Below are 57265 nucleotides of genomic sequence, written 5' to 3'. Positions count from 1 at the left end.
TCCATGACCAACGCCCCCCACCTCCTGCCCAAGTCGCGCGAGGGCCACAAGTACGGGGCGATCGAAATGCTCGACGTGATGGCGCACGACGGGTTGACCGACCCGTTCGAGTCCATCGCCATGGGGGAGTCCACCGAGAAGCACAACACCCGCCTCGGCATCGGCCGCGCCGAGCAGGACGCGCTGGCCGCGCAGTCGCACCAGCGGGCCGCCGCGGCCCAGAAGAACGGTGTCTTCGCGGCCGAGATCACGCCGGTCGAGGTGGTCCAGCGGCGCGGCGAACCGGTGCTGGTCGACCGGGACGAGGGCATCCGGGCCGACACCACCGCCGAGTCGCTGGGCAAGCTGCGCCCCGCCTTCGCCGCGGACGGCACCATCACCGCCGGGTCCGCCTCCCAGATCTCCGACGGGGCCGCCGCGGTCGTCGTCATGAGCAAGGCGAAGGCCCGGGAACTGGGCCTGGACTGGATCGCCGAGATCGGCGCCCACGGCAATGTCGCGGGCCCCGACAACTCCCTGCACTCCCAGCCGTCCCGGGCCGTGCTGCACGCCCTCGGCAAGGAGGGCATCGGCGTCGACGACCTCGACCTCATCGAGATCAACGAGGCGTTCGCCGCGGTCGCCCACCAGTCAATGCAGGACCTCGGGGTGTCCGCGGAAAAGGTGAACGTCAACGGGGGCGCCATCGCCCTCGGCCATCCGATCGGGATGTCCGGCGCCCGGCTCGTCCTGCACCTCGCACTGGAGCTGAAGCGGCGCGGCGGCGGCATCGGCGCGGCGGCGCTGTGCGGGGGCGGCGGCCAGGGCGACGCGTTGATCGTCCGGGTGCCGAAGGGCTGACCGCACCGTCGCGGGCAGCACAACCGAAGCGACCGCGGGCAGCGTCGTCCGCGGTCCCAGGAAGGGAACCGTGCGCGTGAACAGTGACGTCTCCTCGCTGGTGGCCGCAGCCCGCAGCGGGCGGCCGAGGGCCGTCGCCCGGCTGATCACCCTGGTGGAGGGGGCGTCGCCGCAACTGCGCGAGGTGATGGCCGCCCTGGCCCCCCTCACCGGCAACGCCTACGTGGTGGGCCTCACCGGGCCGCCCGGCGTCGGCAAGTCGACGACCACCTCGGCGCTCGTCACCGCCTACCGACGCCAGGGCAAGCGGGTCGGGGTGCTCGCCGTCGACCCCTCGTCCCCGTTCTCCGGGGGCGCACTGCTCGGGGACCGGGTGCGGATGTCCGACCACGCCTCCGACCCGGGCGTCTACATCCGGTCGATGGCCACCCGCGGCCACCTCGGCGGGCTGGCCTGGGCGGCGCCGCAGGCCATCCGGGTCCTGGACGCCGCCGGCTGCGACGTGATCCTGGTGGAGACGGTCGGGGTGGGCCAGTCCGAGGTGGAGATCGCCGCCCAGGCCGACACCTGTGCGGTGCTGCTCGCCCCGGGGATGGGGGACGGCATCCAGGCCGCGAAGGCGGGGATCCTGGAGATCGGCGACCTGTACGTGGTGAACAAGGCCGACCGGGACGGTGCCGACGCCACCGCCCGGGAGCTGAACCACATGCTGGGCCTGGGGGAGGCCCGCGGCCCGGGGGACTGGCGTCCGCCGATCGTCCGGACCGTCGCGGCCCGGGCCCAGGGCATCGACGAGGTCGTCGAAGCCCTGGAGAAACACCGCGCCTGGATGGAGGAACGGGGGGTTCTCCTCCATCGCAGGCGGGCGCGTGCGGCCCGTGAGGTCGAGACGATCGCCGTCACCGCCTTGCGGGAACGGCTGGCCGACCTGCACGGGGACCGTCGGCTCCGGGGGCTCGCCGAGGACGTCGCCGCGGGCCGTACCGACCCCTACACGGCGGCCGACGTGTTGACCCGGGCGCTGACCGAGGGCTGACGTCCGGGGCCCGGTGGGGTCCGGGCCCGGTGGGGTCCGGGCCCGGTGGGGTCAGCGGCCTCGGCCTCAGTCGTCGGAGCCGTCGGAGTCGTCGGAGTCCGCCGTGTCCTTGGCGGGCACGGTCTTGGCCGTGTCGAGCGAGACCGTCCAGTCGCGCTCGGTGCCGTTGCTCAGCACCTCGACGTCCCAGGCGCCCTTCTTGCCGTCCTCGTCGAGGTCCAGCGAGATCACGGTGCCCTTCGCGGCGGCCACCTCCGCCGCCTGCTGGGCGCTCACCGCGGCGCCCTTCGCCACGGCCAGCTCGTTCTTGGTGTCGTTCCGGTCGTCCTTGTCGTCGGAGTCGTCCTTGTCGAGGGACGAACCGAGGACCTTGCCGGTGCCGGGGTCGACGACGACGGTGTACACGTCCCGCTTGCCGTCGATCACCTCGATGTCCCAGGCGACCTTGCCGTCGTCCTCGTCCAGGTCGACGGAGACGGCGGTGCCGGAGCGCTCGCCCAGAGCGGTGGCGATCGCGTCGGCCGCGGTGACCTTCACGCCGGCGGGGAGCCGGCCGGTGTCCTCGCGGTCGTCGTCCCGTCCGTCCCGGTCGTCCGCACGGTCGTCCTCGCGGTCGTCCTCGCGGTCGTCCTTGTCGTCACGGTCGTCGTTGTCGTCGCCGGCGTCGTCGGTCAGCTGGACGCTGGACTTCTGCACCGTCCGGTCGTCGTCACCGCCGTCGGCACCCGCCACCGCGACGGCCGTGGCCGTGCCCGTGCCCACCAGCAGTGCGCCAGTGATGGCGGCGATCAGGACCTTGCGCTTCATGAACCCTCCCGAGTCCGCAGTTCGGTGCTTGTTCGGTGTCTGCGGTAACCAATCTGCAGAAGACATGCTGAAGCGATGCTGAAACCGGCTGAAGGGATCTTCAGGTTCCGTTTGGGAGGCTGTGCACATGCGCCTTTTGATCGTGGAGGACGAGAAGCGGCTCGCACTGTCGCTCGCCCGGGGACTGACCGCCGAAGGGTTCGCCGTGGACGTCGTCCACGACGGGCTCGAAGGGCTGCACCGGGCCAGTGAGGGCGCCTACGACCTGGTCGTCCTCGACATCATGCTGCCCGGCATGAACGGCTACCGGATCTGCGCCGCCCTGCGCGCCGCGGGCCACGACGAACCGATCCTGATGCTCACGGCGAAGGACGGCGAGTACGACGAGGCCGAGGGGCTCGACACCGGGGCCGACGACTACCTGACGAAACCGTTCTCCTATGTGGTGCTCGTCGCCCGGGTCAAGGCCCTGCTGCGGCGCCGCGGACGCGTCGGCGGCTCGCCCGTGCACGTCCTCGGCGACCTCGTGGTGGACACCGCCGCCCATCAGGTGCGGCGCGGCCCGGACGAAGTACCCCTCACCGCGAAGGAGTTCGCCGTACTGGAGCAGCTGCTCCTGCGGTCCGGGGAGGTGGTCTCCAAGAGCGAGATCCTGGAACACGTCTGGGACTTCGCGTACGACGGCGACCCCAACATCGTCGAGGTGTACGTGAGCGCGCTCCGCCGCAAGCTGGGGGCCTCCCTCATCCGGACCGTGCGCGGCGCCGGCTACCGCCTGGAGACCGGGCGATGAGACGGCTGTTCGGCTCGGTCCGCGCCCGGGCCACCCTGGGGGCGACGCTCGTGGTGGCCGTCGCGCTGGTCGCCGTCGGCGCCGGGCTGCTGCTCGCGCTGCGCGCCAGCCTCATCGGTCAGGCGGGCAGCCAGGCGGACTCCACCGCCAACCGGGTCGCCTCCCAACTGGTGTCCGGCGTGGGCTACCGCGAGCTGGACCTGCCCGACGGCGAGGACGGCCGCCCCGTACAGGTCCTCGACGCGCAGGACCGGGTGGTCGCCGTCAGCGAGGGGCTGGAGCGCATCAGCGGCACGGCCTCGGACGAGGTGCGCCCGCACTCCGGGCCGCCCGCGTCCGACGGCGCGAAGGACCGCGACGGCGAGGACTCCGAGGACGCGCACGACCGGGACGACCGGGCCGACGACGAGGCCGCCGACCCCGAGGACCGGGAGCGGGGGGAGATCTCCGACGAACCGGTGCACAGCGACGGCACGGCGACCGTGGACGGGGAGTCCGCCGCGTACCTGTTCGCCCGGATCGACCTGGAGGCTCCCGACAAGGGCGAGCTACGGGTGTACGCGGGCGCCCCGCTCTCCGCGGAGCGCAGCGCCGTCGACACGGCGACGACCGCGATGCTCATCGGCTTCCCGCTGCTGCTCGGCGTGGTGGGCGGGGTGACCTGGCTGGTGACCCGGCGGGCGCTGCGACCCGTTGCGGACATCCGGCAGGAGATGGCGGCGATCACTGCCTCCGAGGACCTGCGACGGCGCGTTCCGGTGCCGGGCACCCATGACGAGATCGCCCGGCTCGCGCGCACCACCAACGTCACGCTGGCCGCCCTGGAGTCGTCGGTGGAGCGGCAGCGCCGGTTCGTCGCCGACGCCTCCCACGAGTTGCGCAGCCCGATCGCTTCGCTGCGCACCCAGCTGGAAGTGGGCGCCGCACACCCCGAGTTGCTGGATCTGGAGGGTGCGGTCGCGGACACGGTGCGGCTCCAACAGCTGGCCGCGGACCTGTTGTTGCTCGCCCGGCTGGACGCGGGGGAGCGGCCGGGGGACGCGCGGCTGGACCTCGCGGCGCTGGCCCGGGAGGAACTGTCCCAGCGGGTCGGCGACCGGGTGCCCGTAGAGCAGGAGCTCGTCGAGGACGTCGAAGTGGCGGGTTCCCGAGGACAGTTGACCCGGGTGCTGGGCAATCTGGTGGACAACGCCCAGCGGCACGCGGCCACGGGCGTGCGGGTGACGGTCGGGGTGCGCGACGGGTCCGCGGTGCTCGCCGTCGGGGACGACGGGGACGGGGTGCCGGAGGCGGAGCGGGAGCGGATCTTCGAACGGTTCGTGCGGTTGGACGACGCCCGCAGCCGGGACGACGGCGGGGCGGGGCTCGGGTTGGCGATCGCCCGGGACGTGGCCCTGCGGCACGGGGGCACCCTCACGGTGCGGAGCTCGGCTGCGGGCGGTGCCCTGTTCGAGCTGGTGCTCCCGCTCGCCGGCGCCTGACGGTCGCCGGGCCCGGCGGTCACGGGGTCCGGCGGTCCAAGGGGCTGGCGGACACGGGGGTGTGACGAGGGCGGGCACCCCGGATCGGGGCGCCCGGTGTCGTGGGTCCGCGGTGCCGTGGGTCGGGGGTGGGTGCCCTCGGTCAGCGCGGGGAGCGGCCGACGCCCCCGGGCGGTGGCCCGGGGGGCGGGGACCGGGCTTGGCCCTCGCCCGGTCGGTGGGGTCAGAGCCTGCCGCGCTGGACGCGCAGGTGCTCCGCGATCGGGGTGAGCGACTTGTGGAGCGTTTCGAGGTCTTCCGGACCGATCAGGTCGATGAAGTGCCGTCGTACGGAGGCGACGTGGTGCGGTGCCACCTTGCGCATGGTCTCCAAGCCGTGCTCGGTGAGCACGGCGAACAGCCCCCGGCGATCGGACTCGCAGTGCTCGCGGCGCACCAGTTCCGCGTTCTCCATCCGCGTGATCTGGTGGGACAGTCTGCTCTTGGACTGGAGCGTGGACGCGGCGAGGTCGCTCATGCGCATCCGGTGCTCATCGGTCTCCGAGAGGTTGACGAGGATTTCGTAGTCGTTGATCGTCAGGCCGAACGGCTGGAGGTCCTTCTCCAATTGGTGCTGTAGCAGGCGGTTGACCTCCAGGTGGGTGCGCCAGGCGCTCTGCTCGGCGTCGGTCAGCCAGGGGGTAGCCGTCTCGGTCTCCATGAATCCTATTCTACCCTAAGAGGTTGAATTGTTAACGAACTTTGGGGGTGTGACTCTGCGCACGCGTTCGATGTCACACTCCGCAGACTACCGCTCACAGCCCGAAGCGACGTTGCAGGTCCCCGAGCTGTCCGGGAAGGCGCGGTACGCCCTGCCCGGGTGCGCCGTGGTTTCCGGGCACGCCCGCCTGGTGCGGCACCGCCCCCGTGTCCTGCTCCGCCATCAACCGCTCGCTGGACTGGAGCAGTACCGTACCCGCACCCACGAACTCGAACTGGTGCTCCTCCCCGGACGTCCCGCCGAGCCCCGTCAGCGCACGTAGACCGCCGATCACGCCGGTCATGTAGGCGTGGTCGTAGTGGTGGCACGGCGAGGGGCAGTCCGCCCAGCCCACCAGCGCCTGCGGATCGACGCGCAGCGGGGGTTCCATGAAGACCACCGGACCGTTCGAAGCGGCGACGAACTTGCCGGTCCCGATCAGCGTCAGGAACCCCGGAACGATCGATTGCTTGAGCGCGAGACTTGGCTGAAAAGCGAGCAGATTGCCCGAGCGTATCGTCAGGTTGCCGTCATCCAGGTCAAAAGAGTTGACGTCGAACGCCCGGTCGGCGAGCAGCAGCTTGCCCGTCCCCGCGGCCACCACCCAGTCACTGGCGTGCAGGGGGGAGTGGAACGAGGTGCGCACCAGCCGGTCGAGACGGCCGTGGCCGATCCCGTTGAACTCGATCGACCCGTAGTAGGCGATCATCTTGCCCTTCTGGAGGAACCACTCGCTGTGCGCGAGCTCCACGCAGAAGGTGTAACTGTCGACGTTGTCGTCCGACGGCAGGGTCGTGGGGTCGTGCACCACCGGTCCCGGCGCCCCGTACTTGCTCGGTGTGCTCACAGTTTCTCCTCCGACGCCTGGACGTACACCACGCCCTGGCCGCTCAGTTCGAGCTGGAACGCCTCGCCCGAACCCCGGCCCACCATGTCCCGCCAGCCCAGGGCCGTCGACAGCTTGTTGCGGAGCTCGCCGCGGTGCGCCACGTACGCCTGCGGGTCGACGTGCACCGGGCGCTGCGGGGTGACCGGCAGTTCGATCACTCCGCCGTGCGCCATGACGGCCACCGAACCGTGGCCCTGGAGCGTGGTGGTGAACAGGCCCTGCCCCGTCACCTGGCCGCGCACCATGCCCATGACCCCGCCCTGCGCACCGAGGAACATCGTGCCCTGCTGGAGCGTCCCGTCGAAGGCCAGCAACCGGTCCGCCTCCACGTACAGGGTGTCCCCGGTCAGGGGGATCACCTGGACGTGGTGGCCGCCGTGCCCGAACAGGACCGTCCCGTTGCCCTCGACGGTCATCAGCGGGGTCGACTCCCCCGCGACGCGGCGCCCGATCATCGAGGTCAGCCCGCCCTGACCGCCCTGGACGTTGGGCGTGAACGTCACGTCGCCCCGGTAGGCGAGCATCGCCCCGCGCTGGCTGAACAGCCGCTGCCCGGACACCACGGTCGCCTCGATCATCTTCGAGTTGATCTCACGGAACGGCATCAGACGTCCCCTCCGACCGTGTTGCGCTCGCTGGGCTGCACGTACACCAGTCCGTCGCCCTCGAAGCGGATCTGGAACGCCTCGCCGCCGCCCTCCCCGATGAGCGTGCGGAAGGTCACCCCCGCCTGGAAGGTCTGCCGCAGGTCGCCCTGGTGGGCCACGTACGCGCCCGGGTCCACCGACAGCGGGTACTGCGGGGTCACCCGCAGCACGACGGCCGGACCGTCCGAGGTCAGTGCGGCCTGCCCGGTGCCCTCCACGGTCGTGGTGAACAGACCGCCGCCCTGGGTCGCGCCGCGCAGCCCGGTGAAGGTGGTCCCGGTGCGCAGCCCGGCGTCGGTGGCGAGCAGGTTGCTCGCCTCCACGTACAGCTTGTCGCCGTGCAGCTGCACCAGGTTGATCTCGCTCGCCCGGTCGGCGAACCAGCAGGTGCCCTGGCCCTTCACCTCCATCACGGTGAGCTGCTCGCCGGTGAGGCGGCGGGTGACCATCCCGCGCAGCCCCTCACCGCCGCCGCTCATCTTCTTGAAGCTCACCTGGCCGTCGTACGCGACCATCGAGCCGTTCTTCGCCCTGACCGTGTCGCCGGACATGTCGACGGCGAGCACTTTGCTCCCTTGGAGCCGGAACGTTGCCACCCTGCGACGGTAACCGGACCCCGGTGCCGGGGCACAGGGCCCCCGGGCGAGCGGCACCGGCTCGTGACACCGGTGCCGGCATCCGGTGCGCGACTGTGACGCATCCGTCGTTCCCGGCGGGCACCCCGGGCTGGGGCCGCGCCGACCCCGATGCCACAATGGGGACGCTTGTGCACACGTTCACAAAGCGTGCGGAGCCGATCCGTACTCCTCCCGAAGCCCGAAGGTGACCCTCCCCCGTGGACATCAAGACCGCATCCGCACTCCGCCGCCTGCGCCTGGTCTCGGCGCCCGAGGCCATCTCGTTCCTGCTGCTGCTCGTCTGCTCGGTCCTCAAGCGGACGACCGACTTCAATGCGGTGCCCGCCATGGGCATGATCCACGGTCTGCTGTTCGTCGTGTACGTGGTCTTCTGGCTGGACGCCTGGAACCGCACCAAGTGGTCGCTGGGCACCGCCGCCCTGTACTTCGTGCTGTCGGTCCTGCCCTTCGGCGGGTTCGTCGCGGAGCGGCGCCTCAAGAACGAGGCCGAGGCCGAGGTCATCGCGGCGCGCGCCCGCCGCGAGGGGGTCGTCCAGGCATGATCGTCGCCTTCTCCGTCACCCCGCTCGGCGTCGGCGAGGACGTGGGGGAGTACGTCGCCGACGCCGTCCGGGTCGTCCGCGAGTCCGGGCTTCCGAACCGTACGGACGCGATGTTCACCTCCGTCGAAGGTGAGTGGGACGAGGTCATGGACGTCGTCAAGCGGGCCGTCGCCGCGGTGGAGGCGCGCGCTCCGCGGGTCTCGCTGGTGCTCAAGGCGGACCTCCGCCCCGGGGTCGGCGACGGCCTCACCTCCAAGGTCGAGACCGTCGAACGGTTCCTCGCCGACGGCTGAGCCCTCCGTACCGCACGCTCTTCGTGACGGCCGCCCCTGGACCGGGGGCGGCCGTCACGCGTACGGGCACGCTGTCGCCACGCCCGCGCCTACGCCCGCGCCGCGCACCGGGGGCACGCACAGGTCGGCCAGACCGAGGTGAGTATCGGCGCCGGTTTCGTCGACGCGTACACGCCCTGGGGGTCGCCCCAGGTCCGGCCGCCGTCACGGGACACCCGGAGGGTCAACAGGGGGCGTTCGCCGGGGGGCGGCTGCTGGGGGTCGGGGGGACTGCCGGGCGGGGGGCCGTGGCGCACGGGGTCGGTCGTCATGTCTGCTACCTCCGCCATCGTTTCGGTACACCCCACCCTCGGCGGTTCAACAGGCGCCGGGTAGTGGCATCCCTAGGGGCAAGTGGCCCTGCTGCGCGGGAGCTTGCGCTGTTCAGCGGTGCCGCGGGGGCATCATGGCCCCATGTCCATCGGGGAACTCATCGCAGACCTCCGCAAGGCTCGCGGCTGGTCGCAGGGGCGACTGGCATCCGCTGTCAACGGCGCCTTCGGAACGAACCTGGATCGGGAGTACATCAGCCGTTGGGAACGTTCCAAAGTCACACCGGGGCCCTACTACCTCCGGTGTCTGTCGGCCGTCCTGGACGTTCCCCTAGCCGTGCTTGAGGGTGAAGTGAAGCGCCGTACGTTCCTGACCGATGTGGCGGCGACCGCCATAGCCCCCGCCGTGGCCTCCGACCTGCTCAGTGCGGGGTTCGCCGCGCGACTGACCGACGGGCCTTCGGCGGACGGCTGGGAAGCGAAGCTGGCCACGTACGGGACCGAGTACATGAGCCTGGGAGCCGCCGACATCCAGCGTCGCGTGACGGGCGAGCTGGTCGTGGTGCAGCAGCAACTGGACACGCCTCAGCTGTGGTCCGTCGCCGCGCGGCTCATGACGCTCTACGCCAAGACGTTCCCCGGCTCCGACGGCTCCAGGGCCGTGAACTGGTACCGCGCGGCAGCTCGGGCGGCCGACGAGTCGGGCGACGACCACACCCGGGTGTGGGTACGGGGGCGGGCGGCGATCGCCCTGGGGTACGAGGGGGCGTCCCTCGGCATCGCCGACGTGTTGGCCGACCAGGCGATGGCGATCAGCGACAAGCCCTCGCTCGGGCTGCTGAACGCGACCATGGGGAAGGCGCACGCCGCGGCCGTCCGGGGAGATCGTGCGACCGCGCGACAGCTCATGCGCCAGGGGCGCCGGGTGTTCGACGCGGTGGCCTCCGCCGAACAGACCTCCGACTACGCCGTGCCCTGGTGGCGCATGAACGTCTTCGTCTCGTTGCTCGCGGCTCGCCTCGGGGACGAGGACGCGGCGGTCCGGGCGCAGGACGCCGCGCGACGGGAGCTGCCGGCCGTCCTGCCCCGCTTCGCCACGCACCTCGAACTGCACCGGGGGCTGATGCTCGCGCGCTCCGGGGACCGGACGGGCGGCGTGGCGTACGCCCGCACGGCCCTGGACGGACTCCCGCGCGAGAAGCACTCGCTGACGCTGCGCCTCCTCATGGCCGAGGTGGAGCGCAGCTGACTCAGGAGGCCCGGCGGGCGGGGCGTGAGCGTTCCTGAGGGCGGGCGAGCACGTCGTAGGGGTGCGGCAACGGACGCTCGCTCGCCGCCGTCAGGCGCGCTTCCTGCTCCGGGGTCAGCTGCCAGCCGCTCGCCCCGAGGTTGTCCGTCAGCTGCTCCAGGGTGCGCGCCCCCACGATCGGTGCCGTGACGCCCGGGCGTTGCAGCAGCCAGCGCAGCGCCACCTGGGCCGGGGTGCGCTCCGTCTCGTCGGCGACGGCGAGCACCGCGTCCACGACCCGCCACGTCTCCTCGGTGTCCCGGTCCCGCCAGCTCTCCCGGCCCTGCTGTTCCTGGACGGCGGCCTCGCGCGAACCCGCGGGCGCCGCGGTCATGCCGCGCCGGTACTTGCCCGAGAGCCAGCCGCCCTGGAGGGGGCTCCAGGGGATGACTCCGACGCCCTCCGCCGCACTCTGCGGCAGCAACTCCCACTCCAGCTCCCGCGCCAGCAGGTTGTAGAGCGGCTGGAGGCAGACGAACGGCTCCCAGCGGTGGAACCGCGCCACGTCGAGTGCCTTCTGTAGTTGCGACGGCGTCACACTGCTCGCGCCCAGATAGCGCACCTTGCCGTCCCGGACGAGGGTGTCCAGCGTCGAGAGGGTCTCCTCGATCGGCGTCTCCACGTCCCACATGTGCGTCTGGTACAGGTCGATGTAGTCCGTGCCGAGGCGACGCAGGCTGCCCTCCACCGCGGCCAGGACGTGCTTGCGGCTCAGGCCCGAATCGTTTCCGCCGCCCTCGCCCAACGACCCGAACACCTTGGTGGCGATGACGAGCTCGTCGCGGTTGCCGCGGGCCCCCAGCCAGCGGCCCAGGACCTCCTCGGAGGCGCCCTGCCCGTAGATGTCCGCCGTGTCGATGAAGGTGCCGCCCACCTCGGTGAACGCGTCCAGCATGCGGTGCGACGCCCCCTCGTCCGCACTGCTGCCGAACGTCATGGTGCCCAGGCACAGTTCGCTGACGCGCAGCCCCGTCCCGCCCAGGAACCGCTGCTCCAACTGCTGTCGCTGCCCCACGGATCGTGCCCCGTTCCCTCGTCGGCCCATGGGGTCACTCAAGACGCGAAGTCGGAGCGGGGCAAGGCAATTTCACGGGGCCGGGCGGCGTCCCCGCAGGAGCGCACCCCCGTTCGGCGGGGGAGGGGTTCGGGCCTCGTGGTACACCGGAGGGATCAACCGCCAGACGAGTCAGGGGGGTTCACCGATGGGTGTGCCGGCGACCGGGAGTGTGTTACCGAGCGACACGAAGGTGCTGACCATCGGGTTGCACCCGAGTGCGATCGACTACAGCCAACTGCCCGACGGGATCGACGAGGCACAGCTCACCGCGCGGATCGCCCTCGGGCACGCGGCGCTGCGGGAGGCCGGGTTCGACGTCGTGAGCTGTCTGATCGGCACCTCGGCGGACGACGCCGAGGCGAGCGTGCGCAGGGCACTCGGTGAGCACGCCGTCGGCCTGGCGATGATCGGGGCCGGCGTGCGGGCGCTCCCCGAGCACACCCTGCTGTTCGAGCGGCTGGTCAACGTCCTCGTCGAAGCGGCGCCCGGCATCCGGCTGTGCTTCAACACCGCGCCGGAGAACACCGTCGACGCGCTTGACCGCTGGGTCGCCCGGCCGCAGCCGTGACGGACGCCGTCCGCGGTGCGGCCCCGCAGGAGCGCACCGCGGACGGTCACCCCGCGCCCGTCAGCCCAGGGTCTTCGCCAACAGTTCGGCCGTCGACGCGATCAGCGGGTCCACGGCCGGGGCCGCCTCCGTGAAGCGGGTGCTCAGCACCACGAGCAGCACCGGCGTGCCGTCCGGGGTCCAGGCCACGCCCGCGTCGTTGTTGGTGCCGTACCTCCCGCCGCCCGTCTTGTCGGCCAGCGTCCAGTCGGCGGGCAGCCCCTTGCGGAAGCGGGTCCCGCTGGTGGTGTTCCGCAGCATCCAGTCGGTCAGGCGGGCGCGGTCCGCACCGGCCAGCGCGTTGCCGAGGACCAGCCGGGCGTAGGTCGCCCCGATGGCCGCCGGGGTGGTGGTGTCGGTGACCCGGTCGGGTTCCGCCGAGTTCAGTTCGGGCTCCCACCGGTCGAGCCGGGTCACCCGGTCGCCGAGCGAACGACAGAACCGGGTGATCGCGGTCGGGCCGCCCAACTCGCGCAGCAGCAGATTGGCCGCGAAGTTGTCGCTGTACCGGATGGTCGCGTCGCACAGTTCGGCGATGGTGATGCCGTGGTCGATGTGCACCTGGTCGTCGGTGACCGGCGAGTGCGGGATCTTCTCGACCTCCTCGGCGGTGTAGAAGAGCCGTTTGCCCAGGAACTCGCCGTCGCGGTCCAGGTCGCGCAGGACGGCGGCCGCGGCGAGGGTCTTGAAGACCGAGCAGATCGGGAACAGGGTGCCGGCCCGGTGGCGGACGGTCTGGCCGGTCGCCATGTTGCGGGCGAAGACCCCTAGTTCGGCGTCGTGCTGCTGTTCCAGTGCGCGCAGTTCCCGGCCGATCCCGGACGCGCGCCCCCGCGACGCCGCCCGGGCGGTTCCCGGGGCGCCGACCACGCTCAGCGCGGCCAGCCCGGCGCCCGCACCGAGCACCGCCCGGCGTCGGGTGCCCGACTCCCCGGAGCCGCTGCGTATGTCCTGGTGTCCCCGTACGTCCTGGTGTCCCCGTGCCGTCATGGGCCTCCCCTTCGGTGGGCCGCCGGAGCGTCTTCCGGCGGAACGTCCCACCCCATCACAGGTGGGCCGCCGCAACGGGGTGGCTCGGGTGGCGTGTTGCCCACGACCGGGAGCCTTCATGTCCCCGCCCGCCCCGGGTCACTCGCCGCCGGACAGCAGGGCCATGCCCAGCGGGGTCCGCTCGTACAGCACCCGGTGGCCGTACCGGCGGGCGGTGAGCAGGCCGGCGTCCCGCAGCGCGGTCAGATGGGCGGACACCGAGGACGGGGCGAGGCCCAGCCGCTGGGCCAGTGCCGTGGTGCTCGCCGACTCGTCCAGCGCGGCCAGCACCGCGGCCCGGTTCGCCCCCAGCAGCCGGGCCAGCGCCGCGTGCCCCCGCTCCGGCGCCGCCGGGTCGCCGCTCCACAGTCCGCCGATGCCCCGCACCGGGTAGACCAGGGTGGGTTGCCAGGGCGGTTCGTGGCCGCCGATCACGTCCGGCCAGGAGAACACGCTCGGCATCAGCACCAACCCCCGGCCGTCCAGCTGCCGTTCGTGCTCGCCGTGGAAGGCCACGGTGAGGGTGGTGTCCGCCCACGCCATCCGCCGGTCCAACTCGCCGAGTAGCGCGCCCAGTCCGATGTCCGCGAGCCGCCGGGAGTGGTAGGCGACGTCCGCTTCCAGCAGGGCGCGCAATCGGGGCCAGTCCGGCTCCACCAGGACCTGCCAGGCCCGTTCCAACAGGTCCGCCACGTCCCGAACCGCGCGGGCGGGGTCCGCCAACAACGTCCGGCCGAGGACGGTGTCCGCCGCGCCCGGGGTGTGGCCCAGGGCCGTCACCATCTCCGCGCGGGCGGCGTCCGGATCGGCGGCGCGCACGGCGGCGATCTCCTCGGCGAACGAGGCGGCCGGGCCGATCGGCGGCGGGCCCAACCAGTCGGGGCTGTGCCCGCGGTGCGGCATCAGCAGCCAGATCGGGGCGAGGTCGAGCGGCTGGCCCGTCTCCTCGATCCGCCGCAGCCAGCGCGGGTGGTAGCCGTGCCGGTCCGGGCGCCGCAGGGTGCGGACCGCCTCCTGCGTCTCCCAGAGCGGGGAGATGGCGAACCGGGACGCCAGCAGGTCGTCCGGGGTGAAGTACAGACGCATCGGCACGGGGCCTCCCGGACGGCGGTGGATTCGGCTGGGGGCGAATCAGTATGCCGGGCCCCGAGGGGGGCCCAGGGTGGCTTCCCATGACGGAGGAACCGCAGGGACATGAGGGAGGGGCGGCGGGGACGGAGGAACTCCCCGCCGCCGGGACGGTGCCCGGCCGCGATGGTGATGGTGATGGTGTCCGTGAGGGCGAGGGCGAGGGTGGGGGTGGGGGTGGGCGTGACGGTTACCGGGACGTCTTCCGGGTGGTGGAGTTCCGCTGGATCTTCACCGCGCACCTGTTCTCGCTGCTCGGCGTCGTCGTCAGCGAGATCGCCCTGACCGTGCTCGTGTACCGGCTGACCGGCTCGCCGTTCCTCAGCGCGCTGGCCTTCGCGCTCGGCATGCTGCCGTACCTCGTCGGCGGCACCCTGCTGGCCGGGATCGCCGACCGGTACCCGGCGCGGCGGGTGCTCGTCGTCTGCGACCTGGTGTGCGCGGGGTGCGCGGCGCTGATGGCGCTGCCGCTGACCCCGGTCGCCGGGCTGCTGGCGCTGCGCTGCGCCATCGCGCTGGTCGCGCCGGTCTTCAACGGCACCCGGATGGCGACCCTCGCCGACGTCCTCGGCCCGGGCGACCGCTTCGTGCTGGGGCGTTCGCTGCTGCGGATCGTCTCGCAGAGCGCGGTCCTCGTCGGCTTCGGTCTGGGCGGGCTGTTGCTGACCGTGGTGTCCCCGCGGGGCGCCCTGGTGATCACCCTGGGGACGTTCCTGCTGTCGGCGGTGCTGTTGCGGTGCGGAACCCGGCGGCGGCCGGCCCGCCAAGCGCCGGACGGGGAGGCGTCGGACGGTGAGACGCCGGACGGGGGATCGCTGGCCCGGTACTCGCTGAACGGGGTCCGTGCGGTCCTCGCCCACCGCAGGCTGCGCGCCCTGCTGCTGTTCCTGTGGGTGCCGCCGATGTTCGTGGTCGTCCCGGAGGCGCTGGCCGCCGCGTACGCGGACCAGATCGGGGCGGGGACCGCCGTGGTGGGACTGCTGATGTGCGCGATGCCGGTGGGCACCGTCCTCGCGGAGCTCTGGGTGGGCGCCGCGCTCCGGCCGCGCACCCGGGAGCGGATCGCCCTCCCGCTCGGCGCCCTGCTGTTGCTGCCGCTGACCGGGTACGTCCTGGTCCCGGGGCCCGGCTGGGCGGTGCTCCTGCTGTTCCTGGGCGGGGCGGGCTTCGCCTACACCCTGGGCGCCGACCGGTGGTTCGTGGACGCGGTGCCCCCGGGGCTGCGGGGCCGGGCGATGACGGTGCACACGGCCGGACTGATGACCGTCCAGGGCGTGGGCATGGTGCTCGCGGGCGCCGCCGCGGAGGTGTTCGCGGTCAGTACGGTGGTCGCGGGGGCGGGGGTGCTCGGCACGGTGGTGTGCGTGCTGCTGGCGGTCGAGGTCCGGCGCACCGCGGCCGGCGGACCGGTGTCGGCGCCCGGGTCCGGGGGGGCCGTCCGCACCGTGATCCCGGGCGGGCGCGGGGCCGGATTCCCGTGCGGCCGGGGGCTCCGGACCGAAGGGCGAGACGGGGCTGACCGGCATATGACCGGCCGGTAGGGTCGGATCGTGCCGAAGCCACTGAGTCTCGCCTTCGATCCGATCGCCCGCGCCGATGAGCTCTGGAAGCAGCGCTGGGGCAGCGTCCCCTCGATGGCCGCGATCACCTCGATCATGCGCGCGCACCAGATCCTGCTGGGCGAGGTCGACGCGGTCGTCAAGCCGTACGGACTGACCTTCGCCCGCTACGAGGCGCTGGTGCTGCTCACCTTCTCCAAGGCGGGCGAGCTGCCGATGTCGAAGATCGGCGAGCGGCTGATGGTCCACCCGACCTCGGTCACCAACACCGTGGACCGGCTGGTGCGCTCCGGGCTGGTGGAGAAGCGGCCCAACCCGAACGACGGTCGGGGCACCCTCGCCTCCATCACCGACAAGGGCCGCGAAGTGGTGGAGGCGGCGACGCGGGACCTGATGGCGATGGACTTCGGGCTCGGCGCCTACGACGCGGAGGAGTGCGGGGAGATCTTCGCGATGCTGCGCCCGCTGCGCGCCGCCGCCCGGGACTTCGAAGGCTGAGCAGGACCGGGGCAGCGGTGAGCGGGGCGAGGGGGCGAGCGGGCGAGGTGTGAGGGGCGAGCGGGGCCGGGGTGAGGGGTGACCCGCTCGACGATCGGACATCTGCGCTCGTTACGCTCGGGCCATGAAGCAAACCGTGCTGACGCGCTACCGGGTGATGGCGTACATCACCGCCATCTGGCTGCTGGTGTTCACCGTGGCGATCATCCTGAAGTACGGCTTCGAGACCGGCGACACCATGGTCATCTCGCAGATCCACGGTCTGCTGTTCATCGTCTACGTGGTCTTCGCCTTCGACCTCGGCTCCAAGGCGAAGTGGCCGTTCGGCAAGTTGCTGTGGGTGCTCCTCGTCGGCTGCATCCCGTTCGCCTCGTTCTTCGTCGAGCCGAAGATCAGCCGGGAGACCCGTGCGCTGATCACGGACCGTGCGCCGGAGCCCGTCAAGGCGTGACCGCCGGGGCCGCGCGCCCCTCCCGCCGGAGTCCGGAGCGGACTCCGGCGGTTTCCCATCGACATTTACTAGGACGTCCTAGTAAATTCGAAGCATGGACGCTGACGCGATCGAGGAGGGCCGCCGACGCTGGCAGGCCCGGTACGACGCCGCCCACAAGCGCGACGCCGACTTCACCACGCTCTCCGGCGATCCGGTCGAGCCCGTCTACGGCCCCCGGCCCGGCGACACCTATGCGGGCTTCGAGCGGATCGGCTGGCCCGGGGAGTACCCCTTCACCCGTGGCCTGCACCCGACCGGCTACCGGGGCCGCACCTGGACCATCCGCCAGTTCGCCGGCTTCGGCAACGCCGAGCAGACCAACGAGCGGTACAAGATGATCCTCGCGGCGGGCGGCGGCGGCCTCTCCGTCGCCTTCGACATGCCCACCCTCATGGGACGCGACTCCGACGACGGGCGCTCGCTCGGCGAGGTCGGCCACTGCGGGGTCGCCATCGACTCCGCCGCCGACATGGAGGTCCTGTTCCGGGACATCCCGCTCGGTGACGTCACCACCTCGATGACCATCAGCGGACCGGCCGTCCCCGCCTTCTGCATGTACCTGGTCGCCGCCGAACGCCAGGGCGTCGACCCCGCCGTCCTCAACGGCACCCTCCAGACCGACATCTTCAAGGAGTACATCGCCCAGAAGGAGTGGCTCTTCCCGCCCGAGCCGCACCTGAGGCTGATCGGTGACCTGATGGAGCACTGTGCGCGGCACATCCCCGCGTACAAGCCGCTCTCGGTCTCCGGATACCACATCCGCGAGGCCGGGTCGACGGCCGCGCAGGAACTGGCGTACACCCTCGCCGACGGCTTCGGGTACGTGGAACTGGGCCTGTCGCGCGGACTCGACGTCGACACCTTCGCCCCCGGGCTCTCCTTCTTCTTCGACGCGCACCTCGACTTCTTCGAGGAGATCGCCAAGTTCCGCGCCGCCCGTCGGATCTGGGCCCGCTGGATGCGCGACGTGTACGGGGCCCGCACCGCCAAGGCGCAGTGGCTGCGGTTCCACACCCAGACGGCCGGGGTGTCGCTCACCGCCCAGCAGCCCTACAACAACGTCGTCCGCACCGCCGTGGAAGCCCTCGCCGCGGTGCTCGGCGGCACCAACTCGCTGCACACCAACGCCCTCGACGAGACCCTGGCGCTCCCCTCCGAGCAGGCCGCCGAGATCGCCCTGCGCACCCAACAGGTGCTGATGGAGGAGATCGGCGTCGCCAACGTCGCCGACCCGCTCGGCGGCTCCTGGTACGTCGAGCAGCTCACCGACCGGATCGAGGCGGACGCCGAACGGATCTTCGAACAGATCGAGGAGCGCGGCCGGCGGGCCCGCCCCGACGGCCGGCACCCCATCGGGCCGATCACCTCCGGCATCCTGCGCGGCATCGAGGACGGCTGGTTCACCGGGGAGATCGCCGAGTCCGCGTTCCGCTACCAGCAGTCCCTGGAGAAGGGCGACAAGCGCGTGGTCGGCGTCAACGTCCACCACGGCTCCGTCACCGGCGACCTGGAGATCCTGCGGGTCAGCCACGAGGTGGAACGCGAACAGGTGCGGGCCCTCGCCGACCGCAAGGCCGGGCGCGACGGCGCACGGGTGCGCACCGCACTGGACGCGATGGTCGCCGCGGGCCGGCGCGGGGACAACATGATCGAGCCGATGTTGGAGGCGGTGCGGGCGGAGGCGACCCTGGGGGAGATCTGCGACGTGCTGCGCGTCGAATGGGGCGTCTACACCGAGCCGCCCGGTTTCTGACCCCCGGGCCGCGGGGGTCGACGGACCCCTGCGTCACACCGTGGTGACACCGCTTTTCGCTGAGCCGCGCCCAGGGGGGAGGATGTACCCATGCAGCCACGGAACATGTCCATGAGCGGGGTCGTCGACCTCGGAGCGGTCAAGGCCGCCCAGGAGGCCAAGGCGAAGGCGGAGCAGGCCCGGGCCGAAGCGGCCCGGCAGGGCGGCGGCGGGGCCGTCGGCCCGTCCGCCCTCGTGATCGACGTCGACGAGGCCGGTTTCGAGAGCGAGGTGCTCCAGCGCTCCGCCGAGGTGCCCGTCGTCATCGACTTCTGGGCCGAGTGGTGCGAGCCGTGCAAGCAGCTCGGTCCGCTCCTCGAACGGCTGGCCGTCGAGTACAACGGCCGCTTCCTCCTCGCCAAGATCGACGTCGACGCCAACCAGATGTTGATGCAGCAGTTCGGTATCCAGGGCATCCCGGCGGTCTTCGCCGTGGTCGCCGGGCAGGCGCTGCCGCTCTTCCAGGGCGCGGCCCCCGAGGCCCAGATCCGCCAGACGCTCGACCAGCTGGTGCAGGTCGCCGAAGAGCGCTTCGGCCTGACCGGGCTCACCATCGACGCGGACGCCGGCGCCCCGGAGTCCGCCGCGCAGCCCCAGGCCCCGGCCGGACCGTACGACGCGGTCCTCGAAGCCGCCGCGCGCGCCCTCGACTCGGGCGATCTCGGCGGTGCGGTGCAGGCGTACAAGAACGTGCTGACCGAGGACCCCGGGCACCCGGAGGCGAAGCTGGGCCTCGCCCAGGCGGAGCTGCTCCAGCGGGTGCAGGGCGTCGACCCGCAGGCCGTCCGGCGGGACGCCGCGGACCGCCCCGCCGATCCGGCCGCGCAGATCGCCGCCGCCGACCTCGACCTGGTCGGCGGTCACGTGGAGGACGCGTTCGGGCGGCTGGTCGACGCGGTGCGCCGCACGGCGGGCGACGACCGCGAGGCGCTGCGGCTGCGGCTGCTGGAGCTGTTCGAGGTGGTCGGCGCCGACGATCCGCGGGTGGCCGCCGCGCGCAGGACGCTGGCCCGGGCGCTCTTCTAGCCCCCTTCCGGGCACCCCCTTCCCGCCCGGCTCCCCCTTCTCGCCCCTTCTCCTCCTTTCTCCTCCTTTCCCGTCCCGTCCCGCCCCGTTCTCCCGACTCCGTTCCGTTCGCCCCCGTGCCGGTTCCGGCGGGGGCGAACGGGGTTTTCGAAAACAAGTTCGCAAACTCGCGATCTTCGCGAAATCTTCACAACAGCGACCCACGGTCACTGCACATGCGTCCCGGTCGGCCTTCTGCCCCGTTTCGTCCTTGGCGGAAGTGACGCGTGAGGCTCGTGTGGCGACCCTGTGTAGCGGGGTCGTGTCGCACGGTCGCGAATCGATAGCCCTTCGATTACCAGTCGGTAACGAAGCCCTTGTGCGTACGGCCCGGATACACCACCATCGGCGACGCTCGGTCCATTCCCTCAGCGCCCGGCGGCCAGCCCGGGACCGGGACCCTGGGTTCCCCCGAGCGGTCGGTGACCCGTGGCCTTCCCGCGTCAACAGGGGCCCAGGGGGTACCGGCCCGGGACAGGGGGGTCTTCGCCGACCGGCGGAGCCTGTCCGGTTGTCGCGCGTGACCTGTCGGGCGCGACCTGTGGTCGTCGCCCGGGGGTGATCGCCCGCGCTTCGGGCGCGTACCGAGGGCGGGCGCTCTCCTCACCGGCGACGTGACACGTCTCCCAACCCTGCCCGACCGAGCCGCCGCGAGGGGCCGGTCGACGCCGGAGATGGATGTCCGAGGAGGAGGAAAGTCATGGAGTCCGTGGCTCGTGGCGGTACCAGATGGAAGCGGTTCGCCGTGGTCATGGTGCCGAGCGTCGCGGCGTCCGCCGCGATCGGCGTCGCCCTGTCGCAGGGTGCGCTGGCGGCGTCGTTCAGTGTGTCGGGGCAGCAGTTCAAGATGACCGCCAACCGGCTCGACGGCACCGGGTACGTCCAGTACAACGCAGTGGACAGCGGTGAGTCGGGGAACCACGCGGTGTCCGTGATCGGGTTGGAGGACGCGGTCATCACGGACCTGTGCCAGTCCGTGGTGGTCCCCATCGGGCTGTTCGGCGACGTGACGCTGAAGCTCTCCGCAGGTCGGCCCGGTGATCCGGAGGTCGTGGCCAACAAGCTCTACATCGACACCGACGAGCTCCAGGCCAACGCCACCTTCCGGGAGATCGACATGGGCGTCTCGGTCGACGACACCACCAAGGGGCCCGGGCCGTCGCCGGGCGACCGGTACGAGCCCGGCTCCTTCGCCCAGCAGGCCGATTCGGTCGTCTTCACCGATCTGCGGCAGCGCGCCCGGGCGACCAGCGCGGGCACCTTCAAACTGTCCGGCATGGCGATGAAGGTGCAGAGGGGCAAGCACGAGTGCTTCTGATGTTCCTGAGTGACCACCGCCCGGTGCCCGTCAGGCGCCGGGCGCCGTGACCGGGCGGCCCCGGGGTCGCCGCCGGCCCCCGACCCGGGCCGGCCCCCGGGCGTCCGGCCGCCGCGCGCCCGAGCACCCCCGCACCGAGAACCGCCCGCGCTACCCGAGGAGCTGTACGACATGAGTGCCGAAGCGCACGAAGGGCTGGGCGACCGGGCCCACGGCTGGCGGCGGTCGTTCAGGCACTGGCGCGGTCAATGCCCCTTCTGGGCCGGCGTGTTGACCCTGTTGGGCGGCCTGCCGATCATGTACTTCCCGTACGCCAACCTCACGTTCGGCACCGTGACCATCCGGATGGCCACCACCGCGGGCGCCGGCTCGCTGATCATCGGCGTCCTCCTGATCGTGCTGGGTCTGACCATGTGGTTCCAGAAGCACTCCCGGATCTTCGCGGGCGTGGCGGCGATCCTGCTGGCCCTGGTCTCGCTGGTGGTCTCCAACTTCGGCGGCTTCGTGGCGGGGTACGCACTCGCCCTGGTCGGCGGAGCGATGGCGATCGCCTGGGCCCCGGGCGCACCCGTCGCGGTCCCGGAGCCGGGGCCGGACGGGCACCGCCGTGCCGGCTGAGGGGACGCCCTGCCCGTCGGACGCCGACCCGCCCCGTGGCCCGCGGCCGGGACCCCGTCACGCGGCCCCCAGGAAACCGCTGTTGACCCGGTGGCAGGTGCCCGCCGGGAAGGCGATCGCGATCGCGGCGATGCCGACCGCCGTCCTGATGGGCCTGGGGATGACCCCGACGCTCGCCCAGGCCCGCCCCGCCGTCCCCGACAACCCCTTCCAGGACGGACCCTGCGTCGCCGCTCCGGAGGGGCCGACCGGGGACGACGGGGCGGTGGAGGGTGCCGCGGCCCCGACCGCCGGGCAGCCGGCCACCGGGCGCCCGGCCATCGGGCGGCCGGACGGGGCGCGGCACGCCGTGGACCGTCCCGCAGCCTCCGACGACCCCGACGACGACCGTGACGACGACCGTGACGACGACCGCCCGGACGACCGTGACGACGACCGTGCCGACCGTTCCGGCGACCGGGTCGAGCGGTTCCCCGTCCCGGCCCGCTCCCGACCGCCGTTGGAACCGTTGAACCCCTCGGGCCCGCTGGTGGTCCTGGACTCGCTGGGCGTGGGCGAGGCGGTCCGTGATCTGCTCGCCCCGTCCGGACGGCAACCGCCCGCGCCCGCCGCGACGGCATCGGCCTCCGGGTCGGCGCCGGGTGACGGCGTAGGGCGGTCCCCCGGCCCCCGCGCGGTCCCGACCGCACGCGAAGGGACGCTACGGACCCCGCGCCGGGACCCGACCGGCACCGCGCCCCCGCAGCCGTCTGCACCGGACGCGCAGCCGTCCGCACCGGACGCCGAGGGCAAGGTGCCGTTCCCCTGTGCCGTGGAGAAGCGGTCCGACGGCACGCCCGAGCAGCCCGCCGCCCCGATCCCCGGGCAGCCCTGGCTCCTGCAAGCCAGCTCCCTCTTCCTGCGCGGGCTCACCTACCACGGCGTGGTGAACCTGACGATGCCGGACGGACGCACCAAACAGGCCCTCAAGTTCACCGCGGACGACGGCGTCGACATCGGCGACCTGCACCAGAGCGTGACCGACGCCGACGGCCGGACGTACCACCTGCGGGCGGCCCGGGGCTCCGTGTCCACCCTGCGCGGGGGACGCGTGACGATGTACACCGAGCGCCTCGAAGGCCGACTGTTCGGGACGATCCCGATCGTCTTCGACCCGGAGCACCCGCCGCCGCTGGACCTGCCCGCCGCGTACTTCACCCGGGTCCGGATGGTGCAGGCCGGTCAGTTCGGCGGCGACCTGACCGTCCCGGGCCTGCGCCAGTCCGTCACCGAATGACGTCCGCAACGCCTTCAGGGGCGCCCCGGGAAGGGGCGCCCCTGAAGGCGTGCTACCTGCGGCAGAACTAGTCGCGCTCGCCGTTGCCCAGGTGGTGGACCCGGACCATGTTGGTGGTGCCGGGCACCCCGGGGGGCGAGCCGGCGGTGATGACGACGGTGTCGCCCTCCTGGAAGCGCTTCAGCTGCACGATCTCGGCGTCCACCAGGCCGACCATCTCGTCGGTGGTGTTGACGTGCGGGACCACGTTGGCGTCGACGCCCCAGCTGAGCGCCAGCTGGTTGCGGGTCGACTCGTCGGTGGTGAAGGCGACGATCGGCTGCGCGGCGCGGTAGCGGGAGAGCCGGCGGGCGGTGTCACCGGACTGGGTGAAGGCGATCAGGCCCTTGGCGCCGAGGAAGTCGGCGATCTCGCAGGCGGCACGGGCCACCGAACCGCCCTGGGTCCGGGGCTTCTTGCCCGGCACCAGCGGCTGGAGACCCTTGGAGAGCAACTCCTCCTCGGCCGCGACGACGATCTTCGACATCGTCTTCACGGTCTCGATCGGATAGGCGCCGACCGAGGACTCGGCGGACAGCATCACCGCGTCGGCACCGTCCAGGATCGCATTGGCGACGTCGGACGCCTCGGCGCGGGTGGGACGGGAGTTGGTGATCATCGACTCCATCATCTGGGTCGCCACGACCACCGGTTTGGCGTTGCGGCGGCAAAGCTCGATGAGCCGCTTCTGCACCATCGGGACCTTCTCCAGCGGGTACTCGACGGCCAGGTCACCGCGGGCGACCATCACCCCGTCGAACGCCGCCACCACGGCCTCCATGTTGGCCACCGCCTGGGGCTTCTCCACCTTGGCGATGACGGGGACGCGACGCCCCTCCTCGTCCATGACCTTGTGCACGTCGTCGACGTCGGCGGCGTCCCGCACGAAGGACAGGGCGACCAGGTCGCAGCCCATCCGCAGGGCGAAGCGCAGGTCGTCGATGTCCTTCTCGGACAGCGCCGGGACGTTCACGGCCGCGCCGGGCAGGTTGATGCCCTTGTGGTCGGAGATGACACCGCCCTCGATGACGATCGTCCGCACCTCGGGGCCCTCGATCCCGGTCACCCGGAGTTCGACGTTGCCGTCGTTGATGAGGATCGGGTCGCCGATGCGGCAGTCCCCGGGCAGTCCCTTGTACGTGGTGCCGCAGATGGACTTGTCGCCGGGCACGTCCTCGGTGGTGATGGTGAACTCGTCGCCGCGCACCAGCTCGACCGGACCCTCGGCGAAGGTCTCCAGCCGGATCTTCGGTCCCTGGAGGTCCGCGAGGACACCGATGGCCTGACCGGTCTCCCGAGCGGCGTCGCGCACGCGCTCGTACCGGGCCCGGTGCTCCTCGTGGGAGCCGTGGCTCATGTTGAAGCGGGCCACGTTCATCCCGGCCTCGATCAGCGACTTCAGCTGCTCGAACGAGTCGACGGCGGGGCCCAGGGTACAGACGATCTTGGAACGGCGCATGAGGCTCATCCTATCGGTTTGTTTCAATGCGGAATATTCCGCCTGGTGGAAGCTACAAATGGGCGGGCGTCTGCTCAGGTGTGTTGATACGTGTCCACTCCACGAAGGGCGGGGTGGACGCGAGCCGGAGCGTACGTCCCGGCCGCGCACTCAGCCCCGCACCAGTGCGTACGTCTGCGTGGCGATCTCCAACTCCTCGTCCGTCGGCACCACCGCGACCGCCACCCGCGCGTGCGCCGCCGAGATCAGCCGCGGCTCCCCGCTGCGCACGGCGTTCAGGTCGCCGTCCACGACCAGACCCAGCTCCTCCAGACCGGCCACCGCCGCCTCCCGCACCGGTGCCGCGTTCTCCCCGACCCCGGCTGTGAACACCACCGCGTCCACCCGGCCCAGCACCGCGTAGTAGGCGCCGATGTACTTCTTCAGCCGGTGCACGTAGACGTCGAACGCCAGCCGGGCCGCCCCGTCGCCCTCGTCGATCCGCCGCCGGATCTCCCGCATGTCGTTGTCACCGCACAGCCCCACCAGCCCGCTGCGCTTGTTCAGCAGCGCGTCCACCTCGTCGACGTCCATGCCCGCGACGCGCTTCAGGTGGAACACCACCGCCGGGTCCACGTCACCCGACCGGGTACCCATCACCAGCCCCTCCAAGGGGGTCAGTCCCATGGACGTCTCCACGCACACCCCGCCGCGCACCGCCGACGCCGAAGCGCCGTTGCCCAGGTGCAGCACGATCACATTGACCTCGGACGGGTCCTTGCCGAGCAGGGCGGCCGTGCGCCGCGACACGTACGCGTGCGAGGTGCCGTGGAAGCCGTAGCGCCGGATGCGGTGGGCGTCGGCGGTCGCCACGTCGATCGCGTAGCGGGCCGCCGCCTCCGGCATCGTCGTGTGGAACGCCGTGTCGAAGACCGCGACCTGCGGCAGGTCCGGACGCAGCTCCCGAGCGGTCCGGATGCCGGTCAGGTTCGCCGGGTTGTGCAGCGGCGCCACCGGGATCAGCCGCTCGATCTCCGCGATGACCGCGTCGTCGATCACCGTCGGCTCGGTGAAGTGCTTGCCGCCGTGCACCACCCGGTGCCCGATCGCCGCCAACTGGGGCGAGTCGAGCCCCAGCCCGTCGGCCGCCAACTCCTCGGCCACCGCCTTCAGCGCCGCCGTGTGGTCCGCCATCGGCTCCGTACGCTCCCGGGGCTCCGCCGCACCGTCCGTGAGCGGCGAGTGGACCAGCCGGGAGCCCCGCTCGCCGATCCGCTCCACCAGCCCGGAGGCCAGCCGCGAGCTGTCCTGCATGTCCAGGAGCTGGTACTTCAGCGAGGACGAGCCGGAGTTGAGGACGAGGACGCGGTGCGGGGTGAGGGGTGCGATCACGGGAGGGGAACCTTCTGCTGCGGGGGAGGGGGAGGTCATACGGAGGCGGAGGCGGGGTCGCCGGCGGGAGCGGGGTCGGCGGTCGGGGGCGCGGGCGGCCGGACGGCGGTCGCGCCCTGCGCCTGGATCGCCGTGATGGCCACCGTGTTGACGATGTCCTGCACCAGGGCCCCGCGCGACAGGTCGTTCACCGGCTTGCGCAGCCCCTGGAGCACCGGCCCGACCGCGATCGCGCCCGCCGAGCGCTGCACGGCCTTGTACGTGTTGTTGCCGGTGTTGAGGTCCGGGAAGATCAGCACGCTCGCCTGCCCCGCCACCGGGGACTGGGGCAGCTTGGTCGCCGCCACCGACGGCTCCACCGCCGCGTCGTACTGGATCGGGCCCTCGATCCGCAGGTCGGGGCGCTGCTCCCGGACCAGTGCGGTCGCCTCGCGGACCTTGTCCACGTCGGCGCCGGTACCGGAGGTGCCCGTCGAGTACGAGAGCATCGCGATCCGCGGGTCCACCCCGAACTGCTCCGCCGTCGCCGCCGACTGGATCGCGATGTCCGCGAGCTGCTCCGCGTTCGGGTCCGGATTGACCGCGCAGTCCCCGTACACGAGGACCTCGTCGGCCAGGCACATGAAGAACACCGACGACACGATCTCGGCGCCCGGGCTGGTCTTGATGATCTCGAACGCGGGTCGGATCGTCGCCGCCGTCGAGTGCACCGAACCGGACACCATGCCGTCCGCCAGACCCTCCTGGACCATCAGCGTGCCGAAGTAGTTCACGTCCGCGACCACGTCGTACGCCAGCTCCAGGCTCACCCCGCGGTGCGCCCGCAACTCGGCGTAGCGCGCGGCGAACCGGTCCCGCAGTTCCGAGGTCTGCGGGTCGACGAGATCCGCGTCACCGAGGTCCACGCCCAGGTCGGCGGCCTTCTTGCGGATCGCCTCCACATCGCCCAGCAGCGTCAGGTCGCACACCCCGCGGCGCATCAGCACGTCCGCCGCCCGCAGCACCCGCTCCTCGGTGCCCTCCGGCAGCACGACCCGGCGCCGGTCGGAGCGCGCCTGCTCCAACAGCTTGTGCTCGAACATCATCGGCGTGACCCGGGTGCTGCTCGGCGCCGAGACCCGGGTCATCAGCTCCGCGGTGTCGACGTACCGCTCGAACAGGCCGAGCGCGGTCTCCGCCTTCCTCGGCGTGGCCGCGTTCAGCTTGCCCTCCAGCCCGAACAGCTCGGCCGCCGTGGGGAAGCTGTTGCCGGGCACCGAGATCACCGGGGTCCCCGGGGCCAGCCGGGCCGCCAGGGTGAGGATCTGCTCCGGCGGGCGCTCGCCGAGGGTGAGCAGCACGCCCGCGATGGGCGGCGCCCCGGAGCTGTGCGCGGCGAGCGCACCGATGACCAGGTCCGCGCGGTCCCCGGGCGTGACGACCAGGCACCCCGGGGTCAGGGCGGGCAGGAAGTTCGGCAGCATCGCCCCGCCGATGACGAAATCGAGGGCGTCCCGGGCGAGACCGGAGTCATCGCCGAGCAGAACCGTTCCGCCGAGTGCAGCGGTGACCTGGGCGACGGTCGGCGCCGCCAGCGCGGGTTCGTCCGGCAGCACCCAGCAGGGCACGGGCAGCCGGGCCGCCAACCGCTCGTGCACGGCCTCGCGGTCCTTCGGGTCGACCCGGTTCACCACCAGCGCGAGCACGTCGCAGCCCAGTGCCTCGTACGCGCGGTACGCATTGCGGGCCTCGGCGCGCACCGACTCGGCGTTCTGGCCTCGGCCGCCGACCACCGGCAGCACCGACGCCCCGAACTCGTTCGCGAGCCGTGCGTTCAGCGCCAGTTCGTCGGGCAATTGGGTCGCGGCGAAGTCGGTGCCCAGCACGAGGACGACCTCGTACTCCTCGGCCACCTGGTGGAACCGCGCCACCATCCGGGACACCAGTTCGTCGGTGCCCTGCTCGGCCTGGATCGTGGACGCCTCGTGGTAGTCCATCCCGTACGCGGTCGACGGGTCCTGGCTGAGCCGGTACCGGGCCCTGAGCAGGTCGTACAACCGGTCCGGTCCGTCGTGCACGAGGGGGCGGAACACGCCCACCCGGTCGACCTGGCGGGTCAGGAGCTCCATCACCCCCAGCTCGACGACCTGGCGGCCGTCGCCCCGGTCGATCCCGGTCACGTACACGCTGCGCGTCACGCGTGCCCTCCGTTTCGTCGCCGCGCCAGCTTTCGCGTGCGTCCGATTCGTGATCGTTCGGGCGCGGTCCGTGTGTGGTTCGTAGTCCCCTCTTGACAATACCTGTGCGTGTCGTTAAGACGCCCGCCGGAGTCCGGGGCCGGGAGGCGGGTGGCCCGGGCCGTGACCGCTGGGACGCCGGAGGTTCTGGTGGTCCCCGATATCACGTCTTCGGTCTGGACCAATGTGGTGGGAGTACCGGCGGGAGGGGTGCCCGGTGTGCCACCGTGGAAGAATCAGGCGGGCTCAACAGGACCAGCAGCGAGCAGGAGACAGAGCACGATGCGCATCGGAGTACTCACGGCGGGCGGCGACTGCCCCGGCCTGAACGCAGTGATCCGTTCGGTCGTGCACCGGGCCGTCACCCACCACGGCGACGAGGTGATCGGCTTCGAGGACGGCTACGCCGGCCTGCTCGACGGCCGCTACCGCCCCCTCGACCTGAACGCCGTCAGCGGCATCCTCGCCCGCGGCGGCACCATCCTCGGCTCCTCGCGGCTGGAGCGGGACCGCTTCCGCGCCGCCTGCGAGAACATCCGGGCGCTCGCCACCGAGATCGGCTTCGACGTCCTCATCCCGATCGGCGGCGAGGGCACGCTGACCGCCGCCCGGATGCTCGCGGACGCGGGCCTCCCGGTCGTCGGCGTCCCCAAGACGATCGACAACGACATCTCGTCCACCGACCGCACCTTCGGCTTCGACACGGCCGTCGGCGTCGCCAGCGAGGCGATGGACCGGCTGAAGACCACCGCCGAGTCGCACCAGCGGGTGATGGTCGTCGAGGTCATGGGGCGCCACGCCGGCTGGATCGCCCTGGAGTCCGGCATGGCCGCCGGCGCGCACGGCATCTGTCTGCCGGAACGCCCCTTCGACCCGGCCGACTTGGTCGCGCTGGTCGAGGAGCGGTTCGCCCGGGGCAAGAAGTTCGCCGTCATCTGCGTCGCCGAGGGCGCACACCCCGCAGAGGGCACGATGAACTACCAGAAGGGCGAGATCGACCAGTTCGGGCACGAGCGGTTCCAGGGCATCGGCACGGCGCTCGCCTTCGAGCTCCAGGAGCGCCTGGGCAAGGAGGCCAAGCCGGTCATCCTCGGGCACGTCCAGCGGGGCGGTACGCCGACCGCGTACGACAGGGTGCTCGCCACGCGGTTCGGTTGGCACGCGGTGGAGGCGGCGCACCGGGGTGACTTCGGCAGGATGACCGCGTTGCGCGGTACGGATGTCGTCATGGTTCCCCTGGCCGACGCGGTCACCGAACTCAAGACGGTCCCGAAGGACCGCATGGACGAGGCGGAGTCCGTCTTCTAACGGTGCGCTGTCCCGTGCGGATGCGCTCCGCTGTGCGTGCGTTGTCCAGTTTGGGTGCGCTTCGGGTTTGCGCAGTTCCCCGCGCCCCTATCGGGGCACACCTGCCGGACGGCCCCCGCCCGCCAGGACGCCCCTGAAAGGGGCGCGGGGAACTGCGCGGCCAGCCACCGCGCACCCGCAGCCACGCACGCACGGCAAGGCGCACCACCCAGGGGCGCGAGGAACTGCGCGACCAACCACCGCGCACCGCACACGCACCACGCACGTGCAGCGGGGCGTACCCATAGGGGCGCGGGGAACGGCGCGGGCAACCACATCGCACCCGCAGCCGAGCACGCACCGCGAGGCCCACCACCCCAAAGGCGGGGCGAACCGCCCTCAGGCGGCGTCCTCCTTGCCGATGACCCCGATGTGCCGCAAGGCCACCGCGGCCAACAGCGCCAACACCACCGTGCCGCCCGCGGCAACCAACATCGCGACGTTCAAGCCGGCCGTGGCCGCCTCCTTCGCCTGGTCGAGCCACCCCGCAGGCATCCGCCCCGCGCCCGCGGACGCCCCGGCGAGGCTGTCGCCCACCTCTTCGGCCACCCCGGCCGGGGTACCCGCGGGGATCCCGTCCTCGACGCGGCCCCGGTAGACCGCGGTGGCCAGACTGCCGAGGACCGCCACGCCCAACGCGAGGCCCAACTCCTGCACGGTCTCCGACATCGCCGAGGCCGAACCCGCCTTCTCCGGCGGCGCCGCGCCGACCACCAGGTCCGTGCCCAGGGCCGCGATCGCCCCGAGCCCGAGGTAGACGAGACCGAAACCGATCACGATCAGGGCGATGCCTCCGGTGGCGTTCACCTGGGTGAGGAGCACGTACCCGAGCGTGGACAGCGCCAGGGTGACGGACACCACGATCCCCGGCGGCACCCGTCGGGCGACCAACGGCGCTCCGATCGCCGCCACGAACATCATCAGCGCGGGCGGCCCCATCCACAGGCCCGCTTCGACGGGAGGCAGTTCCTCCACCAGTTGGAGTTGCTGGGTGATCAGCAGCATCGAGCCCCCGACCCCGATCAGCCCGACGAGCAGCACGCTCAGCGCGGCACTGAACGTACGGTCCGCGAACAGCCGCACGTCCAGCAACGGGCTCGCCAAGTGGCCCTGGCGCCGGACGAACAACGTCGCGAACACCAGGCCGATCACCAGCGCGCCGACCGCGGGGGCTCCGAAGCCGTCCTTGGCGAACCGCTTCACCGCGTAGATCACCGGCAGGATCGCGACCAGCGACAGCGCGACGCTGAGCAGGTCGAACCGGCCGCTGTGCGGCGCACGGTACTCGGGGATCAACACCGGCGCGGCCACGAGCAGGACGATCGCCACCGGGACCGCGAGGAGGAACGCCGAACCCCACCAGAAGTGGGCCAGCATCGCGCCGCCGACCACCGGTCCGAGCGCCATGCCGAGCGCGAAGCAGGTCGCCCAGACACCGATCGCCACCGAGCGTTGGCGCGGGTCGGCGAACATGTTGCTGATCAGGGCCAGGGTGGACGGCATCAGCGTGGCACCGGCGATCCCCAGGGCCGCGCGCGCGGCGATGAGCACTTCGGTGCTGCCCGAGTAGGCGGCCACCACCGAGACCACCCCGAAGGCCGCGGCGCCGATCATCAGCAGTTTCCGGCGGCCGATCCGGTCGCCCAGCGTGCCCATGGTGATCAGGAAACCGGCGATCAGGAACCCGTAGGCGTCCATGATCCACAGGGCTTCCGTACTGCTCGGGCGCAGGTCTTCGGCGAGTGAGGGGAGGGCGAGGTACAGCACGGTGACGTCGAGGCCGAGCAGCACGGTGGGCAGGGCGAGCACGGCCAGCCCGCCCCACTCCCGGGGACCGGCCCGGTGCACGGTCGATGTGCTCATGGCACTCCTAGGTCGTTCGAGTTCGAGAAGGTGGGGGCACTCTGCCGACCGGCGCGCACGGTTTTCTGATGGTCCCCGGCGATACACTGCGACCATGCGCTACGGGGTGCTCGGCCCGCTGGCCGTCTGGGACGCCGAGGGGCTGCCGGTCAGGGTCCCCGAAGCGAAGGTGCGGGCCCTGCTGGCGAACCTGCTGGTCCACGGCGGCGCACCGGTGCCGGCGGACCGCCTCATCGAGGACCTCTGGGCGGGCAACCCGCCGGGCGGTTCGGTCAACTCGCTGCACACCAAGGTCTCGCAACTGCGCCGGGTGCTCGGCCGGGACCAGGTGGTCCGCGAACCCGCCGGCTACCGGCTGCTGCTCACCGACGACGTGGTCGACGCGCAGCGCTTCCAGGAACTGGCGGAACGCGCCCGCGCCCACGGGGAACCGGCGGTGCGGGGTGACCTGTTCGCCGACGCGCTCGCCCTGTGGCGGGGCCCCGCCTACGCCGACGTCGCCGAGTCCCTGTTCGCCCGCAGTGAGATCGCCCGACTGGAGGCGCTGCGCCTGACCGTCCTGGAGGACCAGGCCGAAGTGCGACTGACCCTCGGCGAACACGCCCTGCTGACAACGGAGTTGGGTGAGCTGGTGGCCCGACATCCGCTACGCGAACGACTGCGCGCGGCCCATATGCGCGCGCTCTACCGGTCCGGACAACAGGGCGACGCCTTGCGGAGCTTCCGTGAGCTTCGGCAGCAACTCGACGAAGAGCTGGGCGTGTTGCCCGGACCCGCGGTCACCGCGCTGCACGAAGCGATCCTGCGCCAGGAACCGCATCTCGCGCTGCCGACCGTCGAGTCCCCGTCGTGCCGCACCAACCTGCCCACGCCGCTCACCCCCTTGATCGGACGACGGGAGGCGGTCGCCCGGGTGCGCGCCCGGCTCGGGTCCCGCCCGACCACCCGACTGGTCACGCTCACCGGTCTCGGCGGAGTCGGCAAGACCCGACTGGCGCTCGCCGCGGCCCGTGACCTGACCGACCGGTTCCCCGACGGGGTGTGGTTGGTGGAACTGGCCGGTCTGGGTGCCGCGTCGACCCCCGACGACATCGCCGAACGGGTCATCACGACGCTCGGGCTGTGCGACACCGCGGCCTCGGAACCGGACCTGAACGACCTGGTGGGTTGGCTCTGCCAGGCGGTGGCCGGGAAGCGGCTGCTGGTCCTGCTGGACAACTGCGAGCACCTGGTGGAGTCGGTCGCCGCGCTCGCCGGCGCCGTGCTGTCGACGGTCCCCGGGGGGCATCTGCTGCTCACCAGCCAGGAAGCGCTCGACATCCCCGGCGAGGTGGTGCACCCGGTGCCTCCGCTGGCGTTGCCGGCGGACACCGGTCCGGGAGCGCTCGCCCGGTCCAGCGCCGTCGAACTGTTCGTGGAGCGGGCGGCGGCAGCGGCCCCCGGCTTCGTCCTGGACGCCGACAACTCCGCGGCGGTGTCCGCCATCTGCCGCCGGCTGGACGGCATTCCGCTCGCACTGGAACTCGTGGCCTCACGGTTGCGGACGCTGAGCCCGGACGAGTTGGCCGCCTCCCTGGACGGCCGGTTCGCCCCGCCCGAGGTGCGGGCGCGCGGGCTGCCCGCCCGCCAGCAGACGCTACGGGCCATGCTCGACTGGAGCTGGCACCTGCTGACCGCGGACGAGCGGACCGTACTGCGGCGGCTGGCCGTGCACGCCGACGGCTGGACCCTGCCGACCGCCGAAGCCGTGTGCGCCGACCAGGACCTGCCCGCCGACCGGGTCTTCGACCTGCTGTCCCGGCTGGTGGACCGTTCACTGGTGGTCCGTGAGGCGGGCCGGTTCCGACTCCTCGAATCGGTGGCCGCGTACTGCGCCGAACGGCTCGCCGAGGCGGGGGAGACGGCGGCCGTCCGCGCGCGGTTCGTGCGGTGCTACGCCGAGTTGGCCGAACGGCAGGACGAGCGGCTGCGCGGCCCGGACCAGCGGCGGTGTCTGGAGCTCCTGGACGCGGAGACGATCAACCTGCGTCGTGCCCTCGACCTCGCGACCGCCGGAGGCGCCGCCGGGCCCGCGTTGCGGCTGGTGAACGCGATGACCTGGTACTGGTTCCTGCGCGGGCGGCTCACCGAGGCCCGCAGGTCGCTCCGGGCGGCGTTGGCCACCGGTGGCGAGAGCGCGGGGGTCGCACGGCTGACGGCACGGGCCTGGCTGACCGGGATGGACCTGCGGGCGTCCTCGGCCGACACGACCTCGGCGTCGGCCGGTGCGGACCCGACGGCCGGCGTCGACGATCCGGTGCTGCGGGCCCGGTTGCAGTGGTTCATCGGCACCGGTCTGAGCGGTCACGGCCGCCGGGACGAGGGGCTGCGGCTGGTGGAGGCGAGCTTGGCCGGTGCGCGCGCGGCCCGCGACCGGTGGGGGGAGGCCGCGGCGCTGGTCGAGCTCGCCGGTCGTGCGCCGGCCCGCGGAGGGGCGCACGCGGAGCTGGGTGCGGCGCTGTTCCACGAGGTCGGGGACCGGTGGGGGCAGTTGAGGGCGACCCGGTCGCTGGCGCTCGTCGCGGAATCCGCCGGCGATCGTGCGCGGACGGAGCGGCTGCACCGTGAAGGTCTGCTGGTGGCCGAGGAACTCGGACTGTGGACCGAGGTCGTCGAGGCGCTGACCTGGCTCGGTCGGACCGCGCTGGCGGGTGGGCACGCCGGGCGGGCCACGGAGCTGTACGGGCGGGCGTTGTCCGTTTCGACGGAGCGGGCGTACGGCCGCGGGGAGGTCCGTGCGGAGGTCGGGCTGGGGCTTGCGGCGCGGCTCCGGGGCGATGCGGTGGCGGCTCGGCATCACTTGGTCCGTGCGGTGGCCAAGGGGTGGGCTCCTTAGGCCGTCCGTCCAGCGCGGGTGCGATGTGGTTGCCCGCGCAGTTCCCCGCGCCCCTTGGGTGCGTCCTGCTCGGCGTGCGCGGTCCAGTTCGGGTGCGCTGAGGGTTCGCGCAGTTCCCCGCGCCCCTATGGGTACGCCCCGCTGCACGTGCGTGGTGCGTGTGCGGTGCGCGGTGGTTGCTCGCGCAGTTCCTCGCGCCCCTGGGTGGTGCGCCTTGCCGTGTGTGCGTGGCTGCGGGTGCGCGGTGGCTGGCCGCGCAGTTCCCCGCGCCCCTTTCAGGGGCGTCCTGGCGGGCGGGGGCCGTCCGGGAGGTGTGCCCCGATAGGGGCGCGGGGAACTGCGCAAACCCGAAGCGCACCCGAGCTGCACCGCGCACGCGCAGCGGAACGCACCCGATCAGGGGCGCGGGCAACCGCATCGCACCCGAGCAAGCAACGGGAAGGGCCCCGGACCCGCGCCCCGCAAGGAGAGGAGCACGCCCGGGGCCCGAAGGAGCCGGAGAACCGCTACGCGGACACCTTCGCGTCCCGCGGAACCGGCACCGCCCCCTCACCCGACGGCCCCCCGTCCCCCTCATCGAGCAGCGTCCGCTCGTCGAACGGCAACTCACCCGCGAGGACCTTCGTGACCCGCTCCCGGTCGACCTCCTTGGTCCACACCCCGATCAGCAGCGTCGCCACCGCATTGCCCGCGAAGTTCGTCAGGGCGCGCGCCTCGCTCATGAACCGGTCGATGCCGATGATGAGGCCGACCCCGTCGACCAACGCCGGCTTGTGCGACTGGAGCCCGCTCGCGAGCACCGCGATGCCGGAACCGGACACGCCCGCCGCGCCCTTCGAGGCGATCATCATGAACAGCAGCAGCCCGATCTGCTGTCCGATGCCCATCGGCTCGCCCATCGCGTCGGCGATGAACAGCGAGGCCATCGTCAGGTAGATCATCGTGCCGTCGAGGTTGAACGAGTACCCGGTGGGCACGGTGATGCCCACCACGGGCCGGCTCACCCCGAGGTGCTCCATCTTGGCGATGAGCCGCGGCAGCGCCGACTCGGACGAGGACGTCGACAGGATCAGCAGGAACTCGCGACCCAGGTAGCGGAAGAGCTGGAAGATGTTGACGCCGGCGACCGCCCGGGTCAGCAGACCCAGCACGATCACCACGAACAGCGCACAGGTCACGTAGAAGCCGAGCATGATCGTGGCGAGCGCCTTGAGCGCGTCGACCCCGGTCTCCCCGATCACCGCGGCGATCGCACCGAACGCGCCCACCGGGGCCGCCCACATGATCATCGCGAGCACCCGGAAGACCAGCCGCTGGATGTGCTCGATGCCGCGCAGCACCGGCTCACCGGTGCGGCCCATGGCCTGGAGGGCGAAACCGACGAGCAGGGCGACCAGCAGCGTCTGGAGTACCTGGCCCTCGGTGAAGGCGGAGACCAGGGTGGCCGGGATGATCCCGAGCAGGAAGTCCACCGGGCCCTCGCTGGCGCCCTTGGCGGCGGTGTGGCCGACCTCCTTCGCGGAGTCGGTGAGGTCCATCCCGGTGCCCGGGTCCAGCATGTTGCCGACGAGCAGGCCGATCGCCAGCGCGGCGACGGACATGACCATGAAGTAGGCGAGCGCGAGACCGCCCACCTTGCCGATCTTCGCGGCCTTGCGGACCGAACCCACACCCAGCACGATCGTGCAGAAGATGATCGGCGAGATCATCATCTTGATCAGTGCGACGAAGCCGGTGCCGAGCGGCTTCAGCTCCTTGGCGAAGTCCGGGACGGCGAAGCCGACGGCGATGCCGAGGACCACGGCCACGATCACGAAGACGTACAGGTAGTGGGTGCGGTCCCGTTTGGCGGGCGGAGCGGTGGCAGGGGTTTCGGACACGGGGTGCCTCCTCGACAACAGCGGCTTCGTCGACGGGCGCGGGACTCTGCGGTGCCCCGCGCGGGGGCCGCGACGCACGTGGGGGATACGTCGCGGGATGACGCGCAGTGCGTGCGGCTCACGTTCTGGGCGGCTGAATCCCGGTGAATATCTCCCAGCCTGTGAGGGGGGTCACGCTTGCGTTCATTGAGTTCACGTGGGCCCGGAGCGGCTCCCGGGACGATGCAGACTGGGGGCATGCCCCTCGTCCGCACCGCACGGCCCCGCGCGCCCCGCATCCGGTTGCCCCGGCCGTCCCGGGTGCCCCACCCGCGCAGCCTGGCCGGTCAGCTGTTCGCGATGCAGGCCGTGCTGGTCGCGGTCGTCGTCGCGGGGTGCGCGCTGTTCACGTACCTCAGCAACGCCCACCAGGCCGAACAGTCCGCCCGCCGCCAGGCCGAGGCGGCGGCCCGCGCGGTCGCGGCCTCGCCCTCGGTGCGGGAGGGGGTGCGCGGACCCGATCCCACGGCCGCGCTCCAGCCGTACGCGGTGCGCGCGCAGCAGGACACGGGTGTCGACTTCGTGACGATCATCGATCTGAACGGCATCCGCTTGACGCACCCCAACGAGGACCGGATCGGCGGCCGGTTCCTCGGCCACATCGAACCGGCACTGCGCGGCGAGACCTTCGCCGAGACGCACACCGGCACGCTGGGGCCCTCGGTCCGGGTGGTCACCCCGGTCCGGGCGAACGCGTCGGGCGGTCCGATCGTCGCCCTGGTCAGTGCGGGCATCACGGTCGACCGGATCAGCGCCCGGGTGCGCGACCAGGTGGTCGCGCTGCTGGCGGTCGCCGCGGGCGCCCTGGTCCTCGGCGGCATCGGCACGTACGTGATCAACGCACGGCTGCGCCGCAGTACGCACGACATGAACGCGGCGGAGCTGAGCCACATGCACGACTACCACCAGGCCGCACTGCACGCGGTGCGCGAGGGGCTGTTGATGCTGGACGGACAGCGCAGGGTCGCGCTCCTCAACGACGGTGCGCGGGAACTGCTCGGCACTGGTGCGGACGCCGTCGGCCGTTCGGTCGCCGACCTCGGGCTGCCGCCCCCGCTCACCGGGGCGCTGCTCTCCGCCGAGCCCCGGGTGGACGAACTCCATCTGAGCGCGGACCGGGTGCTCGTCGTCAACACCCAACCGGTGTCCAGCGGCGAGCAGCGCGGCACCGTGGTGACCCTGCGGGACCACACCGAACTCCAGTCGCTGATGGGCGAGCTCGACTCCGAACGCGGCTTTACCCAGGCCCTGCGTTCCCAGGCCCACGAGGCGGCCAACCGGCTGCACACCGTGGTCTCGCTGATCGAGCTGGGGCGGGTGGAGGAGGCCGTCGAGTTCGCCACCGCCGAACTCGAACTGGCCCAGACGCTCACCGACCAGGTGGTCGCGGCGGTCGCGGAGCCGGTGCTCGCGGCGCTGCTGCTCGGCAAGGCCGCCCGGGCCAACGAACGGGGCGTCGAACTGCTCGTCTCGCCCGACAGCCGGATCGACGACGGGCTGCTGCCGCCCTCGCTGCCCGCCCGGGACCTCGTCACCGTGCTCGGCAACCTCATCGACAACGCCGTGGACGCCGCCCAGGGCACCGGACAGGCCCGGGTGACCGTCACCGCCCGCGCCGCCGACGGCGAACTGCTGCTGCGGGTCCGCGACACCGGCGCCGGCGTGGACCCGGCGCACGCCGAGGCCATCTTCGACCGGGGGTGGACCACCAAGCCCTCGGCGGGCCGGGCACCCGGACGGGGCCTCGGACTCGCCCTGGTCCGCCAGACCGTCCACCGCTACGGGGGGACCCTCACGGTGAGCGCTTCCCCGTCGGGCGGCGCCGAGTTCACGGCCTCGCTGCCGCTGGGCCACGACGCCACCGTCGCGGCGGGGGCGGTCCGATGACCGACATCCGGGTACTGGTCGTCGAGGACGACCCGGTCGCCGCGGACGCCCATGTGCTGTACGTGCAGCGGGTGCCCGGCTTCACCGCGGTCGGCAAGGTCCACACGGCCGCCGACGCCCGGCGGGCGCTGGAACGGCAACCCGTCGACCTCTTGCTGCTCGACCTGTACCTGCCGGACGGCCACGGCCTGGCGCTCGCGCGTTCGCTGCGCGCGGCCGGGCACCACGCCGACGTGATCGCGGTGACCTCGGCCCGGGACCTCGCGGTGGTGCGGGAGGGCGTGTCGCTGGGGGTGGTCCAGTACGTGTTGAAGCCCTTCACCTTCGCCACCCTGCGCGACCGGCTGGTGCGGTACTCGGAGTTCCGGACGGCGGCGGGCGAGGCCAGCGGACAGGACGAGGTGGACCGGGCACTGGCCGCGCTGCGGGCGCCCGCCCCCGCGGAACTGCCCAAGGGCCTGAGCGCGCCGACCCTGGAGCGGGTCGTCCACACCCTGCGGTCCGCGGCGGACGGGGTGACGGCCGCGGGGGCCGCCGAAACGGTCGGCATCTCCCGGATCACCGCACGGCGCTACCTGGAGCACCTGGCCGCGACCGGGCGCGCCACCCGCAGCCCGCTGTACGGACAGGTGGGGCGGCCGGAGCTGTACTACCGCTGGGTCCGCGGCGACTGAAGCGACGTGAGCGAGACGGGGGCGACCGGGCCGACGGGCGGCTCCGGACACTTACCCGCAGGTGCGTATCGAAGGAAAAAGTCGGTACTTGTGGGGGAGTTGGCGACGGACCAGCATGGAGGCACCGCACACGAACCTCCCGAAGGGAAGCTCCCCCATGGCTGCCGAGAAGACGTCCGTGACCGTACTGGGTCTCGGGGCGATGGGCCGCGCGCTCGCCACCGCGTTCGTCCGCGCCGGACACCCCACCACCGTCTGGAACCGGTCCCCGGGCCGGGCCGCCGAACTGGTCGCCCTGGGCGCGACCGAGGCCGGCTCCGCCGAAGAGGCGGTGCGCGCCTCCGAGTTGGTGGTGATGTGCCTGGTGGACCACCGGGCGGTGACCGCCGTCAACGAGCAGATGGCGGACGCCCTCGCGGGCCGCGTCCTGGTCAACCTGACCTCGGTCACCCCCGAGCAGGCCCGCCAGACCGCGGCCTGGGCGGTGGAGCGGGGCATCGACTACCTGGCCGGCGCCGTCATGGTCCCGGTCGACGTGGTCGGCACGCCGCACGCCCTGCTGTTCCACGCGGGACCCCGGGCGCTCTTCGACCGTCACGCGGACGCCCTCGGCGCGCTCGGCGGCAAGATCGAGTACGTCGGTGAGGACGCGGGCCGGGCAGCCGCCTACGACCTGGCGCTGCTCGACTACTTCTACGCCAGCATCTCGGGCATGGTGCACGCCTTCGCCCTGGCCGAGGCCGAGGGGGTCGCCCCGGGGGACCTCGTGCCCTTCCTCGACACGATCACCGCGATCATGCCGCCCATGATCGCCGGTACGGCGCAGGAGATCGCCGCCCGCGACTACTCCGGTGACGCGGCGAACCTGGCGATGATGACGGCCACCGTCGACCACCTGGTGGAGGTGTCCGAGCACCGCGGACTGGACACGGGCGTGCTGCACGCCGTCCGGGCCGTCGCCCAACGGGCGCTCGCCCAGGGCCGGGGCAAGGAGAGCTGGACGGCCACCGTGGAGGCGGTGCGCCCGCCGAAGTGAGCGCCCGAACGGGGGTCGTGCCCGAGGACCGCGCCACCGCCGTGGCGGGGGCGACGGCGGGGCCGCAGCAGACCGCAGGCCCCGTGCCGCGACCCCCGACGCCCGCCCACCCGTTGGTGACCTGTCGCACACGCCCTTGTCATGACGTCGACGTCAGGGCCTAGCGTCACGGCCATGCGCATCGGTGAACTCGCGGCCCGGGCGGGGACGACCCCCCGCGCCCTGCGGTACTACGAGGCCCGCGGACTGCTGTCCGCGCGGCGCGGGGAGAACGGTCACCGCGTCTACGACGAGGACGACCTGAAGTTGTTGCGGCAGATCCGCACGCTCCAGGAGTCGGGTTTCGACCTGGAGGAGACCCGGCCGTTCGTGGACTGTCTGCGGGCCGGCCACTCCGAGGGCGACGACTGCCCGGCGTCCCTGGCCGTGTACCGCCGCAAGCTCGCCGAGATCGATGCCCTGATGGCCGAGTTGGCGGCCGTCAGGGAGCGGGTGGGCGATCAGCTCGCCCGTGCCGAGCGGGCCCGGGACGCACTGGGCACCGCCGCGCTGGTTCCGGGTGGACCGGAGCCCGGGTGTGCCGTGTTCCCCGTGGGAACGGGCCGAGTCGGACCGGAGGACGGACAGACATGATCAGGACCGAAGGATTGGCGGCGGTCACGGACGCGGACTTCGCGGACGTGGTGCTGGCGTCACAGCGGCCGGTACTGGTGGAGTTCACCGCGGACTGGTGCCCGCCGTGCCGCCAGATCGCCCCGGTGCTCGCCGAGATCGCCGCCGAGGAGGCGGACCGGATGACGGTCGTCCAGATCGACGTGGACACCAATCCGGCGACCACCCTCCAGTACGGGGTGATGTCCATGCCGACGCTGATGGTGTTCGACCGTGGTGAGCGGGTGTGGTCGGTGGTGGGCGCCCGCTCCAAGCGGCGCCTGCTGACGGAGCTGGAGGGCGTGGTCTGAGCTTTGGGGACGCCGGGGGGCGTCCCGAAAGGACAAGGGCCCGACCTCGTGCCAGAGTGAGGACGGGGGTGACATCGCGGCACCGTCACGGTGCCGCGCACGTCCCGCGTTCTGGAGGGCCCGAGACATGCCCGAGATCAATGAACCCTATGCCCCCGGTACCCCGTGCTGGGTGGATCTGATGGCGCAGGACCAGACCGCCGCGATGGAGTTCTACGGTCGGCTCTTCGGCTGGGGCGGCGAGGTCGGCCCACCCGAATTCGGCGGCTACGCGACGATGGAGAAGGACGGTCGCGCGGTCGCCGGGATCGGCCCGGCCATGGCTCCCGAGGGACACCCGGAACCGCCGCACGTCTGGACGACGTACCTGGCCAGCGACGACGCCGACACGACCGCCCGCCGGATCACCGACGCGGGCGGCGCGCTGCTGTTCGGCCCCGACGACGTGGGGACCCTCGGGCGGATGCTGATGGCGTCCGACTCGACGGGTGCCGTGTTCGGGGTGTGGGGACACCGCGACTTCGTGGGCGCGGGCCGGGTCAACGAGCCGGGCTCGGTGATCTGGTGCGACTGCAACACCCGCGACCTCCCGGCCGCCGCCGCCTTCTACCACGCGGCGCTGGGGCTCGAAGCCCGGCCGATGGTGGAGGCCCCCGGCGAGTACCTGGGGCTGTTCACCCCGGCGCGGCCCGACCGTCCGGTGGGCGGCATCGGCGCCATGGAACAACGGTTCCCGCCGGAGGTGCCCGCGCACTGGATGACGACGTTCGCGGTGGCCGACCTCGCCGCGACGGTCGCCACCCACACCGCGGGCGGCGGCACGGTCGTCGTGGAGCCCACGAGCACCCCGTGGGGCGAGATGGCCGGCCTGGTCGATCCCTGGGGCGCCCACTTCGGCGTGATGCAGCCCGCGGGCTGACCCGCCCGGTCACCGTACGCACGTACGTCTCCACCGCCGGGGACGCGCACGCGCAGGGCGTTCCGCTGCGCGTGCGCTCCGGATTCGCGCAGTTCCCCGCGCCCCTATCGGGGCACACCGGTCCCGATAGGGGCGCGGGAGCCACGCACGCCCAACAGAACGCCCCGGAAAATCGCCGCACAAAAAATCCCCCAGGCATCTTGTGCCTAGGGGATTGCTGCGTATACATTCAAGAGTTCGTGACCATTTATAAAAGTCACGAGAAATCTTACTAAGCAGAGCTTATCCGGGCGGGAGCGGAATTGTCAAGCAGGGACATGGCAGCGAATACACGGCGAACGGACGAGCTTCGAACGACAGGCCAGAACGGCGGAAAGCCCATGGATCGGGAACTGCGGGCGGAACAGGAATTCATCGACGGGCTCCACGAGCGCGTCGACCGGCTGCGCGGGCACGCCGAGTCATCGGTCGCGGGCGCCCTCACCCCGGTGGGCAACGGCCTCCAGGCCCGGGTCGAGCGGGACGTCCTGCTCCACGAACGGTCGGGGTACCTGGCCGCGCTGAACGCCGTCGAAGGCTCCCTGTGCTTCGGACGGATCGACCTCACCTCCGGCGCCGTCCACCACATCGGACGGATCGGGGTGCGTGACGAGGACCCCGCGACCGGTGAACTCGTGCCCGTCCTCGTCGACTGGCGCGCCCCCGTCGCCCGCCCCTTCTACCTCGCCACCGGCCACACCCCCCTCGGCCTGCGGCGCCGCCGCCACCTGACGTACGAGGGCCGCACGGTCACCGCCCTGCACGACGAGATCCTCGACCTGGACGACGCCACCCGCACCGGCCACGAGGACCCCACCGGCGACACCGTGCTGCTCGCCGCGCTGAACACGGCCCGCACCGGCCGCATGGGGGACATCGTCCGCACCATCCAGGCCGAACAGGACCGCGTCATCCGGGCCCCGCACCGGGGCGTCCTGGTCATCGAGGGCGGCCCCGGAACCGGCAAGACCGCCGTCGCCCTGCACCGCGCCGCCTACCTCCTCTACGAGTACCGCGAACTCCTCGCCCGCCGGGCCGTCCTGATCGTCGGACCCAATCCGGCGTTCCTCCGCTACATCGGCGAGGTGCTGCCCTCGCTCGGGGAGACCGGCGTGCTCCTCGCGACCGTCGGCGAGCTGTACCCGGGCGTGCACGCCACCGGCACCGACGTCCCACGGGCCGTCGAGGTGAAGGGCGACGCCGACATGGCCCGGGTGCTCGCGGCCGTGGTCGCCGACCGGCAGGCGCTGCCCGACCCGGTGATCCCCATCGAGCACGACCGGGACGTCCTGCTCCTCGACGCGGGCCTCGTCCGGGTCGCCCGCGAGCGGACCCGGGCCCTGAACCTCCCGCACAACGTCGCCCGCGAACACTTCGAGGGACACCTCGTCAACACCCTCACCGACATGGTCGCCGAACGCATCGGCACCGACCCGTACGACGGCTCCAACCTGCTCGACCCCTCGGACCTGTCCCAGATCCGCGACGAGATCGGCGCCAACCCCGAGGTGCACGCCGCGATCGAGGAGCTGTGGCCCCGGCTCAGCCCCGAACGCCTCGTCACCGAGTTCCTCGCCGACCCCACGCACCTCGCCCCCGAGGACGCCGCCGCGATCCGCCGCGCCCCGAGCACCACCCCCGACTGGACCCCCGCCGACGTACCGCTCCTCGACGAGGTCGCCGAACTCCTCGGCGAGGACGACCGCGCGGCCCGCGCCGCCGCCGAACGGGAGCGGCTGGACCGGATCGCCTTCGCCCAGGGCGTCCTGGACGTGGCGTACGCCTCCCGCACCTACGAGTTCGAGGACAAGGACGACGAGGAGTCCGAGGTGCTCGGCGCGCACGACATCATCGACGCCGAGCGGATGGCCGAACGGCACGACGAGGAGGACCACCGCAGCGCCGCGGAACGCGCCGCCGCCGACCGCACCTGGGCCTTCGGGCACGTCATCGTGGACGAGGCGCAGGAACTGTCCGCGATGGCGTGGCGGCTGCTGATGCGCCGCTCGCCCACCCGTTCCCTGACCCTGGTCGGGGACCCGGCGCAGACCGCCGACGAGGCGGGTGTCGGTTCCTGGGAACGGGCCCTCGCCCCGTACGTGCAGGACCGCTGGGAGCACACCGTCCTCGACGTCAACTACCGCACCCCGGTGGAGATCATGGACCTCGCGGCGGAGGTGCTGCGCGCGGACCGACCCGGTTTCGAGCCCCCGAAGTCGGTGCGCACGGCCGGCACCCGCCCCTGGGTCCGCGCGACCACGGCGGACGACCTTGCGACGACCCTCGCGCACGCCGTACGGGAGGAACTGCCCGTCGAGGGGCGCCTCGCGGTGATCGCGCCCCGCGCCCTGCACCCCGCGCTCGCCGCGGAACTGCCGGACGTCACGGCGGGCGAGGAACCCGATCTGACCCGGCGGGTCGTCCTGCTGGACCCGCGCCAGTCCAAGGGCCTCGAATTCGACACGGTCATCGTGGTCGAACCGGGGGAGTACCGCACCAGCGACCTGTACGTGGCGATGACCCGCGCCACCCAGTCCCTGGGCCTGATCCACACGGGCCGCCACCCCCTGCCCTGGCTCCCGGCCGCGTCCGCGCGGTGAGGCGGCGTGCCCTGCGGGACGGGTGGGGCGACTCATCCGTCCCGCAGGCGTGCCCCCTCGACGATGAGCCACACGGCGACCAGCATCAACGTCCCCCACACGGTGAGCAGCAGGATGCCGCCCCAGAACGCCCCGTCCCCGCTCACCCGCCGCCGGGCGCGCCGCCTCGACCGCGTCCTCATGACCCGTTCTCCGGGGGTACGGGCGGCGCGCCCCAGGCGGTGAGGGCCTTCGCGACCACCCCGGCCGCGTGGACGTTGCACCAGCCGAGGTCGATCACCGGGGGCCGGTAGCCGTCCTCGACCACGGACAGCCCGTGCAGCGTCAGCCCCACCCCGTGCGCGGCCTCCCGCAGCCGTTCGCTCGCGGCGGCGGCCCGCTGCGCGGGGGTCGTCCGCCGCGGCCGGAAGCCGACCTCCCCGGCCAGGATCGTCGCCACGGACTCCGCGGGCTTCGTGGACTTCGGGTCCCGAGCGCTCCGCGGCACCTCGGCCCACACCACCTTTCCGGCCGCTGTGACGATGACGCCCCAGGCGGCCGGGCACAACTGGTCGAGGATGACCAGCCCCCGCCCCCGGTCACCGAGCGGTTCCTCCCGCACGTGCGGGGTGCCGTGCCCCGAGTCGTGCACCTCCACCCGGGTCCGCTGCTCGTCCACGTCCACGACGAGCCGCACCACCTCCGCGGGCCCGCACCCGTACCGAACGGCGTTCGTCACCAACTCGCTCACCACCAGCACGACGGCGTCCATGTGGGCGTCATCCACGGGGGCGTACCGGTTCACTCGCTCGCGGGCGAACCGCCGTGCGGCCCGAACGGAGGGGGGAACCCCCGGGCACAAGAGGACGGGCGACGCGTCAGCTGGCCCGCCTCCCGTGGTCTGGGCCTCGTCGTTGCTGTGCATGGGCACTCCTTCCGAATGCTCGCTTTCTGTAATCAGTCAACGACTCCGAGGCGCCATGAAAGTGCACAAGAAGCGCACACCTAGTGGGTGCATCGGCCTGAACTGGAGGGCAGAGCAAGGAAGGTGGCCCTACCGTGGAAGGTACGAGACCACGGGAGCCGACGCGAGGGACGGACCGTATGGGAGCGATCATCGATGTACCTGGGCCGGGCGCGAACATCGCCCGTCTGAGGAAGGCCCGCGGCTGGGGCCAGGATCGTCTCGCGGCGGCTTCCGGGGTGAGTAAGTCGCAGCTCGGCAAGGTGGAGCGTGGTGAGCGCACGCTGACACAAGGCGTGGCCGCGTCCGTCGCGCGGGCGCTGGGCATCCCCCTCGAAGAGGTGCTGGGCCGCGCGCCGGTCCCGCGTGATGCGGAGGGTTCGCTGAAGGCACTGCACGCGGCGGTGCGACGCTTCGACCTGCCGGGCGGTCGAGAGGTCACCGGGGCGGAGCTGAAGCGGGACCTCGCGCACATGGTGACCCTGCGCGGGGACGCCAACCTCTCCGAAGTCCTCGCGAAGCTGCCGGCCCTCGTCTCCGGAGTGCAGACGCACGCCCACACCACAGGGACCGTGGAATCCTGGGCCATGGTCGCCCAGGCGTACTCGGCGGTGTACTGGCTGGCGGCGCGGCACCGCTGGATGGTCCTCGCGGACCTGGCGGTGACCAAGCAGAAGATCGCGGCGCAGCAGGCGGACCCGATGAGCCTGGCCATCGCGGCCCGCGACGAAGCGGGCGTCCACCTGAACCATGGCGACTTCGGTGACGGCCTGGCGGTGGTCGAGCGGGCGATCTCCCACGTGGAGGGCGCGGCGACCGGGCAGGAACGTGCGTACGCGTTGGGGATGCTCCATCTGCGCGGGCTGACCCTGGCGGGTCGGGCGAAGGACCGGCGCGCCGCGGACAGCCACATCGTCAAGGCGTGGGACCTCGCGGAGCAGTTCGACGGCGAAATGAACCGCTACGGCATCCACTTCGGCCCCGAGAACACCGCCGTGCACGTGATCGCGACCTCGGGTGACCTCGACCGACACGAGGACGCCGTCTCGATCATGGGTGAGCTGGAGCGGCAGCGGAGGGGCATCACCCTGCCCGCCACCCGTACCAGCCCCCTGCACATGAACATCGCCAGGTCGCACGTGACGCTGGGGAACCGGGACACGGCCCTGGAGCACCTGGAGAAGGCGTGGGGCCTGGCCCCGCAACTGGCCAGGGTGCACCCCACCTCCCAGGAAGTGCTGCGCGTACTGACCAGCCGTCACAAACGGAGCAACCCGCGGTTGACCCGACTGGCGAAACTCGCCGAAATCCGCTTCTAGCCCGGCCATCCCGGCAGGGAAGGCAGATCGCCACTGGCACGGCAGGAGCTGTAGCAATCATGACCAACGAGTGGGTGCGGTCCAGCTACAGCGACGGGCACGGAAACTGCGTGGAGGCGCAGGTGCGTGACACCAGCGTGGCCGCTCGGGACAGCAAGCAGTACGCCGGTCCGGAGGTGGTCACCAGTCGTTCGGGGTGGCAGAGGTTCGTTTCGAGCCTCCGAACCGGGGATCTGCACCCATAGTGACTCTGAGTCCGAAGTCGGGCAGGGAGCACGCCCCCGTAATGCGGTTGTCACCGGAACGGGGGCGCTCCGACGTGTTCGCGAAGGGGAGCGGGCGGAGCCGCAACCTGGCTTAGCGGGCCCGCGCCAGCCGTTCGCGCCACCACGTCACCGTCGCGTCCACCTGGACGTCCAGGGGCGTGGCGCGCTCCGCGAACGTCGTCTCGTACGGGTGGGAGTCGATCACGAAGGGGCGGTCGAACTGGTAGCGGATCTCGCCTAGTTCGCGGGCCAGCGGGGAGAAGAGGCCCGCGAGTTTCAGCAGGGCCGGCGGGGTCCGGCGTACCGCGACGGGCCCCGTGCCCGCCCGGGCGGCGAGCAGGTCGACCATCTCGCGGGCGGACCGCGCGGGCTCCGTGGGGACGTGCCAGGGGCGACCCCACGCCCGTGCGTCGTCCGCGACCCGCACCAGGGCCCGCGCCACGTCGGGCAGGTAGGTCCAGCTGTGCGGGGCGTCCGGGTCGCCGAGGACGGACACCGTACGGCCGCGCAGCAGCGACGGTACGACCCGGCCGGCGAGGTGGCCGCCGTCGGTCACACCGGGGCCGAAGAAGTCCGAGGCCCGCACCTCGACCGCCCTGATGCGTCCCTGCGCGTGCAGCTCGTGCGCCCGCTCCCACACCGCGGCCCGCACCCGCCCCTTGGTGCCGGTGGCCTTCAGCGGGAGGTCTTCGGTCAGGGGGCCGTCGACCGGCCCGTACCCGTAGAGGTTGCCCAGCATGACCAGGACCGCCCCGGTCGCCTCCGCCGTGGCGTACAGCGACGCGGCGAGCGGCGGCCAGGCGTCCGCCCAGCGGTGGTAGGGCGGCGCGGCGCAACTGTGGATCGCGGTCGCACCCCGCGCGGCCTCGGTCAGCCGCTCGCCGTCGGTCGCGTCCAACGGGACGTGCTCGATGCCGGGCTCCGGGCTGCCGCCCGAGCGGGTGACGACCCGCACGGAGTGGCCCTGCTCGGCCAGCAGCCGTGCGGTGGCGGCCCCGGCGGGCCCGAACCCGATGACGACATGAACGCTCACGCACGCACCCTACGCGCGCAAACGCCGGTCAACGCTGTTGGTGGAGCGCGCCGGCGAACTAGTCAGCGCGGTCAAAGGGCGGTGATGAGCCGGCGCGGGCCCCGCCTACCGGCTACCGGCTACCGGTCTCGCCCAACACCGTTCCGATCACGTGCCGGGCATTGTGGGCCATCGCCGGGTTGGTCTCCCGGTAGTAGGGCAGGGCGATCAGCGCCTGGGAGAGCGTCCGGGCCCGGCCGCGGAGCCAGGTCGCGTCGTCCACACTGAGCGCCCCGCGGAAGACCTCCCGCGCACCGGCCGGCAGCAGGTTCCACGCCGGGAACAGGTCGCAGGCCGGATCGCCCACCCCCAGGCACCCGAAGTCGATGACCGCGGTCAGCCTGCCGCCGTCCACCAGCAGGTTGCCCGGCATGAGGTCGGCGTGCAGCCACACCGGGGGGCCGTCCCCGCCCGGGGTCCGCAACGCCTCCTCCCACACGGCGGTGGCGGCATCGCAGTCGACGCCCTCCTGCGGGATCCCGTGCAGCTCCTCGATCGCCGCCCGGGTCTCCGCGTCGAGCGAGGCGAGCGGTCCGCCGCGGTGGGCCCGCGGCGCACCCGGCAGGGTGACGCTCCACACCGCCGCCACGAACGCGGCCAGGTCCTCGGCCAGGAGCAGCGGCGCGCTCAGGTTCCCCACCTCGGGACGCTCGCCCGCCAGCCACCGGTACACCGACCACGGCCACGGGTACCCCTCGGCGGGCTCCCCGCTCCCGAGCACCTCGGGGACGCGCGTGGGCAGGCGGGGCGCGAGCCGGGGCAGCCACGTGCGTTCCCGCACCACGTCGTCGGCTCCGCCGTGCACGAGCGGCAACCGTACGACCATGTCACCACCCAGCCGGTACATGGCGTTGACCGTGCCCCCGGACGGGTACCGCTCGACCGGCAGCCCCGCCCACTGCGGGAACTGCCCGGCGACCAGCCGCCGTACGAGGTCGTCGTCGATGGGGTGCATGCCGGGGTGCATCGGCCCTGTGCTCATGGCACGTCATCCGACCGCCGGCAGCCGACGGGCGTCAATCGCTTTTCGGGGAACCTCCTCCGTGTGCCGGGGACGAACGGCCGCGCCGCCCGCTCACGCCGGACGCAGCCAGACCGTGGCCAGCGGCGGGAGCGTGAGTTCCAGGCTCACCGGTCGGCCGTGGGCGCCCTGCTGCTGCGGTCGCACCGGACCGGGCGTGCCGACGCCACTGCCCCCGTACCGTTCGGCGTCCGTGTTGAGGACCTCGCGCCAGGCGGGCACGGAGTCGGGGACGCCGAGTCGGTAGCCGTGCCGGACGACCGGCGAGAAGTTGCAGACCGCGAGCAGTGGTTCGCCCGCCGCGTCGAAGCGCAGGAACGCGAGGACGTTGTCCTCCGCGGTCTCCGCGCAGTCCGCGGCCACCCAGGCGAAGCCCCCCGGGTCCGTGTCCCGCTGCCACAGGGCGGGCGCCTCGCGGTACACCGCGTTCAGGTCCCGTACGAGGTCCCGCACGCCCCGGTGGTCGGGCTCGGCCGCGTACGAGGGGTCGAGCAGCCACCAGTCGGGGCCGTGCGCCTGTGACCACTCCGCTCCCTGGGCGAACTCCTGCCCCATGAAGAGGAGTTGTTTGCCCGGGTGCGCCCACATGAAACCGAGGTAGCCGCGGTGCCCGGCCCGCTGTTGCCACCAGTCGCCCGGCATCTTGGACACCAGGGACCGCTTGCCGTGCACCACCTCGTCGTGGGAGATCGGCAGCACGTAGTTCTCGCTGTACGCGTACACCATCGAGAACGTCATCTCGTGGTGGTGGTACTTGCGGTGCACCGGTTCGTGGGCGACATAGGCGAGGGAGTCGTGCATCCAGCCCATGTTCCACTTCAGGCCGAAACCGAGGCCGCCGAAGCCGTCCGCGCCGACCAGGTGCGTGGGCCGGGTGACGCCGTCCCAGGCGGTGGACTCCTCGGCGATCGTCACCACCCCGGGCACCTTGCGGTACACGGTCGCGTTCAGTTCCTGGAGGAACGCCACCGCGTCCAGGTTCTCCCGGCCCCCGTACTCGTTGGGGGACCACTGGCCGTACTCGCGCGAGTAGTCGAGGTACAGCATCGAGGCGACCGCGTCCACGCGCAGCCCGTCGATGTGGAACTCCTGGCACCAGTAGACCGCGTTGGCGACCAGGAAGTTGCGGACCTCGCGCCGGCCGTAGTCGAACTCCAGGGTGCCCCAGTCGGGATGCGCGGCCCGCGCCGGGTCCGGGTGTTCGTAGAGGGGGCGCCCGTCGAACTCGGCCAGGGCCCAGTCGTCCCGGGGGAAGTGCGCGGGCACCCAGTCCATCAGCACCCCGATGCCCGCCCGGTGCAGCGCGTCGACCAGGTACTTGAAGTCGTCCGGGGTGCCCATCCGGGAGGTCGGCGCGTAGAAGCCGGTGACCTGGTAGCCCCAGGAGCCGCCGAACGGGTGCTCGGCGAGCGGCATCAGTTCGACGTGGGTGAAGCCGAGGTCGCCGACGTACGCGGGGAGTTGCTCGGCGAGTTGACGGTACGTCAGGCCGGGCCGCCAGGAGGGGAGGTGGACTTCGTAGACGGAGAAGGGAGCCTCGTGCACGGCCGGGGCGGCGCGGCGGGCCAGCCACTCGGCGTCCTGCCACTCGTGGCGCGAGACGTGCACGACCGAGGCGTTCGCGGGGGGCACCTCGGCGTAGCGGGCCATCGGGTCGGCCCGCTGGGTCAGCGAACCGTCGGGCCGGGCGATCTCGAACTTGTACAGTTCGCCCTCGCCGATGCCCGGCACGAAGAGTTCCCACACCCCGCTGGACCCCAGCGACCGCATCGGGTGGGAGGTGCCGTTCCAGTGGTTGAACGCGCCGATGACCCTGACCCCACGCGCATTGGGCGCCCACACCGTGAACCGGGCGCCCGTGGTGCCCTGGTGGGTCAGCGGGCGCGCCCCCAGGGCCGTCCACAGCTCCTCGTGCCGCCCCTCGCCGATCAGGTGCAGGTCGAAGTCGCCGAGCGAGGGCAGCAGCGCATAGGGGTCGACCGTCTCCACCTCGGCGCCCTGGTACGCGATCCGCAGCCGGTAGGCGGGCACGTCGGACGCGGGCAGCAGCGTACTGAAGAAGCCGTCGCCGTCGTCGCGCAGCGCCAGCCGCCGGCCGTCCGAGACCAGGGTGACCCCGAGGGCGTACGGCCGCAGCACCCGTACGGCCGTGCCCCCCTCGACGGGGTGCGCGCCGAGTACCGCGTGCGGGTCGTGGTGGGTGCCGCTCAGCAGCCGCTCCCGGTCCTGCGCGCCGACGGGCACCGGGTCGTGCGCCGGCTCGGGCGCCGGTACGGGGTCGGGGGCGGGTACGGGGTCGACCTCGGGGGCCGGCGGCGGGACCGCGGCGGCGGTGCGTCCCCGGGCCCGGGCCGCCCCCGTGCGCGCCGGGCCCTTCGCCGCCTTCGGCGCCTTGGGCGACTTCGGTGCCGAGGCCGCGGGCTTCGGTGCTCCGGCCGCGGGTTTGCGCTTCGGCCCGGCCTCCCGGTCCGCGGCCCGGGAGGTGCGCCCCCGGCCGGGGGGCTTCGCCGGCGTCCCGCGCGGGGCGGGCGTCTGGGCGGCGGCCGGTGCGGTGCGGTGCGGCGGGGCCACCGGCGCCACCGGTGCGGCCACCGGTGCGGCCACCGGTGCGGTGCGGGGCGTGTCGGACGGTTCGCTGGCGGGGGGACGACGGGTCACGGGGTGCCTCCTCGGCGGGGCCGGTGGGGGAAGGGGGCGGAACCTGGTGGGGGAGTTCGGGGTGGTTCAGGGGCGGCTCGGGGTGTCGGGGGCGGCGAGGCGTTCCACCGCGGCGAGCGGCACGGGCAACCAGTCGGGACGGTGCCGGGCCTCGTACAGCACCTCGTACACCGCCTTGTCCGTCTCGTACGCCCGCAGCAGCACCGGTTCGTGCCGGGGGTCGCGGCCGGACACCCCTGCGTACCCGGCGCAGTAGGCGTTGCGGCAGGCGTCGGCCCAGTCGGGGGACCAGGGGCGGTGCTGGCGGGCCGCGTAGTCGAAGGAGCGCAGCATCCCCGCCACGTCCCGGACCGCGGGCTGCGGCAGCCGGCGTTCGGTCAGCGGCCGGGCGGGCTCCCCCTCGAAGTCGATGAGGGACCACTCGCCGTCGGGGGCGCGCAGGCACTGACCGAGGTGCAGGTCCCCGTGCACCCGTTGCGCGGTCCAGGAACGCCGTCCCGTGCCCAACTGACCCAGGGCGTCGAAGGCGGTGCGCAGGCCCCGGGCGTAGGGGCGCAGTGCGGGGACCGCCCGGGCGGTGTCGTCGAGCCGGCGGACCATGCCCCGGACCAGCGCCTCGATCTGCGGGCCGCCGAGGGTGACCGGCGGCAGCGCCCGGGCGAGCGCCCCGTGCACCTCCGCGGTGGCCCGGCCCAGCGCGGCGGCCTGCACGGTGAAGTCCTCACCCCGGTCGAGGGAGCCCAGCGCCAGGTCCCAGCCGTCGCGGGCGCCGCCCAGGAACGGTTGGAGCACGCCGAGCACGAGCACCCCGTCCGGTCCCGCGTAGGTCGGGTCCGTGTCCGCCCCCGGCCCCCGCGCGCCCACCTCGGCGTGGAACCAGGCGGCCGGCGGCGGCACCCGTCCGCAGCCCTCGGTGGCGAGGACGAGCGGCAGTTCCAGATCGGGATGGGTGCCGGGCAGGATGCGGCGGAACAGCTTGAGGATGAACGTATCCCCGTACACCAGTGAGGAGTTCGACTGTTCGACGCCGAGCACCCGGGAGGGCAGCCCGGAGGGGATCACGGTGTGCGCGGTGCGCTCGAAGCGCAGTTCGCCGATCCGGGCCCGCATCCGCAGCGCCTCCAGCAGCAGGGCGGCGAGCCGTGGATCGTAGAGCGCCTCGTACACGGTGCCGCCGCGCAGCGGTCCCCGGTCGGGGCGGCCGATGAGGGCGGGCGCGAGCTGCGGGGGCAGGGAGCGGCGGACGCCGATGAGGAGTTGGTAGCAGTCCGCGGTCGGCCCGTCGGGTGAGGTCTGCTCGGCCCGGACCAGCAGGTGCAGCAGGCGCGGGGAGCTGCCCGGGGGCACCAGGTCCGTCGCCGACACCACGGTGAAGCCGCGCACGGGACGGCCCTTGCCCGCGAACCACCGCTGCCGCGGTAGCCAGGACCGCAGCAGGGGACCGAGCGATTCGATCAGCTCGGGGCGGGCGACGGGCGGCAGGTCCGCCCGGGTGACGGCCTCCGACATGGCGGATCGCTCCTTTCTGGCGGGGCGCCTCGTGCGGTTCTGCGAAGGGACCCGGACCGTTGCCGCAGCCCCCGGGCCGGCGGGCCCGGGCTCGCGGGGCGCCCCCCGTGGACCCGGGCCTGGGCCCGTACTGTCTTGCTCCGGGGTCAGCCCGTCCGGCCGGGGAGGTGGTGCCGGGCGCCGCCGCCCGCGGGGGAACCGGCGTCCTGGCGGGGCTCCTCGCGCAGCCGGAACCAGTAGAAGCCGTGGCCGGCGAGGGTCAACAGGTACGGCAGCTCACCGATCGCGGGGAACCGCACCCCGCCGATCAACTCCACCGGGTGCCGCCCGCTGAACTGCCGCAGGTCCAACTCGGTCGGCTGGGCGAACCGGGAGAAGTTGTGCACGCACAGCACCAGGTCGTCGCTGCCGTCACCGCCGTGCCCGGAGGGCGCCTCGCGCAGGAACGCCAGCACCGCCGGGTTGGAGGACGGCAGTTCGGTGTACGAGCCGAGACCGAAGGCCGCGTTCTGCTTGCGGATCTCGATCATCCGCCGGGTCCAGTGCAGCAGCGAGGACGGGGACGACATCGACGCCTCGACATTGGCGACCTGGTACCCGTACACCGGGTCCATGATCGTCGGGAGGTAGAGCCGCCCCGGGTCGCAGGACGAGAAGCCCGCATTGCGGTCCGGCGTCCACTGCATCGGGGTGCGCACGGCGTCCCGGTCGCCGAGCCAGATGTTGTCGCCCATGCCGATCTCGTCGCCGTAGTAGAGGATCGGCGAACCGGGCAGCGACAGCAGCAGGGCCGTGAACAGCTCGATCTGGTTGCGGTCGTTGTCGAGCAGCGGCGCGAGGCGGCGGCGGATGCCGAGGTTCGCCCGCATCCGCGGGTCCTTGGCGTACTCCGCGTACATGTAGTCGCGCTCTTCGTCGGTGACCATCTCCAGCGTCAACTCGTCGTGGTTGCGCAGGAAGATCCCCCACTGGCAGCCGGACGGGATCTGCGGCGTCTTCGCCAGGATCTCGGACACCGGATGGCGCGACTCGCGGCGCACCGCCATGAAGATCCGCGGCATCACCGGGAAGTGGAACGCCATGTGGCACTCGTCGCCGCCCTCGGAGAAGTCGCCGAAGTAGTCGACGACGTCCTCCGGCCACTGGTTGGCCTCCGCGAGGAGCACCGTGTCCGGGTAGTGGGCGTCGATCTCGGCGCGCACCCGTTTCAGCATCCGGTGCGTGGCGGGCAGGTTCTCGCAGTTGGTGCCCTCCTCCACGTACAGGTAGGGCACGGCGTCGAGCCGGAACCCGTCGATGCCGAGGTCCAGCCAGAACTTCAGGGCCGCGATGATCTCGTCCTGCACGGCCGGGTTGTCGAAGTTCAGGTCCGGCTGGTGGGAGAAGAAGCGGTGCCAGTAGTACTGCTTGCGCACCGGGTCGAAGGTCCAGTTGGACGCCTCGGTGTCGACGAAGATGATCCGTACGTCCTGGTACTGCTTGTCGTCGTCGGCCCAGACGTAGTAGTCCCCGTAGGGGCCGTCCGGATGGGCGCGGGACTCCTGGAACCACGGGTGCTGGTCGCTGGTGTGGTTCATCACGAAATCGATGATCACGCGCATGCCGCGCTGGTGCGCGGCGTCGACGAACTCCACGAAGTCGGCGAGGTCGCCGAACTCCGGGAGGACCGCCGTGTAGTCCGAGACGTCGTAACCGCCGTCGCGCAGCGGCGACTTGAAGAACGGCGGCAGCCAGAGGCAGTCGACGCCCAACCACTGGAGATAGTCCAGCTTGGCGGTGAGGCCCTTGAGGTCGCCGACGCCGTCGCCGTTGCTGTCCTGGAACGAGCGGACGAGGACCTCGTAGAAGACGGCCCGTTTGAACCAGTCCGGGTCACGGTCCCGGGCCGGGGTGTCTTCGAACGTGTCGGGTACGGGTTCATTGACGATCATCGTGTGGGTGACCCTCCGATCGGTGAGGACGGTCGCAGGAGCGTGAAGACGTGCGCGGGCGCGCGGCCCGGTTCTAGGCGCACGTAGTTGGCCCTGCCCCAGTGGTAGGTCTCGCCGGTGAGCTCGTCGCGCACCGGTGCGGACTCGTGCCAGCCGAGTCCGAGTTGCGGCATGTCCAACGACACCGTGGACTCCTGGGTGTGGTGCGGATCCAGGTTCACGACCACCAGAACCGTGTTCGAACCGCCCGGTCCCGCGGCGGTCTTCGAGTACGCGATCACGGCGTCCTGGTCGGTGTGGTGGAAGTGGAGGTCTCGCAACTGCTGGAGGGCGGGACTGCGCCTGCGGATCCGGTTGAGGGTGGTGATCAGGGGCGCGATGCTACGCCCTGCGCGCTCGGCCGCCTCCCAGTCCCGGGGACGCAACTCGTACTTCTCGGACCGCAGGTACTCCTCGCTGCCGCGGCGCAGTGCGGTGTTCTCGCACAGTTCGTATCCGCTGTACACGCCCCAGGACGGGGAGAGCGTGGCCGCGAGCACCGCCCGGACCTCGAACGCCGGGCGTCCGCCCCGCTGGAGGTACTCGTGGAGGATGTCCGGCGTGTTCACGAACAGGTTCGGACGCATCACCGCGGCCGATTCCCCGCCGGCCAGTTCGGTCAGGTACTCGGTCAGCTCGCGCTTGGAATTACGCCAGGTGAAGTACGTGTACGACTGCTGGAAACCGACGGCTGCGAGGGTCCGCATCATCGCGGGACGGGTGAACGCCTCGGCCAGGAAGATGACGTCCGGATCGGACGCGTTCACCTCGGTGATGACGCGTTCCCAGAAGACGACCGGCTTGGTGTGCGGGTTGTCCACCCGGAAGATCCGCACCCCGCGGGTCATCCAGAACCTCAGCAGTCGCACGGTCTCGCGCACCAGGCCGTCCATGTCCCGGTCGAACGCGATCGGGTAGATGTCCTGGTACTTCTTCGGCGGGTTCTCGGCGTGGGCGATCGTGCCGTCGGGCCGGTGGTGGAACCACTCGGGGTGCTCGGCCACCCAGGGGTGGTCGGGGGAGCACTGGAGCGCGAAGTCCAGGGCGACCTCAAGGCGCAGCTCGCGGGCCCGGTGCACGAACGCGTCGAAGTCGTCGAGGGTCCCGAGGTCCGGGTGGACGGCATCGTGCCCGCCCTCCGGCGAGCCGATCGCCCACGGCACGCCGACGTCGTGGGGGCCCGCCGAAAGGGTGTTGTCGGGGCCCTTGCGGTACGTCCTGCCGATCGGGTGAACGGGCGGCAGGTAGACCACGTCGAAGCCCATCGCCGCGATGGCCGGCAGCCGCTCGGCGGCCGTCCTGAACGTGCCGCTCACCGGCCGCTTCCCGCGCGCCGTCCGGGCCCCCTCGGAGCGCGGGAAGAACTCGTACCAGGAGCCGAACAGCGCACGGCGCCGCTCCACCAGCAGCGGCGCGGGCTCCGAGACGGTCAGCAGGTCCCGCAGCGGATGGCGGTCGAGGACCTCCGTGACCCGGGGGGCCACGGCCGCGGCGAGCCGCGCGGCGGGCGGACGGCTCCGGTCGCGCAGGGCGTCCGCGGCACCGAGCACGGTCTCCCGGCGGCCCTTGGCCTTGGGCACCGTCTTGGCCGCCCGCTCGTGCAGCAGGGCGCCTTCCTCCAGGACGAGTTCGGTGTCGATGCCCGCCCGGACCTTGATCCGTGCGTGGCGGCGCCAGGTCGCGAGGGGGTCGCTCCACGCCTCCACGGTGAAGGTCCAGCGCCCCTCGCCGGTCGGGGTCACGGTGGCGCCCCAGCGGTCGCTGCCCGGGGCGAGCTCCCGCATCGGGGTCAGGGCCCCGGTCCTCCCGTCCGGGTCGGTGAGCACCACGCCCGCGGCCACGGCGTCCTGGCCCTCGCGGAACACGGTGGCGCTGACCAGGAACGATTCGTTCACCACCGCCTTCGCGGGCCGGCGCCCGTGGTCGACCAGGGGGTGGAGATCAGTTACGGGAACACGACCGATCGGCGGATTCACGGCATCACCTTGGGGGCTCTGCGAGGCAGTGGCTCGAATATGTGAGTATGTGCGGCTTTTGTCCTCTTTGTATCGATGGTGGGGGCGGGGCGTGGCGTGCGTGCTGGGCCGCTCCTGTCCGCGGTCGCGCAGTTCACTCGATCGGGCCCGCGAAACGCGGTCACCCGGGTAGGACCTCGCGGTTGGGGCCCGGGTGGCGGGCCGGGCGGGAGGTGCGCGCTTCGGTCCGTGAGGGGGAGCATTCCCCTGGGTCCGGGGTGGACAACCGGTCGTACGGTCGCTGTTCGCGCGTGCGTGCGGATGTGGCTGTGCCTGTGCCTGTGGGCGCGCCTGTGCCTGTGGCTGGGTGCGTGGTGCCGGGGTCGCGGTGTGCGGTGCGTGCTGCGGTCGACGGTCGGCGGTCGGGGTGGCGTCGGCGGGCATGGGTCGGGCCCCCGTGACCGGTGGTGTGGTGCGTGGTCGCGGGGGCCCGGACGCCTGTCGGCCCTGTCGGCCCTGTCGGCCCTGCGGGTCCTGTGGGTCCTGTCGGCCGGGTGGGTCCTGTCGTGGTGGGTGCGGGGGTTAGCCCTTGCGCTTGTTGA

Annotated in this window: 49 protein-coding genes (1 of these 49 cut by a window edge); 27 read left to right on the top strand and 22 right to left on the bottom strand. The window is 72.3% G+C overall.

Annotated elements, in window-relative coordinates; all coding sequences use genetic code 11:
- Both ACFYOU_RS30130 and meaB read left to right on the top strand, forming a co-directional pair.
- Positions 1 to 840, top strand: the 3' portion of a protein-coding gene (locus ACFYOU_RS30130) for an acetyl-CoA C-acyltransferase (RefSeq protein WP_391310059.1). The gene continues 363 nt to the left of window position 1, outside the view; the window shows 840 of its 1203 coding nt (coding positions 364-1203); the start codon falls outside the window, past its left edge; it ends in the stop codon at positions 838 to 840.
- A 76-nt stretch (positions 841 to 916) separates the two neighbouring features.
- Complete coding sequence (meaB, locus tag ACFYOU_RS30125; RefSeq protein WP_391310182.1) at positions 917 to 1876, top strand: methylmalonyl Co-A mutase-associated GTPase MeaB; 960 nt, start codon at positions 917 to 919, stop codon at positions 1874 to 1876.
- Positions 1877 to 1942: 66 nt separating this feature from the next.
- Here meaB and ACFYOU_RS30120 read toward each other — a convergent pair whose 3' ends face one another.
- Positions 1943 to 2683 carry a PepSY domain-containing protein gene (locus tag ACFYOU_RS30120; RefSeq protein WP_391310057.1) on the bottom strand — a complete coding sequence of 247 codons (741 nt, stop codon included), beginning with the start codon at positions 2681 to 2683 and terminating at the stop codon, positions 1943 to 1945.
- Positions 2684 to 2810: 127 nt separating this feature from the next.
- On the opposite strand from ACFYOU_RS30120, the gene ACFYOU_RS30115 reads away from it, so the two are divergent.
- Together ACFYOU_RS30115 and ACFYOU_RS30110 are read left to right on the top strand one after the other, a co-directional pair.
- Entirely contained in the window at positions 2811 to 3476 is a 666-nt protein-coding gene (locus ACFYOU_RS30115) for a response regulator (protein ID WP_391310054.1), read from the top strand.
- On the top strand, positions 3473 to 4957 hold the full coding sequence (locus tag ACFYOU_RS30110) for an ATP-binding protein (protein ID WP_391310052.1): 1485 nt from the start codon (positions 3473 to 3475) through the stop codon (positions 4955 to 4957). The genes ACFYOU_RS30115 and ACFYOU_RS30110 overlap by 4 nt, the downstream gene beginning before the upstream one ends.
- Positions 4958 to 5180: 223 nt before the next feature.
- Here the strand turns inward: ACFYOU_RS30110 and ACFYOU_RS30105 are convergent, their stop codons facing one another.
- From ACFYOU_RS30105 to ACFYOU_RS30090, 4 genes are all read right to left on the bottom strand, one after another.
- A complete protein-coding gene (locus ACFYOU_RS30105; RefSeq protein WP_385492260.1) occupies positions 5181 to 5657 on the bottom strand; it encodes a MarR family winged helix-turn-helix transcriptional regulator in 477 nt (158 codons plus the stop codon).
- 94 nt (positions 5658 to 5751) lie between these two features.
- Entirely contained in the window at positions 5752 to 6543 is a 792-nt protein-coding gene (locus ACFYOU_RS30100) for an AIM24 family protein (protein ID WP_391310050.1), read from the bottom strand.
- Positions 6540 to 7190 carry an AIM24 family protein gene (locus ACFYOU_RS30095; protein ID WP_391310048.1) on the bottom strand — a complete coding sequence of 217 codons (651 nt, stop codon included), beginning with the start codon at positions 7188 to 7190 and terminating at the stop codon, positions 6540 to 6542. The genes ACFYOU_RS30100 and ACFYOU_RS30095 overlap by 4 nt, the downstream gene beginning before the upstream one ends.
- On the bottom strand, positions 7190 to 7828 hold the full coding sequence (locus ACFYOU_RS30090; RefSeq protein ID WP_385757739.1) for an AIM24 family protein: 639 nt from the start codon (positions 7826 to 7828) through the stop codon (positions 7190 to 7192). Before ACFYOU_RS30090 ends, ACFYOU_RS30095 begins: the two co-directional genes overlap by 1 nt.
- Before the next feature lie 239 nt (positions 7829 to 8067).
- Between ACFYOU_RS30090 and ACFYOU_RS30085 the strand changes: the two genes are divergently transcribed.
- Positions 8068 to 8412 carry a DUF3817 domain-containing protein gene (locus ACFYOU_RS30085; protein ID WP_389769373.1) on the top strand — a complete coding sequence of 115 codons (345 nt, stop codon included), beginning with the start codon at positions 8068 to 8070 and terminating at the stop codon, positions 8410 to 8412.
- Positions 8409 to 8705, top strand: a complete 297-nt coding sequence (locus ACFYOU_RS30080) for an MTH1187 family thiamine-binding protein (protein WP_391310044.1) — start codon at positions 8409 to 8411, stop codon at positions 8703 to 8705. The genes ACFYOU_RS30085 and ACFYOU_RS30080 overlap by 4 nt, the downstream gene beginning before the upstream one ends.
- 89 nt (positions 8706 to 8794) lie before the next feature.
- Here the strand turns inward: ACFYOU_RS30080 and ACFYOU_RS30075 are convergent, their stop codons facing one another.
- Entirely contained in the window at positions 8795 to 9016 is a 222-nt protein-coding gene (locus ACFYOU_RS30075; RefSeq protein WP_391310042.1) for a hypothetical protein, read from the bottom strand.
- A 142-nt stretch (positions 9017 to 9158) separates the two neighbouring features.
- On the opposite strand from ACFYOU_RS30075, the gene ACFYOU_RS30070 reads away from it, so the two are divergent.
- Entirely contained in the window at positions 9159 to 10265 is a 1107-nt protein-coding gene (locus ACFYOU_RS30070) for a helix-turn-helix domain-containing protein (protein ID WP_391310040.1), read from the top strand.
- 1 nt (position 10266) lies between these two features.
- Here ACFYOU_RS30070 and ACFYOU_RS30065 read toward each other — a convergent pair whose 3' ends face one another.
- Complete coding sequence (locus ACFYOU_RS30065; protein WP_391310180.1) at positions 10267 to 11301, bottom strand: aldo/keto reductase; 1035 nt, start codon at positions 11299 to 11301, stop codon at positions 10267 to 10269.
- Positions 11302 to 11551: 250 nt separating this feature from the next.
- On the opposite strand from ACFYOU_RS30065, the gene ACFYOU_RS30060 reads away from it, so the two are divergent.
- The gene (locus ACFYOU_RS30060) at positions 11552 to 11929 is read left to right on the top strand and encodes a hypothetical protein (protein ID WP_391310038.1); all 378 of its coding nucleotides are present in this window, start codon (positions 11552 to 11554) and stop codon (positions 11927 to 11929) included.
- A 60-nt stretch (positions 11930 to 11989) separates the two neighbouring features.
- Here ACFYOU_RS30060 and bla read toward each other — a convergent pair whose 3' ends face one another.
- Together bla and ACFYOU_RS30050 are read right to left on the bottom strand one after the other, a co-directional pair.
- A complete protein-coding gene (gene bla, locus ACFYOU_RS30055; protein ID WP_391310036.1) occupies positions 11990 to 12958 on the bottom strand; it encodes a class A beta-lactamase in 969 nt (322 codons plus the stop codon).
- Between the two features lie 138 nt (positions 12959 to 13096).
- Entirely contained in the window at positions 13097 to 14089 is a 993-nt protein-coding gene (locus ACFYOU_RS30050; RefSeq protein WP_391310034.1) for a DUF5937 family protein, read from the bottom strand.
- 80 nt (positions 14090 to 14169) lie between these two features.
- Here ACFYOU_RS30050 and ACFYOU_RS30045 point away from each other — a divergent pair, with 80 nt between their 5' ends.
- The 8 genes from ACFYOU_RS30045 to ACFYOU_RS30010 all read left to right on the top strand — a co-directional run bounded on the left by ACFYOU_RS30045 (position 14170) and on the right by ACFYOU_RS30010 (position 22744).
- Positions 14170 to 15666, top strand: a complete 1497-nt coding sequence (locus ACFYOU_RS30045) for an MFS transporter (RefSeq protein WP_391310032.1) — start codon at positions 14170 to 14172, stop codon at positions 15664 to 15666.
- 9 nt (positions 15667 to 15675) lie between these two features.
- The gene (locus ACFYOU_RS30040; RefSeq protein ID WP_387007955.1) at positions 15676 to 16182 is read left to right on the top strand and encodes a MarR family winged helix-turn-helix transcriptional regulator; all 507 of its coding nucleotides are present in this window, start codon (positions 15676 to 15678) and stop codon (positions 16180 to 16182) included.
- A gap of 124 nt (positions 16183 to 16306) precedes the next feature.
- Positions 16307 to 16633: a DUF3817 domain-containing protein gene (locus tag ACFYOU_RS30035; RefSeq protein WP_391310029.1), complete on the top strand. Its 327-nt coding sequence runs from the start codon at positions 16307 to 16309 to the stop codon at positions 16631 to 16633.
- Between the two features lie 94 nt (positions 16634 to 16727).
- Positions 16728 to 18428, top strand: coding sequence for a methylmalonyl-CoA mutase family protein (locus tag ACFYOU_RS30030; RefSeq protein WP_391310027.1), 1701 nt, complete (start codon positions 16728 to 16730; stop codon positions 18426 to 18428).
- Positions 18429 to 18518: 90 nt separating this feature from the next.
- Positions 18519 to 19493 carry a tetratricopeptide repeat protein gene (locus ACFYOU_RS30025; RefSeq protein WP_389769395.1) on the top strand — a complete coding sequence of 325 codons (975 nt, stop codon included), beginning with the start codon at positions 18519 to 18521 and terminating at the stop codon, positions 19491 to 19493.
- Between the two features lie 739 nt (positions 19494 to 20232).
- Positions 20233 to 20850, top strand: coding sequence for a DUF6230 family protein (locus ACFYOU_RS30020; protein WP_389769398.1), 618 nt, complete (start codon positions 20233 to 20235; stop codon positions 20848 to 20850).
- Positions 20851 to 21021: 171 nt separating this feature from the next.
- Entirely contained in the window at positions 21022 to 21468 is a 447-nt protein-coding gene (locus tag ACFYOU_RS30015) for a DUF6114 domain-containing protein (RefSeq protein WP_391310024.1), read from the top strand.
- Positions 21469 to 21550: 82 nt separating this feature from the next.
- Entirely contained in the window at positions 21551 to 22744 is a 1194-nt protein-coding gene (locus ACFYOU_RS30010; protein ID WP_391310022.1) for a hypothetical protein, read from the top strand.
- A gap of 67 nt (positions 22745 to 22811) precedes the next feature.
- Here ACFYOU_RS30010 and pyk read toward each other — a convergent pair whose 3' ends face one another.
- The 3 genes from pyk to pta form a co-directional block, all read right to left on the bottom strand.
- On the bottom strand, positions 22812 to 24242 hold the full coding sequence (gene pyk, locus ACFYOU_RS30005; protein ID WP_387007967.1) for a pyruvate kinase: 1431 nt from the start codon (positions 24240 to 24242) through the stop codon (positions 22812 to 22814).
- A 150-nt stretch (positions 24243 to 24392) separates the two neighbouring features.
- The gene (locus tag ACFYOU_RS30000) at positions 24393 to 25652 is read right to left on the bottom strand and encodes an acetate/propionate family kinase (protein ID WP_391310020.1); all 1260 of its coding nucleotides are present in this window, start codon (positions 25650 to 25652) and stop codon (positions 24393 to 24395) included.
- Positions 25649 to 27790, bottom strand: a complete 2142-nt coding sequence (pta, locus tag ACFYOU_RS29995; protein WP_391310019.1) for a phosphate acetyltransferase — start codon at positions 27788 to 27790, stop codon at positions 25649 to 25651. Before pta ends, ACFYOU_RS30000 begins: the two co-directional genes overlap by 4 nt.
- A 321-nt stretch (positions 27791 to 28111) precedes the next feature.
- On the opposite strand from pta, the gene ACFYOU_RS29990 reads away from it, so the two are divergent.
- Entirely contained in the window at positions 28112 to 29137 is a 1026-nt protein-coding gene (locus ACFYOU_RS29990; protein WP_385492317.1) for a 6-phosphofructokinase, read from the top strand.
- Positions 29138 to 29515: 378 nt separating this feature from the next.
- On the opposite strand, the gene ACFYOU_RS29985 is transcribed toward ACFYOU_RS29990, so the two are convergent.
- Positions 29516 to 31039, bottom strand: a complete 1524-nt coding sequence (locus tag ACFYOU_RS29985) for an MFS transporter (RefSeq protein WP_391310016.1) — start codon at positions 31037 to 31039, stop codon at positions 29516 to 29518.
- A 94-nt stretch (positions 31040 to 31133) separates the two neighbouring features.
- On the opposite strand from ACFYOU_RS29985, the gene ACFYOU_RS29980 reads away from it, so the two are divergent.
- Positions 31134 to 33914, top strand: coding sequence for a BTAD domain-containing putative transcriptional regulator (locus ACFYOU_RS29980; RefSeq protein ID WP_391310013.1), 2781 nt, complete (start codon positions 31134 to 31136; stop codon positions 33912 to 33914).
- 506 nt (positions 33915 to 34420) lie between these two features.
- Here ACFYOU_RS29980 and ACFYOU_RS29975 read toward each other — a convergent pair.
- Positions 34421 to 35794, bottom strand: coding sequence for a cation:dicarboxylate symporter family transporter (locus tag ACFYOU_RS29975; RefSeq protein ID WP_391310011.1), 1374 nt, complete (start codon positions 35792 to 35794; stop codon positions 34421 to 34423).
- Positions 35795 to 36031: 237 nt separating this feature from the next.
- On the opposite strand from ACFYOU_RS29975, the gene ACFYOU_RS29970 reads away from it, so the two are divergent.
- The 7 genes from ACFYOU_RS29970 to ACFYOU_RS29940 all read left to right on the top strand — a co-directional run bounded on the left by ACFYOU_RS29970 (position 36032) and on the right by ACFYOU_RS29940 (position 43950).
- Entirely contained in the window at positions 36032 to 37720 is a 1689-nt protein-coding gene (locus tag ACFYOU_RS29970) for an ATP-binding protein (protein ID WP_391310008.1), read from the top strand.
- Entirely contained in the window at positions 37717 to 38394 is a 678-nt protein-coding gene (locus tag ACFYOU_RS29965) for a response regulator (RefSeq protein WP_385756962.1), read from the top strand. Before ACFYOU_RS29970 ends, ACFYOU_RS29965 begins: the two co-directional genes overlap by 4 nt.
- Before the next feature lie 157 nt (positions 38395 to 38551).
- Positions 38552 to 39430 (top strand): NAD(P)-binding domain-containing protein, encoded by an 879-nt coding sequence (locus ACFYOU_RS29960; RefSeq protein ID WP_391310006.1) that lies wholly within the window; start codon positions 38552 to 38554, stop codon positions 39428 to 39430.
- Positions 39431 to 39604: 174 nt separating this feature from the next.
- Complete coding sequence (locus ACFYOU_RS29955; RefSeq protein ID WP_385492338.1) at positions 39605 to 40063, top strand: MerR family transcriptional regulator; 459 nt, start codon at positions 39605 to 39607, stop codon at positions 40061 to 40063.
- Positions 40060 to 40392 carry a thioredoxin gene (trxA, locus tag ACFYOU_RS29950; protein WP_391310003.1) on the top strand — a complete coding sequence of 111 codons (333 nt, stop codon included), beginning with the start codon at positions 40060 to 40062 and terminating at the stop codon, positions 40390 to 40392. The genes ACFYOU_RS29955 and trxA overlap by 4 nt, the downstream gene beginning before the upstream one ends.
- A 127-nt stretch (positions 40393 to 40519) precedes the next feature.
- Entirely contained in the window at positions 40520 to 41311 is a 792-nt protein-coding gene (locus tag ACFYOU_RS29945) for a VOC family protein (RefSeq protein WP_391310001.1), read from the top strand.
- 380 nt (positions 41312 to 41691) lie between these two features.
- Positions 41692 to 43950 (top strand): ATP-binding domain-containing protein, encoded by a 2259-nt coding sequence (locus ACFYOU_RS29940; protein ID WP_391309999.1) that lies wholly within the window; start codon positions 41692 to 41694, stop codon positions 43948 to 43950.
- Between the two features lie 32 nt (positions 43951 to 43982).
- Here the strand turns inward: ACFYOU_RS29940 and ACFYOU_RS29935 are convergent, their stop codons facing one another.
- Together ACFYOU_RS29935 and ACFYOU_RS29930 are read right to left on the bottom strand one after the other, a co-directional pair.
- The gene (locus tag ACFYOU_RS29935) at positions 43983 to 44132 is read right to left on the bottom strand and encodes a hypothetical protein (RefSeq protein ID WP_391309996.1); all 150 of its coding nucleotides are present in this window, start codon (positions 44130 to 44132) and stop codon (positions 43983 to 43985) included.
- Positions 44129 to 44854: an ATP-binding protein gene (locus tag ACFYOU_RS29930; RefSeq protein WP_391309992.1), complete on the bottom strand. Its 726-nt coding sequence runs from the start codon at positions 44852 to 44854 to the stop codon at positions 44129 to 44131. The genes ACFYOU_RS29935 and ACFYOU_RS29930 overlap by 4 nt, the downstream gene beginning before the upstream one ends.
- A 179-nt stretch (positions 44855 to 45033) precedes the next feature.
- Here ACFYOU_RS29930 and ACFYOU_RS29925 point away from each other — a divergent pair, with 179 nt between their 5' ends.
- Complete coding sequence (locus tag ACFYOU_RS29925; RefSeq protein ID WP_391309989.1) at positions 45034 to 46212, top strand: helix-turn-helix domain-containing protein; 1179 nt, start codon at positions 45034 to 45036, stop codon at positions 46210 to 46212.
- Between the two features lie 59 nt (positions 46213 to 46271).
- Positions 46272 to 46457, top strand: coding sequence for a DUF397 domain-containing protein (locus tag ACFYOU_RS29920; protein ID WP_391309987.1), 186 nt, complete (start codon positions 46272 to 46274; stop codon positions 46455 to 46457).
- Between the two features lie 112 nt (positions 46458 to 46569).
- On the opposite strand, the gene ACFYOU_RS29915 is transcribed toward ACFYOU_RS29920, so the two are convergent.
- The 6 genes from ACFYOU_RS29915 to ACFYOU_RS29890 form a co-directional block, all read right to left on the bottom strand.
- Complete coding sequence (locus ACFYOU_RS29915) at positions 46570 to 47511, bottom strand: NAD-dependent epimerase/dehydratase family protein (protein ID WP_391309985.1); 942 nt, start codon at positions 47509 to 47511, stop codon at positions 46570 to 46572.
- Between the two features lie 112 nt (positions 47512 to 47623).
- Positions 47624 to 48532, bottom strand: coding sequence for a phosphotransferase (locus tag ACFYOU_RS29910; RefSeq protein WP_391309982.1), 909 nt, complete (start codon positions 48530 to 48532; stop codon positions 47624 to 47626).
- Positions 48533 to 48625: 93 nt separating this feature from the next.
- Positions 48626 to 51229: a 1,4-alpha-glucan branching enzyme gene (glgB, locus tag ACFYOU_RS29905; protein WP_391309980.1), complete on the bottom strand. Its 2604-nt coding sequence runs from the start codon at positions 51227 to 51229 to the stop codon at positions 48626 to 48628.
- Between the two features lie 66 nt (positions 51230 to 51295).
- A complete protein-coding gene (locus tag ACFYOU_RS29900) occupies positions 51296 to 52738 on the bottom strand; it encodes a maltokinase (protein ID WP_391309978.1) in 1443 nt (480 codons plus the stop codon).
- A 146-nt stretch (positions 52739 to 52884) separates the two neighbouring features.
- Positions 52885 to 54669 (bottom strand): maltose alpha-D-glucosyltransferase, encoded by a 1785-nt coding sequence (gene treS, locus ACFYOU_RS29895; RefSeq protein WP_385492372.1) that lies wholly within the window; start codon positions 54667 to 54669, stop codon positions 52885 to 52887.
- The gene (locus ACFYOU_RS29890) at positions 54666 to 56684 is read right to left on the bottom strand and encodes a maltotransferase domain-containing protein (RefSeq protein WP_391309975.1); all 2019 of its coding nucleotides are present in this window, start codon (positions 56682 to 56684) and stop codon (positions 54666 to 54668) included. The genes treS and ACFYOU_RS29890 overlap by 4 nt, the downstream gene beginning before the upstream one ends.
- Positions 56685 to 57265: the final 581 nt, after the last annotated feature.

Origin of the sequence: Streptomyces sp. NPDC005955 (assembly GCF_042871255.1) — a bacterium.
Taxonomy (GTDB): domain Bacteria; phylum Actinomycetota; class Actinomycetes; order Streptomycetales; family Streptomycetaceae; genus Streptomyces.
Note: the sequence above shows the minus strand (reverse complement) of the source record. Positions and strands in the feature narration are given on the sequence as shown.

Excerpts from the sequence above, each read along its gene's own strand:
- ACFYOU_RS30120 (WP_391310057.1), bottom strand. The coding sequence starts at position 2,683 with ATGAAGCGCAAGGTCCTGATCGCCGCCATCACTGGCGCACTGCTGGTG.
- ACFYOU_RS30115 (WP_391310054.1), top strand. The coding sequence starts at position 2,811 with ATGCGCCTTTTGATCGTGGAGGACGAGAAGCGGCTCGCACTGTCGCTC.
- ACFYOU_RS30110 (WP_391310052.1), top strand. The coding sequence starts at position 3,473 with ATGAGACGGCTGTTCGGCTCGGTCCGCGCCCGGGCCACCCTGGGGGCG.
- ACFYOU_RS30105 (WP_385492260.1), bottom strand. The coding sequence starts at position 5,657 with ATGGAGACCGAGACGGCTACCCCCTGGCTGACCGACGCCGAGCAGAGC.
- ACFYOU_RS30095 (WP_391310048.1), bottom strand. The coding sequence starts at position 7,190 with ATGCCGTTCCGTGAGATCAACTCGAAGATGATCGAGGCGACCGTGGTG.
- ACFYOU_RS30080 (WP_391310044.1), top strand. The coding sequence starts at position 8,409 with ATGATCGTCGCCTTCTCCGTCACCCCGCTCGGCGTCGGCGAGGACGTG.
- ACFYOU_RS30075 (WP_391310042.1), bottom strand. The coding sequence starts at position 9,016 with ATGACGACCGACCCCGTGCGCCACGGCCCCCCGCCCGGCAGTCCCCCC.
- ACFYOU_RS30070 (WP_391310040.1), top strand. The coding sequence starts at position 9,159 with ATGTCCATCGGGGAACTCATCGCAGACCTCCGCAAGGCTCGCGGCTGG.
- bla (WP_391310036.1), bottom strand. The coding sequence starts at position 12,958 with ATGACGGCACGGGGACACCAGGACGTACGGGGACACCAGGACATACGC.
- ACFYOU_RS30045 (WP_391310032.1), top strand. The coding sequence starts at position 14,170 with ATGACGGAGGAACCGCAGGGACATGAGGGAGGGGCGGCGGGGACGGAG.
- ACFYOU_RS30035 (WP_391310029.1), top strand. The coding sequence starts at position 16,307 with ATGAAGCAAACCGTGCTGACGCGCTACCGGGTGATGGCGTACATCACC.
- ACFYOU_RS30030 (WP_391310027.1), top strand. The coding sequence starts at position 16,728 with ATGGACGCTGACGCGATCGAGGAGGGCCGCCGACGCTGGCAGGCCCGG.
- ACFYOU_RS30025 (WP_389769395.1), top strand. The coding sequence starts at position 18,519 with ATGCAGCCACGGAACATGTCCATGAGCGGGGTCGTCGACCTCGGAGCG.
- ACFYOU_RS30020 (WP_389769398.1), top strand. The coding sequence starts at position 20,233 with ATGGAGTCCGTGGCTCGTGGCGGTACCAGATGGAAGCGGTTCGCCGTG.
- ACFYOU_RS30015 (WP_391310024.1), top strand. The coding sequence starts at position 21,022 with ATGAGTGCCGAAGCGCACGAAGGGCTGGGCGACCGGGCCCACGGCTGG.
- pyk (WP_387007967.1), bottom strand. The coding sequence starts at position 24,242 with ATGCGCCGTTCCAAGATCGTCTGTACCCTGGGCCCCGCCGTCGACTCG.
- ACFYOU_RS30000 (WP_391310020.1), bottom strand. The coding sequence starts at position 25,652 with ATGACCTCCCCCTCCCCCGCAGCAGAAGGTTCCCCTCCCGTGATCGCA.
- ACFYOU_RS29990 (WP_385492317.1), top strand. The coding sequence starts at position 28,112 with ATGCGCATCGGAGTACTCACGGCGGGCGGCGACTGCCCCGGCCTGAAC.
- ACFYOU_RS29985 (WP_391310016.1), bottom strand. The coding sequence starts at position 31,039 with ATGAGCACATCGACCGTGCACCGGGCCGGTCCCCGGGAGTGGGGCGGG.
- ACFYOU_RS29980 (WP_391310013.1), top strand. The coding sequence starts at position 31,134 with ATGCGCTACGGGGTGCTCGGCCCGCTGGCCGTCTGGGACGCCGAGGGG.
- ACFYOU_RS29970 (WP_391310008.1), top strand. The coding sequence starts at position 36,032 with ATGCCCCTCGTCCGCACCGCACGGCCCCGCGCGCCCCGCATCCGGTTG.
- ACFYOU_RS29965 (WP_385756962.1), top strand. The coding sequence starts at position 37,717 with ATGACCGACATCCGGGTACTGGTCGTCGAGGACGACCCGGTCGCCGCG.
- ACFYOU_RS29960 (WP_391310006.1), top strand. The coding sequence starts at position 38,552 with ATGGCTGCCGAGAAGACGTCCGTGACCGTACTGGGTCTCGGGGCGATG.
- ACFYOU_RS29955 (WP_385492338.1), top strand. The coding sequence starts at position 39,605 with ATGCGCATCGGTGAACTCGCGGCCCGGGCGGGGACGACCCCCCGCGCC.
- trxA (WP_391310003.1), top strand. The coding sequence starts at position 40,060 with ATGATCAGGACCGAAGGATTGGCGGCGGTCACGGACGCGGACTTCGCG.
- ACFYOU_RS29945 (WP_391310001.1), top strand. The coding sequence starts at position 40,520 with ATGCCCGAGATCAATGAACCCTATGCCCCCGGTACCCCGTGCTGGGTG.
- ACFYOU_RS29940 (WP_391309999.1), top strand. The coding sequence starts at position 41,692 with ATGGATCGGGAACTGCGGGCGGAACAGGAATTCATCGACGGGCTCCAC.
- ACFYOU_RS29935 (WP_391309996.1), bottom strand. The coding sequence starts at position 44,132 with ATGAGGACGCGGTCGAGGCGGCGCGCCCGGCGGCGGGTGAGCGGGGAC.
- ACFYOU_RS29930 (WP_391309992.1), bottom strand. The coding sequence starts at position 44,854 with ATGCACAGCAACGACGAGGCCCAGACCACGGGAGGCGGGCCAGCTGAC.
- ACFYOU_RS29925 (WP_391309989.1), top strand. The coding sequence starts at position 45,034 with ATGGGAGCGATCATCGATGTACCTGGGCCGGGCGCGAACATCGCCCGT.
- ACFYOU_RS29920 (WP_391309987.1), top strand. The coding sequence starts at position 46,272 with ATGACCAACGAGTGGGTGCGGTCCAGCTACAGCGACGGGCACGGAAAC.
- ACFYOU_RS29910 (WP_391309982.1), bottom strand. The coding sequence starts at position 48,532 with ATGAGCACAGGGCCGATGCACCCCGGCATGCACCCCATCGACGACGAC.
- ACFYOU_RS29900 (WP_391309978.1), bottom strand. The coding sequence starts at position 52,738 with ATGTCGGAGGCCGTCACCCGGGCGGACCTGCCGCCCGTCGCCCGCCCC.
- treS (WP_385492372.1), bottom strand. The coding sequence starts at position 54,669 with ATGATCGTCAATGAACCCGTACCCGACACGTTCGAAGACACCCCGGCC.